The organism is Lentzea sp. NPDC051213, assembly GCF_044455585.1.
Lineage (GTDB): Bacteria > Actinomycetota > Actinomycetes > Mycobacteriales > Pseudonocardiaceae > Lentzea.
This window is the reverse complement of the sequence record NZ_JBITEX010000009.1, coordinates 169,135-224,715: the sequence shown is the minus strand read 5'-3', so window position 1 is coordinate 224,715 and position 55,581 is coordinate 169,135. Positions and strand designations below refer to the sequence as shown.

Below are 55,581 nucleotides of genomic sequence, written 5' to 3'. Positions count from 1 at the left end.
GAACGGCCTCTCGATTCGTCGAGGCCGTTCGCATTCACGCGCCGGTCCCCCTTTGGAGGGCCAAGGTCCGAGGCTGACCGGGGCCAGCGTCCCCATCGCCGCACCGGCGCGGCTGCCGGACGCCAGTGCGTGGCCACGCCATCGACCCACCGGTGGCGCCACGCCGGTCCCCTGACCAGCAGGTCGAGCCAGGGGAGTGATGCCTCGCTCCCCTGGCGGTGATCACTGCGGCCGCAGGTCGGCCGACTCCGCCCTCACCGCCGAAGCCCTGCCGCGCAGGGGCATCGGCGCGCTCCCTGCGTCGCTGCTGCGGGGTGGGAGAAGCGAGCATTCGCTCCCCTCCCCCACTCCGCCAAAAATTCGAAATACCGGCTTCGAAATTCTTCTCGCCCACCGCCTCGCACGACGCAGCGGATATACTGGGGGCAGAGCCCCCAGAGATCTTCCGACTATGTCGCGTGCGAGCCGTAAACCACTGTCCCGTCCGGACCTACCTTGCGAAGTCCGGACCTACCTTGCGAAGCCGCTGCGAGCGTCCGGACTTAGGTTGCGAGCCCGTTGCTCACCGCTGTGGCGGATGGTGGACACTTCGCCGGTGACGAGTGAGGGGGCCTCGCCGCCGGTCGACGTGGTCGAGGTCGGCTTCGCGCTCGACGGCGTCGAGCACCGGCTGCCGTTGACCGAGGTGTGGTCCGTGCCGTTCGAGACGTGTTCTCCGGCCCGAAGCTTTCCCTCCTACCGTGGTCAGCGGCACTTTCCGGGCTTGTGGTGGTCGGCGACAACGGGTCGGCACGTCGGGTTCGAGTCGTGGCTGGAGCGCGACCGGTTGATGCTGCTCGACTTCGATCCGGACGTCGTCGGCATCGCGTCCCAGCCGTTCTGGTTGCTCTGGACCGCGGACAACGGCCGGACTCGCTCGCACGCCCCGGACTACTTCGCCCGGCTCGCGGACGGCCGCGGGCTCGTGGTCGACGTCCGCCCGCCGAACCGGATCAAGCCACGTGACGTGGTCGCGTTCGACCTAACCAGGCGCTGTTGCGACGCGCTGGGCTGGGACTACACCGTCCTCGGTGCCGACGACGACGTGCTCGTGGCGAACGTGCGCTGGCTGGCCGGCTACCGCCATCCCCGGCACCGGCTGCCCGAACTGGCCGAGCAGCTGCGCGAGGTCTTCGCCGCCGGGCTCCCGTTGCACGGCGGCACCGAACTGGTCGGCGACCCGATCGCGGTCCTGCCGGTGCTGTTCCACCTGCTCTGGCAGCACGAGCTCCATGCCGGTCTGTCCCGGCCCCTGCACCCCGACACCCCCGTGACCACCGTCGACGCCGGAGTTCCGGCATGACCGGCGGCCGACCGGTGCTCGCGCCCGGCGACCAGGTCCACTTCGACGGCGAGCAGCACCAGGTCCTCGCCTTGAGCAGCACGTCGGTGCGCCTGCGCTCGACCGAGGGCACCGAGCAGGTCGTGCTCGCCGGCTACATGATGAGCGCGCCGGACTTCGCCGTCCTGGGCGCCACCGCGTTGCCAGCAGTCGAGCCGATCGGCCTGCTCGACGCGCTGCCCGCCGACGTCCTGGCGGCCGCGCGGGACTGGGAACGCCACGTCGTCGAGGTCGAGACCGGTCTTCCGCTCGGCGCCGAACCGGGTGCGGTTCCACGTCCCGGCTTCGACCCGGCCGTCCACACACTGGCGGAACGGGACCGCGCGAAGGCCTCCGAGCTCGGCGTCAGCGTCCGCACCGTCCAAGGCCGCCGGGCCCGCTACGCCGCGCAGGGTCTCTGGGGCCTAGTCGACCAGCGCGCGACCCGGACCTGGGAGGTCACCGGGCGGGCGGATCCGCGGCTGGTTGAGGCCGCGCTGGAGGTGATCGCCGCCGAGACCAGCGCGTCGACGGGCACCAGGTCGCGGTTGATGCGGCGCGTGGTGAAGCGGTGGAGGAGATCCACGGCGCCGACGTGGTGCCGCTTCCGGGCCGGTCGGCGTTCTACGAGCTGCTGGAGCGGCTCACCGCTGGCAAGCACACGTTCGGCTCGGCGGTCACCCGCCGGCAGATGGCCAACCGTCCGCAGGCGATGTTCACGCCGACCTCGGCGAGCAGGCCCGGTGAGCAGGTCCAGATCGACTCCACGCCGATCGACGTGATGGTGCTGCTCGAGGACGGCGTTCCCGGACGGGCGGACCTGACGATCGCGGTCGACATCGCCACCCGCACGATCTGCGCGGCAGTGCTGCGTCCGGTCGGCACCAAGGCGGTCGACGCGGCGCTGCTGCTGGCCAAGATGGTGGTCCCGGAGCCGATGCGGCCGCACTGGGACGCCTCGCTGCGGCTGGCCTGCTCGCGGATCCCGCACGAGCGGCTGGTCTCGATCGACGCGCGGATGCGCGAGGCCGCCGCCCGGCCGGTGATCGTCCCGGACACGGTGGTGATCGACCGCGGCCGCGTGTTCGTCTCCGAGGTGTTCGTGCGGGCCTGCGAACGCCTGGGCATCTCGGTTCAGCCGGCGCGGCCGCGCACACCGACCGACAAGGGCGTGATCGAGTCCACGCTCGGGTCGATCAAGACCCTGTTCGCGCAGCACGTCGCCTCCTACACCGGCGCCGATCCGACCCGGCGGGGCCGCGACGTCGAGGCGCAGTGGTCGATCGAGCAGCTGCAGGAGCTGTTGGACGAGTGGCTGATCGTCGGCTGGCAGCACCGGCCGCACGATGCGTTGCGCGACCCGCACGCGCCGGATCGGGCGCTGACGCCGAACGAGCGCTACGCCGCGGCGGTCGCCGCAGCCGGTTACCTGCCGTTGACGCTGACCGGCGAGGACTACCTGGAGCTGCTGCCGGTCGAATGGCGCCAGATCAACGACTACGGGATCCGGATCGACTACCGGACCTATGACAGTCCTGAGCTGGGGCTTTGGCGGCGACAGCCCTCGGGCATCGCGGCGAAGAACAACCGGTGGGAGATCCACTACGACCCCTACGACCTCTCGCGGGTGTTCGTCCGCACGCCGGAGGGCTGGGTCACCGCCACCTGGACGCACCTTCCGCTGGTCGCCGCGCCGTTCGCTGACTTCACCTGGCGGCACGCCCGCACACTCGCGCCGGTGGGTGCGACCGAGGCCGAGATCGCGCGGGTCCTCGACGATCTGCTGACCCGCGCGCAGACCGGCCCGCAGGACAAGGCCAGCGCCCGCGTGGTCGCCCGCACCCGCACCGCCGCGGCCGCGCACCGGCCCCAGCTTCCCGCGCCGGTCGACGTCGTCGACGAGCCCGCATCCGCACCCAATCCCGCGCCGGGGGCGCAGGTGATCCCGTTTGGTGTCTTCGACGCCGATGCCGAAGCCGAGAGGTGGTTATGACCGGCCTGCTGGAGGACGACACCGACGACGAGCTGGTGGTCGACGAGCCGCTGACCACCAAGGAGGGCTGGCGCCGGTTCGTCGAGCACCAGGCCGAAACGCCGGCCGCGCCCAGCCCGGCCGCCTTACTCGCGCTCGCGTCGGATGCCCGCTCCGAGCTCGACGAGGCCCGCCGCGACTACCACGCGCAGCTGCCGCTGGTGAACACGCCGATCATCCGCCAGGTCCTGACCACCGGACGGCTGCTGATCCAGCTCAACCGCCGCCAGATCTCCGCCCGCCGCGGCCTGATCCTCTCCGGGGCCTCGGGCACCGGGAAGACCACAGCGCTCACCCAGCTCGGCCGCACCCACGAACGCGCAGTCCGCAAGCGCCACACCGCCCCGGCCAGCACCAACCGGGTCCCGGTCGTCTATGTGACGGTCCCGCCCGCCGCGACGCCGAAGATGCTCGCGGTCGAGTTCGCCCGGTTCTTCGGGCTGGAGTTCCGCGGCCGCGCGAACATGACCGACATCGTCAACGCCGTCTGCACCACCGCCGCGCGCACGCACGTCGAGCTCGTCCTGGTCGACGAGATCCACAACCTCAACCTGGCGACCAGGTCCGGCGCGGAGGTCTCCGACCAGCTCAAATACTTCGCTGAGCGGCTGCCCGCAACGTTCGCTACGCCGGGATCGAGGTCGAAGCCCAGGGCCTGTTCGCCGGCGTCCGGGGACGACAGATCGCCGGGCGCTTCACCCTGATCGGCTCCACGCCGTTCGCCTACGGCAGCACCGACCAACGCGAATCCTGGCGCGCCCTGGTCGCCACCCTCGAGTCCACGCTGCGCCTGCACCAGCACCCCGCCGACACGCTCGTCGGCCTGGCCGACTACCTCTACGACCGCACCGGCGGCATGATCGGCAGCCTCTCCCAGCTCGTCCGCGGCGGCGCGATCCTCGCCATCGACGACGGCAGCGAACGCATCACCCGCGACCTGCTCGACCTCGTCCCGGTCGACTTCGCCGCCGCCCGCAGCACCCCGCAACGCCCTGACCAGCGCACACCCGCCCTCAACAAGGCCCGCGCTCGATGACCTCGCGCCTGCCGATCACCATCCGGCCCGCCCGCAACGAACTCGCCGTCTCCTACCTGACTCGGCTCGCCGCCCTGCACGACATGCCGTTCGCCGAACTCTGGGAGCAGGTCAGCGGACTGCGACGCGGCTACGGCAAAGGCAAGGCCGTCAAGGCCGACCTGCTCGCCACCGTCGCCGGTCAGCCCCGCGAGCGGCTCGAACGCTCGATCATCGAACTGCGCGTCCCGCGCCCGGACTGGAAAGCGCTGCGCCACGAACCCCAACGCGGCTGCTGGCGCTGCAATGCGCGGCACCCCGGCGGACCGGTGATCCAGCTGCTCGCCCACCACGACTTCGTCTGCATCCGGCACCAGCTCTGGATCGGACCGCCCGACCAGGCCGATCATCCCCAGCCCGATCTCGCCGAGCTGCCCGAGATCGTCGCCGCCCAGCACCGGCACCAGCGGCTGCTGCGCCGACTCGGCCCTGCCGCCACCTTCGATGCCGTGCTCACCGGCTTCGTCGTCTGCGGTCACCGCTGGAACGGCCAGACCACCGGCGACGCCGACGCCCGCCACCAGTGGGCTCGCCGCGCCGACCTGCTCATCCCTCCCGGCACCGAGGACGAGACCTTCAGCAAGTCCCGGCTCTTCGCCGCGGTCTATCCCGAAGCCGTCCAGCTCGCCGAGGTTTTCGGTTCGCTGCGCTGGCGCCGCCTGGCCGCGGGCGGCCCCGACGACCAACGTCGGTTCACCGCCGAACTCCAGCGCCGCCTCGGCCTGACCGACCTGCGGCCGCTCTGCGTCGAGGACGCGATCTCGCACTGGATCGACCAGCGCAGCTGGCAAGCGCCCGCGCTCCCGCACAGCACCTTCCGGGCCGAGCGGACCTTCGCCGGGCCCACCTTCCGCAAGCCGGTCACCAAAGCCGAGGAGGCACGCAAGCACAGCGCCGCCTGGTTCTCCACCACCAGGCGGGGCGTCATGCTGCTGCACCACCGGGCGCTGACTCCGGTCAACCCGCGCAAGTTCATCACCAGCGACATGGCAGCCCAGCTTCGCGAGGTCAACCACCTCACGGTCGCCCAGACCAACGCCCTGCTCATGAGCGAATACCTCCGACCGCACCCGGCCGCAGACATGACCTACCTCGACGCAGCCACCGAGCCCGTTCCCTGGGCCGACCAGGACAAACCACGCCCCTCACGAGCCGGTCAGCCCTGGTTTCCAGGCTCCTGAACAGCTAAATCCGCCAGCGGCGACGAGTTTGCGACCTGCGCCGAACGGCCTGCCCAGCACGCCTCGTCGCACCTTCGCCAGCACCGCCTCCACCAACTCGGAACCCTGCGGAGGCAACTGGCGGCTGCCCGCGGTCACCACGATCTCGGTGACCTCCCGCCGTGGCGGGAGGGCCAAGTTTCAGATGTTGGGTAAACAGTTGGGTCCTGGTGTGGCACAGCACGGGCAGACGGCGTGCGACGACCGGCCCGCCCCCAAGGATCGGAGTTCCCGATGTCTCAGCTCACGACGCTGGATGAGGCTTGCGCCGCGGCGTGGCATCCGGACATGGTTCTCGCAACGGGGTGGCCCCGCCACCGCATGAACAATGTTCCGGCGCGTCACCGTGCACGGAGCGTTTGATGACCGACGCCAGCGAGTTCAACGAGAACCACGGCCCTGACTACCGGCGCACCCAGGATGCCTACGATGATCTCTACGGGCGGGACTGGGGTGCACCGGTTCGTTTGGACGAGTACACGTCGTTCTACCGCGCACATCAGCGGAAGGTGTTGACCCGAACGCGCACGAAAGCGCGTCGCGTCGCGCACCACGTCGGTGCTGGGATCGACGTAGAGGGCGCGGTCCAGGAGGCGTTCATCGCATTCTGGAGGCACCTGAGCCAGTGCGAGGCCCGCGGAGTGCCGAGCAAGGTCCACACCCCTGGCGCCTGGGTAGCAAAGGTGGCTTGGTTCCATGTGATCCGGCAGGTCGACCGCGGCGCTGTGCAGCAGCAGAAGCTGGTCGACGTGTTGTCCAATGCGATGCAGTTCCACCGCACCCCCCTTGGCGACCCTGTATTCACAGCGGTGCTCGCGGCTGAAGCGGTGGAGCAGATCCTCGCGCTACCCGGCAACCAGAAGCTCGTTGCATATCTGCGATTCGTCGAGGAGTGGAGCAACGACGAAATCGCCGATGTGTTGGGCGTCAGCAGCAGCACCGTCCGGGTACACGCCTTCCGCGCACGGGGCAACTTCGCCGGCCGCGACCAGCACATCGGCGACAGGGTGAGCGGTGACATGGTTGGTCGCGACATGGTGGTGTGGTCCAGGGCGTCCAGGGCGATTCCGCTGTGGGTGTTGCGGTGGGGGCTCCTGGGTGCGGCTGGTGCCACGGCGGCGGTCGTGACCCTTGTGCTCTATGCGCACGTCTGGATGGCGGTCGTCGTGGCCGGCGCGGTGGCGCTCCTTGGCCGGGCGGGCTGGGCCTTGACACATCACATCGTTTCGCGGCGTCGCTTGCGGCGTTTTGAGATAGCCCGTGCCCGTAAGAGGAAGGACATCCTGTGATGACACGTCGACGCCAGCGACGCGGCAGATCATCTGCGTCCTCGCCAGCTTGCGGTAACACGCAGTACCCGACCGAGACCACGAGCGTGATCAGTGTGGCTGGTCGTCTGCTCAGCACCTGGTCCAGCACGGGCCGGTTGATACTGGTGCTGGTCGTCAGTGCGGCCCTCACCACCGCTGTGCTCACGATCGCACCGGTCGACGTCGAGGTGGGGCCGATCAAGCTCACGCACGTTCCAACCGCACAGGAGGGCGACGCTCACAGTCGTTGATCGTCGAGTGCACAATTCGCAATCTAACTCCGGACGAACGGGTCGGCCGCGTTCAGAGTTAGATTGCGAACCCGAGGTCAGGGCACTGTTATCCGCAAGCTTCAGTCGGACAGGACAACTGTTGTCCTGTTCGCGTGAACCTCGGGATTCGGGCTTAGTTTGCGGGAGTCATTGCGGGGTTCGGGGTCACCTTGCGGGGTCGGTGCAGGGCGCCTCGGGTGCCGTTGGGCAGAATCCCGCCGTGCTGGATCTGGACGCAGCCGCTGGACATGCCGCGGTGTCCTGACCGAGGTCGCGCCCTTCGCTGTCGCCGCGAGACAATCCCGATGGGGGCCGGCGGGCGGAGGCAGGCGATGGAACTGGTGTCGGGCTTGCTAGCGCTCGCCGCGTCCCATGCGTTCAAGGCGATGTTCCGCTCCCACGACGGCAGCCCTTCGACGACCGGCGAGATCAGCGGCGCCACGGCAGCACTCGTGCTCAAGACGCTGCTCACCGCGCCTCAGGACACGACCGAACGTCTGGCGCGCATCGAGGAGAAGATCGACAAGCTCACGGCTCAGCTCTGGACGACCGAGATGGGGGCCGGTCGCGATCACCTCAGGATCGCCGCCGCCGAACACCGCGAAGCGCGCGATCGCCGTGCAAGCATCGACCGGGCCCGCGAGGCGTTCGTCCGCGCGAGCCACTCGGCGCAGTCATGCGAGGCGACCGTCCAGGCGAAGGTCCACGTCGCAGCGTGCTGGCTCGCCGAAGGCTCGGCGCGCGACGCGATCGACACCCTCGCCGACGCGTCCGAGACGGCGCTGCGGGGAATCCGGGCGAGCGTCCGGACGTTCTCCCGGCCAGACGCGGCCGCACTCGAGGCCAAGGTGCGGCAGGACGGCGACTTCGGCGCGAAACTGCGGCTCAAGGCGATCGGCGGCTACGCCAGCTCGCCGACCAGCTCACTGTGGCACGGCCCGCTCGGCGCGATCCGTACGGACGCGAGGCGCGAGCGGGACGCGCTGGCGACCCTCTTCAACGCGGTCCAGGCGCTCAGGAGCGACCTCGGCGACGACCCGCTGCTCTGTCAGCCGATCCTCTACTTCCACACCGATGAAATGGCGCACGGCGTCGGCATCGCCCGACTCGCCGCCGTCCCGTGCGTGCCGGTGTTCGCGACCTCCGTCGCCAGCCCCGACGGCGAAGGTGGCGAGACAAGCCTCGCCGGGGCGATGGTCGACGGCCTCGGCGTGACGCTGGGGGCGTTCCGCGTCAGCGGGCACAGGTCGCCGGTCGACGCCACCGGCACCGTCCACGTAAGCGAGAAACGCCGCCACCGCACGGAGGTCCGCGTGGTGTTCACCCGTGATTACCCCACCATCAGGAATATGCCCCGGGAATGGCCCGGCGTTCTGGAACGGCGCCAGGCGGGACGGTCACCACGAGACGACGGCTCCCTTACGCCCCCGGACGCGACGCAGCCGCTGACCGACCTCGATCCCCCGTTTCGCAAGATCGTCGTGGAGGCGACCACGCTTGTGATCGACGGCCGCCTCGACACGGCCCCGGAGCACATGATCGTGTCGGTCGGCCATGCGTCCGGCCACGACGAATCCGACCAGACAACGACGATGTTCCGCTTCCCGACGCCGCCGACGCCGCCGCCGGAGGGCGTCCGACGCCTCCTGGGGACTGGCCAGAAGCACCTCACCGTGCGTGACCTCAGGCGGTGGGACCGCCGTGCGTGACCTCAAACGCCGTCTGCGGTACTGGTTTTCCTGGACAGCGATGACGATCAGGCGCTGCTGCTCGACCACGGAATCCGCCAACTAGGTCAGGACGACGGTGGGTCGCAGTGTCCGGACCTAGTTGGCGGACCGCAGGTCAACACCCTCGTCATCCGCCACCTTCACTCGGACAGGACAACTGTCTAGTCCGACTGAAGTTGTCGGTGTCCAGACCTGGTTGTCGTTGGTGATGTCGGTGCCCAGAGGTATTTGTCGGGCCGGGTCAGGCGGCACACGCGCCACAGGAGAGGACAGTTGGACCTGCATAGTGAGCCGCAGATCGCTGATCTTGGCCACCGGCCGACAGGGCACGACAAAGCCCGGCTGGTTCCGCGATGATCGCCTGGTGAGCAAACGACGTGGCTGGACAGGTTGGTGGCGGCCGATCCTGGCGGTCGTCGCGCCCGTGCTGATCAGCACCGCGGCGGCGGTGGCTGTTCTGATCAAGGTGCTGGCTCCTGGTACCGCGCAGGACCGGCTCGACGCCATCCGAACGGGGTTGGCCATTGGCGCGGGCATCGGCGCCATGATCACCCTGGCGCTCGCGTTGCGACGCCAGCAGGCCACCGAGCACGACGCCACCGAACGCAGGCTGACCGAGCTCTACGTCAAGGCCGTCGACCAACTCGGCTCCGACAAGCCGGCCGTGCGCCACGGCGGGCTCTACGCTCTCGAACGCGTCGCCCAGGACAACCCCGCACACCGCCAGACCATCGTCGATGTCATCTGTGCTTACCTGCGGTCCCCCTACACCCCTCCCCGCGCCCCAGGCACCAGCAAACTCGGAGGCATTCGTGCACCCCTGCGACCTAGGCGGGCGCGCTCCCAGCCACTCTCTGGCTCCGTCTCGGACACCACGCCGAAAGATGTCAAGCAGGAAGCCCATCAAGAACGCGAAGTCCGGCTCACAGCCCAACGCCTTCTGCGCGACCATCTCCAACCACGCATACCGGCCCGTACCTGGCTGCGGCGGTTCACACGTCCGGCCCACACCTTCTGGCCCGACATCGACCTTGACCTCACCGGCGCCACCCTCATCGACTTCGACCTCACCGGAACAGCCATCCGTGGTGCCCGGTTCAACAAGGCGCAGTTCAATGGCTTTACCCAGCTCCGCATGGCGCAGTTCAGCGATCGCGCCACGTTCGACAGTGTGAAGTTCAACGGCCGGGCCAGGTTCGTTGGGACGCAGTTCAACGGCGGCGCCTGGTTCGGCTGGGCGCAGTTCGATGCCAGCGTCTTGTTCGAGCAAGCGCAGTTCAACGGCGGCTCCGCGTTCGACAAGGCACAGTTCAACCAGGAGGCCAGGTTCGACGCGGTGGAGTTCAGCGTGACCACCAGGTTCGACGGGGTGACGTTCAACGGCACGGCCGGGTTCGTCGGGGCGAAGTTCAACGGCATAGCCTCTTTCGTCGGGGCGAAGTTCAACGGCACGACCGTGTTCTCCCGGGCGAAGTTGAGCAACGCCTCTTTCATCGGGGCGAAGTTCAGCGGCATGGCCGAGTTCTCCGAGGCGAAGTTCAGCGGTCGTACCTGGTTCGCCGCGACACGGTTCAGCGGCACCGTTCCGGATGAGGTCGAGCCCCACCTGTTCTCAGGTAAGGACGGCAACTCCGTGGCGACCACCGGAAGCTCCAGTCCCGACGTCCGCAGGTAGGTCCGGACAATATCCACGCCTTCCGTCACAATCTCCACGCCTTCCGTCCGCACCCGCTTCTCGGATCGAAGGTCAGCCGCTCCAGGAGACGACAAGTTCGTCCGGACGAGACACGATGTGTCTTGTCCGCGTGAACATGGCGGTGTTCGCACCTAGTTGGCGGAGGTAGTCGCGGAGTTCGGGGACCAGCCGTAGTGGTTCTGTCCGTGTGAGGCGACGCCGAGATCTTGCTGGGCGGGACCTCGGGGTTACGCTGCATGTCATGGTCGAGTTACGACCGCCGTTCCGGCAGATCAACTCGTGGCAGGTAGCCGAAGAGAACGCGGCCGCGTGGATGCGTCACTTCGGGTACCGCGGCGTGCAGCTGACTGCATCGGGAGCGGATGGGGGCGTGGACGTTTGTGCCTATGGTGCGCTGGCGCAGGTGAAGTTCGAAGCGCGGCAGGTTGGTCGGCCCCAGTTGCAGAACCTTGTCGGAGCCCGCGGCCGCGACTACGCCGCAGAGCTGCTGTTCTTCACCGGAGCGGGTTATACCAACACCGCAGTTGTCTACGCCGACGACATGAACATTGCCCTGTTCACCTACCTGCTCGATGGCGCCGTCATTCCGACCAATGCCGCAGCAGCCCGCGTCATGTCTCGTGCCGCAGGTCTGGCAGTCGGCGAGGCCGCGAGCCCGGCGTCAGTTGCGGCGCAGACCAGACTGACCGTCGCGTCGCGACGGTCCCAGCCTGGAGGCGTCGGCGCGACTGTAGGGTTGCTCACCCTCGGGGCGCTGTTCACGTGGGCACTGGTCATGGGAGCACTCAAGCCGGAGAACTGGCACGGAGACGGCCCTTTGGGCGGCGCGGTGATCCTGCTGCTGGCTGTGGTGTGTCTGACGTTCGGCGTTCGCCGGTTGCTGCGCTACTTCAGTTAGGTGCAGTCCGACCCCGAAGGCCAGCCCTAGCCGGGTTCCAACTGTTGTGGCGCGTGCTGAGGACGTGGTCTGGACGGACCGTTCACGCACTGGCGGAATGCTCCGCAGCGGATTCCGCCAGGTAGGTCCGGACAGTTGGACGACGAGTTGTCCGCACCTAGTTGGCGGGCTGCAGGTCAGGCGCACCGCCCTCCGCCATCTTCGACCGGACCGGACATAAACCACTGTTCCGACTCGCGCCCAGCCGAACACGAAACGGCCCGGTTCCTGATCAGGAACCGGGCCGTTGCCGTCAGCGAAGCCGGGGGGCCGGTCAGACCGTGCGCCGCCGGCTGGGACGCGCGTCCGCGGCGCTCATGTCCGCCGGCGGTGCGTCCTGCACAGGTGAAGGGGTGAGTTGTTCGGGCCGCACTACCGGCATCCCGGCCGGCGGGGTCGGAGCCTCCGCCTCGACGCCGCGGTGCTCCTCGTTGTCGTCCTGCGCGGCCGCCGGGCGGCGGGGCGCCCACCGGATGACGTTGGACGGCAGCGGATCCGCCGGCGGCTGCCCGCCACCGCCGCCACCGTCTCCGCCGTCTCCGCCGTCTCCGGGGGTGCTCTGCCCGGTTTTCGGCGGATACAGCCTCTCCATCTCGGGATGCTCCCGAGGCAGATCGATCCGCAGGCCCTGAATACGGCAGATCTTCCCCACCACCGCCAATCCGCGGCCAGGGATCGGCTCGGCGCCGTATTCGTCCACCGCCTGCCTCCAGTCGCCGCCCAGCGCCATCCGCGCGCCGATCGGGGAGACATAGCCCAGCACGAACCGGTACTCCAGCATGTCGCGCACCGCGCCCGGAATCGCGTCCTCGGCGTCAGGGCGCTGCGTGACCACCATCAGCCGGCCAGCGCTGGCACGCAACTGCCGGGAAAGCTGCTGCAGGATCGGGTCGAGCACCTTCGGGCCCAGCACCGACCGGATTTCCTGGACCTCCTCCAGGACCACGAGGAACGGCGGCTGATGCGGCTTGGGCCGGTTGCCCCGGTGATATTCGGCGTCCGCGTCGTAACGGGCCCGCATCGCGGCCGAGATCTGCTGCAGAGCCTGCAGCCACTCCTCCGGCTCACGGGCCACGCAATGCACACCCCGGCGGCCCTCGAAACAGATGTAGTCCGAGCTCGACTTGCCGTCCAGAATCCAGGCACCGCCGGGAAACCAGCCGTTGCTCAAGCCCCGGGCGATGTAGCCGCGGGTGAAGTGCGACTTGCCCGCGCCAGTCCCGCCGATCACGAGCAGGTGCTTCTCCTCCTCACGCGGGTCGATCATCAGCAACGGCAGCCGCAGCAGCACCTCACCGGTGCGCTCGTCACGTTCCTCGTAAATGCCCGTCGCCGATTCCTCATCGGTCACCCCGACCGGAATACCGGGCAGATTCGACGGCCACACCAGATCGGTGATGTTGACCGGCAACGCCGGCGCGGCCTTGAGCTCGAACACCGCCCGCCCGGCCGGCCAGGACACCGAGTAGTCGCCGGCGTGCCGCAGCGACCACCGCACCGCCGAGGCGATGCGCTCCCGCACCGCGGGCTCCTCCACTCGCACGGAGTCGCCGAACGGCACCTCGGCGAACACCAGCCGCGTGCCGTCCCACTCCCGGCGCCGTACCGCGAACTCGCCTGGGTCCACGCGCGCGGACCGGGCGATCGAGGCGAGCACCCACGCGCACAGCCGGTTGCGGGCCCGCCAGGTGTCGGAGAGCCCGGCAATGATCAGCCACAACCCGAGAGCGAGCACCCACACCCACACGCCGGCGTCCAGCGCCAGCCAGCCCAGCGCCACCAGGCCGACAACCGGTCGCGCCCAGCGCCGCACCCGCCGGCGGACCCACCAGTGCAGCCACCGCGTCAGCCACATCATGACCAGCCACAACCCGACGGCGACCCCGACCGGGACCAGCGTGAAGTCTGTCGCGATCCACGAGATCGCCACGAAGCCCAGCAACACCCAGCCCGGTGCCCGGCGCGCGTCATAGACCGCGGCCCGCAGGTCGTAGCCGCCTACGGAGAACCACCACGACTGCAGCACCGACCGCACCGTGCGCCAGTCCCGCAACCACTCGAACCGCGCGCGCCGCGGCCGCGGCCGAGATGGTGCGGCCGCCTGGCCCTCGTCCTCGAGTTCGTCGGTGACCGCCGGACCGGTCATCGCGGCATCCGCGCGGCCACGCCCGCGACGTCGTACGCGGCCCTCTCGTGGTCACGCTCGCGGCGGGGCGTCTCGTTGGGCCCCCACTCCGGTGAGCGGCGCCCCCGCAGCTCCTGCGGGTACTCCGAGGCAGGCCGAGAACCGAACCCGTCCGGGAACACCACCCGCGCCTCCGGGAACTGCCCGATCACCGCGGCCGCCACCTGCCGGGGGATCATCCAGTCCTGCATCGGCAGCCGCTGGAACCGCTTCGACGAACCCGGCTGGTAGCCGATCGGCACCCGCGGCACCTCGACCGCCACCCGCACCTCGCCGAACCGGGCGATGGCGAACTCCACCAGCTCGACCAGCCCGTCGACCAGCCGGGCGGTGTAGCGGGCGAACGCCTCCCAGTTGTCCGGGTCGTTGAGCGCGTCCCGCTGGATCACGCCGAACCGATCGACCGGGCCCATCGTCCAGCCGTGCACGCCGGCGTCCCCCACCCGCAGCACCGCCGCCGTCCACGTCTGCCCAGGATCAACACCGATCGTCGGCAGCGGCCGCACCTGCGGAACAACCAGATCCGGCTCCGGCCGCAACATCGACTCGGTGCTCACCACGACCACCGACTCCCAGCACCAAGTGGAGAAAGGCCCCTGGTCACGCCCCCGAACTCGCCGGCACACCGGACAGAAACCTGGCTCGCCACCAGTTCGCGATCGCCGTGCTGGCCGGCGCCACGGCACAGACCCGCACCGGACCCCCTGCGTGCCGTGCGCGACGGCGCGCCAGCCCACTCCCGACGCGGCCCGCTACCGCTCCTCGCCTCGTACATACGACCCCCTCATGCATCACAGGCCAGTCCCTCCTGACCCGTGACCAGCATCGATACGCGGCGGCTGGCTCCGCATCGGTGTGATCGCTGATCTGCGGTACCTATGCCGTGCTCGTGCGGGCCGAGCAGCGTTCAGGAACGGCAAAGAGGTGTTTGCCGTGGGAGTGCGCCGCGACAGCAAGGCGCACACCGGAGCGTCTGAGCAGGTGTTGTTCGACGAATCGGCCCCACGTCCGCCGGTCGAGGTGCACAGTGGGCTGGTCCAGCACCTGCTTCAGGTGTCCGTGCCCCTCGTGAGTCGCCTGCCGTCCCGGCCTTCACGAGGGGCACGGCACGATGACACTGCAGACGGTTGACCAGCATTTCCAGGGCCAGATAGCCGGCGCGACTGAGATCGTGACGGCCCACTTCGACGAGAACGCCATCGTCGAGTCCGCCGCGATCCGGGGGCCGGTCAAAGCGGGTCCGCTGCTCGCCGACGAGGCGGCCCGGCTCGTCCGCGTGCTGCGCACGACCAGATCGTTCACCGCGGCACTGGGCGTCTACCTGGGCACCCCGTTACAGCGGGAGCCGCGGCTGCCTGACGCCCTGCGGCCGGTGTCGTGGGAGGACGCGGTGCTGCTCGACGTCGATCCCGGCGCTGAGGCCACCTACCGCGACGGTTGGTTGGTGCCGCGCATCGCAGGCCCACTGTTCCGGATGGCGGCGGTCACCGCGCTGGTGCTCGAACACCGCCTCGGCTTGAGCCTGGCCGATCGCGAAGCCCTGCGCCACGGCGAGATCCCGCTGGGCCGGCTGCTGCGCGACGCGGACCGCTCGACCCACTACGCCTACACCGTCGCCACCCGCCCTCGCGACGACCACCCCGTGGTGCACGTACAGGCCACGCTGCTGCTGGGCGGGGTGCCGGTGGCGCTGGTGCGCGAGACCGTGCTCTGGAGAGTGCTCACGCACCGAAACGGGCTTGCCAGCCTCCGCTGTACCGGCCGGTAGCCTGCGCTCACCAGCGGCGATGCGACATACGCCTCAAATGTGCGAAGTCGCCGTGAGTGTGCGCCCAATGTCGTAGCGTCACCGTCATGGCCGGACAGCAGACGCACGAGCAGCGAGCGGGCAACGTGGTGCCGCTCGCGATCGACTCGTTCTTCGGCCGCACGTCCCTGCTGGCCGGGCTGCGAGAGCGGCTCACCCAGGCGCGGGACGGGGCCAGCGAGGAACGGCTGATCACCCTGACCGGAGTAGGCGGCGCGGGCAAGACACGGCTGGCGAAAGAGCTGGCCAGGCAGCTGGCCGACGCGTTCGACGACGGCGTGTGGCTGGCGGAGTTCACGCCCGTCGACGATCCAGAGACGCTGGTGCAGACCGTGCTCGAGGCGATCGGCGTGCCCGACCAGTCGACCCGCAAGCCGCTGACCGCGCTGGTCGACTACGTGCGTGACCGGCAGATGCTGCTCGTGCTGGACAACTGCGAGCACGTCGTCACCGCGGCCGCCACTCTGGCGGCCACCCTGCTGCGCAGCGCTCCCGGGCTGACGATCGTGGCGACCAGCCGCACCCTGCTGGAGGTGTCCGGCGAGGAAGTCGTGGCGGTTCCGCCGATGCGGGTGCCCGCTCGCCCGGACGAGCCGATGCCGGCCGCACCCGAGCAGGAGTACGAGTCGGTGGCCCTGTTCGCCGCCCGCGCCCAGAGCTGCGCGCCAGGCTGGAGGATCACCGCCACGAACTGGGCGGCGGTGGTGCGGGTCCTGCAGCATCTCGACGGGATCCCACTGGCCATCGAGCTGACTACCGTGCGGTTGCGCAGCATGTCGATCGACGAGCTGGACCAGCGGATGGACGCGCTGATGCAGCTGCTCACCCGCAACAGGTTGACCGTGCTGCCGCACCACGCGACCCTGCACGCGGTGATCAGCTGGAGCCACGACCTGTGCACCCCGGCTGAGCAGCTGCTGTGGTCGCGATTGTCGGTGTTCGCCGGCCCCTTCACGCTCGCGGCCGCGGAAGCGGTGTGCTCCGGTGACGGACTGCCGCGCGAGACCGTGGTCGACGCGCTGGACCGCCTGGTGACCAGCTCTGTGGTGATGACCGGGGACTCACGGCATCGGTACTGGTTGCTGGTGCCCATGCGGCAGTACGCGGCGATGCGCAGCGACGAGCGCGGTGAGCAGACGATGCTGCGGTGCCGGCACCGCGACTACTACCGCGACGTCGCGAACCAGGCCGCCGCGGACTGCCGTGGGCCCCGCGAGGTCGACGTCTTGCAGGAGATCGGCCGGGACATGCCCAACTTCCGGGCGGTGATGGCCGCGGCACTGGTCGAGCCGGACCAGGCGCAGACCGGCCTGCAGGTCGCGATCGCGCTGGCCCGCAGCCGCTACTTCTTCTTCTCCGGCACGATGCCGGAGGGAATCCGCTGGTTGGAACGCACGTTGCAGGCGGCGCCGGATGCCGACCCGCTGCTGCGTGCCGCGGCCGGCGCGCTGGACGTGTGGATCGAGCTGTGCACCGGGCAACAGCACGACGACACCTGGGCCCACCTCGACCGGGCGGCGGCGCTGGCCGCTGGGCTCGGCGTGGAGTTCGCGCCAGTCACGCAGATCCAGGGCGTCTACCGGATCTGGGCCGAGGGCGATCCCAGCGGCATCGCGCTGCTGCACACCGCGCACCTGCAGTTCCGTGCCCTCGGGCCGGAGATGCGCCTCGACGCCTCCATGGCACTGATGCTGATGTCGATCGGTGCGGCACTGCTCGCCGACGAGCAACAAGCACGTGACATCACCGCAGCCGCCCTGCAGGAGACAGAGCGGGAGCAGTCGCCCTGGGTGATCACCTGGATGAAGTGGTCCGTGGCCATCGCGGACATGCGGTTCGGCGAGCCGGAACGCGCGGTGCAGACGCTGCTCGCGATCCTGCGCGAGCAGCGGGAGTTCGGCGACCACTGGGGCCCGATCTGGTCAATCGAGGCCCTGGCCTGGGCACACGCCCAGCTGGGCGAAGCCCGCCGGGCCGCCGTGCTGCTGGGCGCGGCGTCCGCGCTGACCGACCTCAGGGGTGTGCGGCCTGACCGGATGGTGCCCCTCGCCGACTTCCGGCGTGCCGCCGAACAGGAAGTACGGCAGATGCTGGGCACACCCGGCTACAAGGCCGCGATGTCCTTGGGGGCCCGGATCCAGACCTACGACGAGGCCGTGGCCCTGGTCGACCAGCAGGACTCCACATCCTTGACCCCTACCCAGCTCACCGTCGCCAAACTGGTGGCTCTCGGCACGAGCAACAAGGACATCGCAGACAACCTGGTGATCTCCCAGCGGACAGTCGAGTCTCACGTCTCGGCGATCCTGCGCCGCCTCGGCCTCACCAACCGCCGCGAGATCATGATCTGGGTAGCCGACCACCTGGCCTAGTAGCCGTTCGCAATCGGCCTGCTGGCCTGCGGCCGCGCACGGCACACCCGCAGCAGTGCCGGTTGATCGTGGCCTGGGAGCAGTCGGTTGCCGCCCTGGCTGCGGGTCAGGACTTGTCGCGGGAGCGCGTCGTCTTCGGTGCAGTGCTGGCGCGGTGCCTGGGTGTCGAGAAGTACGAGAACGGGACCCGAGGTGCAACTCGGGTCCCGTGTCCATGCGCGTCCGGCCTTCAGACAGCAGCGTGGTTGGCCCGGATGACCGCTAATGGCCGTGGCCCGGGCACCTCCAACTGTAGGGGTTCTACCCCGTGCCGTCAGGGGGCTGGATCAGTGTGGGACAGAGCGGACCTGCGCAAACATCTGCGTGAAGGCGTGGTGGCAGTGCTCAGAGGGGCTCTGGGGCAAAGCCGTGAGCACGACGACGATCGGCGAGATGGATCGCGTTGGTGCAGCCGAGCCCTCATGGAGACGGCCTCGGCGGGGGACCATACAGGCGTAGGCCTGCGTTCGACTCGGCCCCACGGGTGCAACCGCGGCGCAGTTGAGGCCAACACCGTTCGGCTTGTTCCTGTCTGGCCTTCACACACCTCCTCGGGAAAGCGTGGTCCCCCAATGCTCACCAAGTTGGCCCGGCCTGCCCGGGATCTGACATCGCCCAATCCGCCGTGGGTGCGGCTGGGCACCTTGATCTCCCTCGTCGTCTTCGAGCTCGCCCTGCTCTGGTCGGGCCTCACCGTCAAGGAGTCGCTGATCGTCGTCGCCTCGGTGTGCATGATCGCCGCGCTCACCAGTGTGGTGATCGGCTCGGGCAAGGGCGGCGGCATGCTCCGCAAGGTCGCCACCGGCGTCACCGCGGCCGTCCACGCGGACGAGGTGAAGTCATGAAGCCCTTCCTGCAGTTCGCCGGCAAGTTCGCCAGCAGGGTGGTGTCGACGATGTCCGTTCACAACGACGCCACCGGCATCAGCGCCGACTTAGTGCCGACGACCGGCCCGCTGGCCAGGGCTCTGACGGTACAGAGGAACTCAGAGTTCAACGCCGAGCTGGTCAACCTCGCGCGCGAGGCCGGGGTATCGATCCGCACGATCGCGGTCTTGGGCAGCAAGTCGACGGCGAACTTCTCGAACTCCACGTTGCAGCGCTACCTACGTGGCGACCGGAAGAACCAGCTGCTCCCCCACGAGTACCAGATTCGCAAGTTCACCCAGCTCGGCAAGGCCAGTCCGGCCGATGTGGAGCTGTGGGTGCACGCGTGGAGGAATCTTTCCGCGGGTCGCTTGCCGACCGGGCTGCGGCGATACCTCGTCGTCAACTTCTCGCATTTCTTCATCGACTTCAGCGAGCACGAGCCGGTGCTGCTGGAGTTGCGGTGGAAGTTGACCCGCTCGACGTTGAACTCACTGCTCGACGCGGGCATCGCGACGATGCCCACGTTGCTGGCCGTCACCGCCGTCTCGGAGATCACGGAAAACATGAAGTCCAAGGGCGCGCCGTGGGCAGCCCAGTTCGCCGTCGGCATTCTCGGTGTGTTGTCTACCTCGGCGATCTTTCTGGCTAGCAAGCAGGCTCTCCGGAAAAGACGACACCTGAAGAACAACACGGTGGCAGTGCAGACGCAGCCTGTGGGCTAGTCAGGTAACACGTTGGCCCGCCGCTCCGCTTGGAGCGACGGGCCAACGTGTTTACAGCAGAGGGTCAGGCGCCATCCCTCACGTTCAGCGTCGTCGTCTCGCCCTGCGTGCCGTTCATCGTTGCGTTCTTGAACACGTGCACGCCGGGCGCCGTCACCCAGGTTTGCGTGCGACCCATCGGCCGACGCTGAACACGCCGGCGCTGCGGGCCGCGTCGAGCACCCGCTTCCCGTCGTGAATGACCGAGCTGAGCTCGCCGTCGTAGTCTCCCCAGCCCTGGCCGTCGTCGACCGGCGTGCTGCCCCAGCACTCGACGTCGGGGTAGAGATCTTCGGCGACCTCGACGCGGAACCCGGCTTCAGAGATCATTTCCCGGTAGCTGTCCACGGTGCCCAGCCACGGGATGGAGATGACCTCCTCGACCGGGCGGATCCAGCGGGCGATCTGCTCGTCGGTCTGGTTGTCGCCGAAGGGCCGTTGGATCCAGTCGACGCCGACCAGGTGTGCGCCCGGTCGCAGGACGCGGAACGCCGCGGCGAAGAAGCTCGCCTTGTCCGGCAGGTGGCACACCGATTCGAACCAGCTGACCATGTCCAGCGACTTGTCCGGCCACGCGATCAGGTTCTTGTAGTCCTCGTCGCCGATGGTCAGGAACGCGACCTGCTCGCTCATCCCCTGCTCGGCCGCGTACCGGCGGGCCTGCGTGGACAGCCACTCGTTGTTGGAGATCCCGACGAAGTACGCCTGGCTGATCGAGGCCATGTAGATCGTCGTGCCCCCGACTCCGGAGCCGAAGTCGAGCGCGGTCTCCCCCGGCTGCAGGCCGGCGGCGGCGACCTGTTTGCGCGCCAGCGCTTTGCCCGCCTCTTCAGGGGACAGTCCCTCTTGCTCGGCCGCCAGGTCGCCGTGGTGCCAGATCGACCCCATGAGCTTGTGGTACGCCGGTCCCGCCGTGTCGTAGTACTCGCGGACCTGCGCTTCGACGCTGTTCACCAAACCCGGCCTTTCGTGTGCTCCCCAGAATTCAGACCTGTGCTGACTGTGCTGGGTGACCGCCGAGGGCCGCATCAGTGTTTCCACGGAACTGCCTCACGATCGAAGCGTGAGAGCGACCACGTCCAGGGCCACGCACGGCGGTGTGCCGCGGATTGCGCCAGGTCAGTCGTGTGCGCGGGAATCAGTGGCGATATCCGTGCTGATACGGACGCCGTCGCGGACGCGGGCCGGGAGACTCGGTCGGTCTTGAATTGAAGACAGCTGTGGGGTGGGGCCAGGGGTTCACGCGTGAGCGTCAGGGGGAGGCCGCGCCAGCCGCAGAGCAGCAGATGTGTCATGCGGACCGGCCCCGGTCGGCGTTGCAGACGGGGAGAAACGACGTGACACGCGACAAGACCGCTCTCGTTCTGGTCACCCAGAACGAACCCACTCTCCACCGGCCCGGGGGGAACGAGCCAGCCCATTCCGACAGCACGGCGCAGGGCAGCGCCGAAGCCGGCAGCCAGGCGGCGGCCGCCGACACGCACACTCCTGAACAGGCCGAACATGACGACCAGGCGGATGACGTGCCGGACGTGCGGCCGGTCCCCGGCAACCTGCAGGTCGAGATGGACACTTTCGTCGGCCGGCGCTGTGAGCTGGCCGACGGGCGGCGTCTGCTCGAGCAGACGCGCCTGCTCACGCTGACCGGGCCCGGCGGTGTCGGCAAGACCCGGCTGGCCCAGCGGCTCGCGGCCGAGGCCGCGCAGAGCGGCGCGGAGGACTGCCCGCAGGGCGTGTGGATGGTGTCGCTGGCCGAGCTCACCGAGGCCGAGCAGGTCGCCGCGCACCTGTCCGAGGTGCTGGGGTGGGCGTTCAACGGCTCGCAGCCGATCAGCCTGGAGATCCTGCTCGGGCGGCTGAGCAAGACGCGGCTGACGTTGGTGCTGGACAACTGCGAGCATCTCGCCGATCCCGTCGCCGGGCTGGTGCGCCGGATCCTGCAGACCGCTCCCGGTGTGCGGGTACTCGCGACCAGCCGCGCGCCCCTGCACGTGCCGGGCGAGAGCCTGATGTCGGTGCCGCCGTTGGAGACCGGTGGCGACGACCTGCACCCTGGCGCTCCGGACGGCCACTGCGAGGCGGTGCAGCTGCTGTTCGAGCGGGCCAAGACCGCCGGCGCCGAGTTGTGTGAGGACGACCGGCCCGACGCCAACAGGCTGTGCCAGCTGCTCGACGGCATTCCGCTGGCGATCGAGCTGGCCGCGAAACGGCTCCGCACGATCGGCATCAAGATCCTGGTCACCAAGCTGGCCGAGGACGGCCGGTTCGGGTTGCTCGCCGGCCGCCTGGCCGCGGCGATCTCCTGGTCGGTGGATCTGTGCAGCGACAGCGAGCGGCACCTGTGGGATCGGCTGGCGGTGTTCGCCGGCAGCTTCACCCTGGGGGCTGCCGAGGCGGTGTGCAGCGACGACACGATCCCGGCGGCCGACGTCGCCGAGCTGCTCATGGGGCTGGTCGACCAGTCGATGCTGGTCGCCGACATCTGTGGCGGTGAGGCCCGGTATCGGATGCTGACGCCGATGAGGTCGTTCGCCGAGCGGCAGTTGCACGTGCGGGGCGAGGAGATGCAGATCCGCACGGCGCACGCCGAGCACTACCGGATCTGGGCCGCCAGCGTGGCCAGCGCCGTGCAGAGCCCGCGTGAGATCGAGTGGCTGCGCGAGATCCGCCGGGAGATGCCGAACTTCCGCGCCGGCATGGACTGGTTCCTGACCAGCGGCCAGGCCCACCAGGCGCTGGAACTCGCGGCCGCGTTGAGCCAGTCGCGCTGGGGCTACTACTCGGGTCAGCTCGGCGAAGCACGTCTGTTCCTGGAACGCGCCCTGGACGCGCAGACCGAACCGCATCCCTTGCAGGTTCTTTCGATCACGCTGCTCGCCACCATCGGCGTGTGCCAGGGCGACCACGACATGGTCCGCTTCCGCAACGCCCAGGCCGACCGGCTCACCGCACAGCTCGGCGACACGCCCGTGCTGCGCAGCTGGGTGATGTTCAGCCAGGCCCTGCTCATGCTCTACGCCGACGCGGACCCGGCCGCGATCGAGGTCTTCGAGCAGGCCCAGCAGCTCTGGCTCGACCATGCCCCCGACGGCGCCGTCTATCCCGCGCGCAGCTTCGGCGCGATGTGCGCGGCCTATGTCGGGACGGCCGAGTACGCCGTGCGCGTCACCGATGACAGCCTCGCCCGCGCCGAGAAGACCGGTGCGCCGCTGGGCATCAACTGGGCCCGGTGGTGCCGTGGTGTCGCCGAGCTCAACCACGGTTCGCCCTACCGTGCCATCGAGTTGATCCTGCAGACGCTGACCAGCTGGGTGGAGCTGGGCGATCGCTGGGGGCCGACCTGGGCGACCGAGGCTCTGGCGTGGTGTTTCGTGCGGGTCGGCCGCTATGAGCAGGCCGCTGTGCTGATGGGCGCCGCGCGGCAGTGGCAGCAGGACAGCGTCGGCCTCATGGACGTCGGCACCGTCGAGCAGATGCACACCGCGTCCGCGACCGTCGCGCGCGCCCAGCTCGGCCGCGACGAGTTCGCGGAGGCCACGGCGCGCGGGGCGGCCATGACACGTCAGGAGATCCTCGCGTTCGCCCAAGAGCACGCGGTGGCCAGCAGTCAGCGGCCCGGCATTCCCGGCGGGCTCACCCAGCGCGAGTACAAGGTCGCCGGCCTGGTGGCCGCGGGCCTGACGAACGCCGACATCGGCAGGAAGCTGTTCGTGTCCACCCGCACCATCGACACGCAGGTCAGCTCGATCTACACCAAGCTCGACTTCCACGGGGTCGGCAGCCGCACGCGCCTGACCACCTGGTGGATCAGCGAACAGCAGTGACCTTCACCAGGGCGGGAGAACCAGCCCGCCCTGGTGAAGGCCTGCACCGCACCCGGATGTCCCGTCAGGGCGCCAGGATCACCGGCAGCTCCCTGAACCCGGACACCATGAAGGACCGCCGCCGGCGCAGCTGCTCGGCGGGGACGGCGCCCACGTAGCCGGGGAAGCGGTGCAGCAGCTGATGCAACGCGATCTCGCCTTCGATGCGCGCCAGTCCCGCGCCGATGCAGTGGTGGATGCCGTGGCCGAACGCCAGGTGCCCGGGTCCGCGGTCGAGCTGCAGTTCGTCGGGGTTGTCGAACCGCGAGGGGTCCCGGTTCGCACCGCCCAACGCGACGAGCAGGATCTCCCCGGCCGGCACCGTGACGTCGCCGAACGTGATGGCCTGCGCCGTGAACCGGGTGGTGGCGATCGCCAGCGGACTGCTCAGCCGCAGCAGTTCCTCCACCGCCTTCGGCACCAGACCCGGCTCGGCCACCAGCCGCCGACGGGTGTCGTGCTCGCGCAGCAGGAGCTCGGCGCCGCTGCCGATCAGGTTCACCGTCGTCTCGTGCCCGGCCACCACCAGCAGGATGGCGTTGTTGACGACCTCGTCCTCGGTGAGCCGGTCCTCGTTGTCGCTGGCGTGGACCAGCGCGGAGAGCAGATCGCCGCCCGGCTCGACGCGTTTGCGCTCGACCAGGTCCCGGAACAGGGCCGTCATCTGCCGGGAGGCCTCCAGGTTCTCCTGCGGCGAGGCCTCGCCCATCAGGGCCTGCGACCAGGCCCGCATCGGCTCCCAACGGTCCTGCGGGACACCAAGCAGCTCGCAGATCACGATCATGGGGAGCTTGAACGCGAACGCCTCGACCAGGTCGACCGGCTCGCCGGTCGGTAGCGCGTCGAGCAGGTCCGTGGCGATCTGCTCGATCCGCGGCCGCAGCGACTCCATCCGCTGCCGGGTGAAGTCCTTGCTCAGCAGCTTGCGCAGCCGCGTGTGATCGGGCGGATCCTGCACCAGCATGTTGTGGCTGAAGAACGCCGAGAGCTGCGCCGGCTGCCCAGCCTCGGCGAGCTTGCGTCGCATGATCTCCGAGAGCGGCTCCCACGCTTTGCGCACCCGATCATCGGTCAGCGCGACCCGCGCGTCGTCGTAGTCCGTCACGACCCACACCGGCACCCCGTTGGGCAACACCGCCGGATGCACCGGCCCGAACGGCCGAATCGACCTCACCGTTCCCACCGGGTCGGCGAAGTACTGCCTGCTGAACAACGTGTCTGTCGACACCTGCGCCTCCCACACCCATCTCGGCCACCACAACCCGCCCGCGCGGTGTGCGGCCGTCCCCAGACGCCTGCTGGCGAATTCCCCACAGCGTCGATCATTCGTACCCAAATACGCATCGGTGGTTCTGCCTAGATGCCCTACCTAAGCAGTGTGGGTGATCGGCACACCTGGTACCTAACCGGCTACCCACCGCCAACCTACTGGCGCGATTCGCAAGATCGGTACTTCTTCCGATGAATTCCCGCGCGCATTTCACCAATGCTGGACAAGCCACACACCCGCCGGGAGGGCGGACTTCGAGGGGCCCGGACAACTTCCCGAAGTAGCAGGTGGCAGCCCGTAAGGGGACACAGAGAAGGGGGTGGGGGCGAGAAAAGGAGCCCGTGGACGGCACTGCCTTGAACGGCAACGAAATACCCCTGCCACGGACCACGGGCGCTTTTCTCGCTCTCCTGCCAGTGATTTCGGGGGGCTTCATCCATGACTGCACCATCACGGGCGTATGTGCTGCGCCCGGTCGCACGGCCTCGAGCCACACACCGGCTGATCTGCGTGCCGTGGTCCGGCGCCGGTCCCGGCGTGTTCAACCGCTGGGCTCGGGAGATGCCCGGCGAGGTCGAGCTCCTCGCCGTGGTGCTGCCGCGCAGCACCGCGTGGCGCGGCGAGGACGGCGAGTTCACCGTCGACAAGATCGCCGAGCGGCTCGCCTACGACCTGACGACCCGCTACGGCGAGGTCGAGTGGCTGGGCGTGTTCGGCCACAGCCTCGGCGCGCTGATCGCCTACGACCTCGCGGCCCGGCTGCAGGGCCAGCAGGTGCGGCTGGACGGTGTGATCGTCTCCGGTTCCCGTGCCGCGCACTGCGATCCGCCGGTGCAGCTGCACGAGCTCGACGACGAGGGCCTGGCGGACGCGCTGATCGAACTCGGCGGCCTGGCCATGGATCGCCGCTACGACACCATCTTCCTGGACCGGGTGCTGCCCCGCGTGCGGGCCGACCTCATCGCCTGCGAGCGATACCGGCCGGCCGCGACGCTGCCCCGTCTCGGCCCGGCGGTGCGGTTGACCGCATGGGCGGCCAACAGTGACTGGTACGCGCCACCCGCCGCGGTGGCGCCCTGGAGCGAGCTCGCCCACCACGGCCACGCCACCGCCCGCACCTGGGCCGGCGACCACTTCTTCGTCCGCGACTTCAGCGCGGACATGGTGCTCGCGGCGCTGGGCTGGCCGCACGGCACCGTGCACCCGGACACCACCGTGCTGGAGCGTGCGGCATGACGACCACTCCCCCGCCGCTGCTCGCGCCGATCTACCTGCGCCGCTCCACCCCGAACGACGGCCCGGCGCTGCACGCGATGCTGGCCCGCTGCACCACGGACACCCTGCGCGCCCGGTTCCTTGCCACCGCTACGGTCGGCCGGGACGGCGAGCTGGCCGAGCTCGTCGAGTTGGTCGGTGACATGAGCTCGGCCACCGCGCTCGAGGTGTACGTGGACACCGTCGTGCGCGATGGCGACCACGCCACCGTGCTGGCCTGGCAGGACGGCCGCGTCTTGGCCGCCGGGTCGCTGCTGCCCACCGCCGGCGCCACGGCCGAGGTCGCGCTGCTCGTCGAAGACCTCTGGCAGGACAAGGGTTTGGGCGGCCTGTTCGCCGCGATGCTCGCCGAGGTCGCGACCGTCGGCGGCCTGGACTACCTGGTCGCCTACCTCGGTACCGGCAATGTCCGGGCCCGCGCGCTGATCCGCCGCTTCTGCCCGGACGCGCGGTTCCTGGCCCCGCAGGACGGCGTCATCGACGTCGTCATCCCCGTCGCCGCCATCAGCACCGCGGCGTGCGAGCAGCACCGGATCGACTCCACCGGGAGGTGGTCGCAGTGAGCATTCTCGAACCCGTCAACGGCCCGCGGCCGCCCGCACCCGGTGGCGCCGACCTGCGGCGCATGGCCGAACGCGAGCGCCAGGACGACGTCCGCAAGGCCGGCCTGGCCGAACAGATGGACTGGGCGGTCGTCTACGTCGCGACCCACCCGGACACCCACGACTTCGTCGTGCACACCCGCGCAGGTCAGCAGTGGGTGCACGCCTACACCGACTACACGCTGCTGCCCGACGCCCGTCACGGCTACGACGAGGTCTGGCACCGTCACCTCACCGGCGCCGAGCTGCGCCGACACATCCCCGACCACATCGGCATCGAGCTCGACCACGGGCTCCCGCACGCACGGGTCATCACCCACCCGCACGCCCGGCCGATCGCCCTCGAGGAAGCGGAGTAGCCGATGCCCGCCACCGACAATCAGACCGATCTCGCGGTCGTCCGCGAGGTCCAGGCCTACTACCACGGGCGCGGCAATCCGCAGCGGCTGCTCGCTGCCTTCCGCGCCACCGCGTTGCACGTGTGCCGCGAGATCAGCCCGCCGTCGGTGACCACCATCGATGTGCCTGGGATGGGTTCCTGGGTGCAGGTCTTCACCACCGTCGAACGGCTGACCAGCGTGGTCGGCGCCCACCACGCCTACATGACCCTGCTCGGCTCCGAGGTGCTCGACCTGCTGCTGCCGGTACTGCCCGAGGGCCTGGGCGTGATCTTGGACCCGCACTCGCGGCACATGATGACCTTCCCGCCGGTCGAGCCCATCGTCCACGCGCGGGTCCTCCAGTTCCCTGGGGGCCGGACGTGACAGCGCATCCGCCGGTCGATCCGCGGCTCACCGTGCTCTCCGGCCGCCTCGCGCGGCTGGGCGACATGACATCCGAGGCGGCGCTGCTCACCGCCGGTCTGGTCGCCATCGCCGACGAGCACGGCCTGCTGCTGCCGCGGCTGCGCCACGACATGCCGGCGTTGCCCATCAGCTCCGCGTTCCTGGCCACCAGCCAAAGCGTCGACCAACTCGTCAGCACCGCCGTGCGGCTGCTCGACGACATCCAGCAAGCACGACTGCGGCACGCCGCCGAGCATCCGCCGCGCCCCGCAGACCCCGAGACCGTCGAGCCTGAGACCGTCGCGCTTGAGCAGCGCCCGGCACCGGAGCACGTGTCATGAGCTGCGGTTACGGCGTCGACCTCGACATGCTCAAGGCCGCCGAGAAAGGCATCAAGGACTCGATCCGCGAGCTGCGCGAAGCAGGCTTTCACGGTCAGGAACGCAGCGGCCAGACCGTCGTGATGTGGAAGCTCGACGTCGACGAGTCCGGTCACCAGGTGATCACCGACGGCCTGGACGAGTTCCTCGATCGGCTCCGCTGGTGGATCCGCGGCCTGATCGGCGGCACCGAGGAGATCGTCGATGCCCTGGTGGACACCCGCACCACCTACGAGAAGGTCGAAGAGGACGTCGTCAACACGATGAAGTCGCTAGTCACGATGACCTTCGGCAACCCCATGGGAGACAAGCAGGCGCCGCCGCCGGAGGCTCCGCGATGAGCAGCTACCACGGCATCGCCGGCGACGTCGCCGAGTTCGCCGCCGCGGACAACGGCAAGGACCTGATCCCCGGAGAACCCTCCGACATCAACAGGTCGGCCACCGCCATGGCCGAGCTGGGCGCGGCGATGACCCTGGCCGGCGAAGGGCTCGGCGCGATCGACGCGTCCAGCTGGACCGGGCAGGCCGCGGACAACTTCCGTTCGCGGATGCAGGGCAAACCCAAGCAGTGGTACGACGCCGGCACCGCTCTGACCGAGATCTCCGCGGCGCTCGCCACCTACCGGCTCGTGCTCGACTCCGCCCAGGACACCGCCGGCCGCGCACTGCACATGTGGAAGGGCGCGCAGGCCGCGACGAAGACGGCGATCAGCGAGCACAACAAGCGCGTCGAGACCTACAACAAGACTGTCGACGCCGGCGGGGACCCCGGCCCCCAGCCCGTCTACTCCGACCCCGGCGAGGCCGGCCGCAAAGAAGCCGAGCAGATGCTGGAGGACGCGCGGCGCCGTGTCACCGAGGCCGGCTACGTGTGCGGGCGGGTCATCTCCGAATGGATCTCCCGCTCGCCGGCCGAACCCGACTGGTGGGACCGCCTCGGCGCGAACATCTCCGATGTCGCCGGCTACACCGTGACCGGCGGCATCGACGTCGCGGAAGGCGTCTGGGAAGGGTTGAAGGGCATCAACTCCATGGCCCGGATGTTCAACCCGTTCGACCCGTACAACCTGACGCACCCCGGCGCGCAGATGGAGAACATGTCCAAACTGGCCGAGGGCTTGTGGAAGGGCGTGCAGAACCCCGAGCAGTTCATCCAGGGCGTGCTCGACGTCGAGACCTGGAAGGACTCCCCCGGCAAAGCCCTCGGCAAGCTGCTGCCCGACATCGCACTCGGGGTGGCCACCGGTGGTAGCGGGCTCGCCGGCCGCACCGTCGCCAAGAGCACGGCTACCGCGGCGGTCGACACCGCCACCGGCGGACTGTTCGGCCTTGGGCAGGCCGGCATCGGCGGAGTCCGCAAGGTCGGCTCCATCCTCGGCCGCGACGCGTCCAACGTCGGACGGCACGTCCCCGACGGCCACCCCTCCACCGGGGAGATCGGCGGCATCGGGCCGGACTACAGACTCGACAGGTTCGACCAGATCGGGAAGTCACTCAGCGACATCGGCGGCGACCTGCGCCACCGCCTCGATGACCTGGCCGAGTGGACAGCGTCGAGGAAGCCCGACACCACCGCGACCTCCAGCGTCCCCACGACGCCGCCCCCGCCACCGGTTCGCCAGCCTCCGCAGGTCAACCGACCCACACCGCCGACGCCGCCGCGGCCGCAATCCGTCGAGCCGCCACCGCCCCCGGTAGCGCCACCGCCGGCCCTCCGGCGGGTGCAGCCACCACCCGAGCGGCCGCACACTCCCCCGCCGATCAACTCCCCTGAGCGGCTCAGCCACGACGTCGGCCAACGCATCCAACGGTCCATTGAGGACAATCTGAAGTTCAAGCAGGACATGAGGGAAGGGTTCCCCGACCGCGGGAACTCCCTCACCCACCGACTCGAACCCGACCGTCCCGAACCCCAGTCCCCGCGCCCCGCCGACCCGGCACCACCCGTCAAGACCGACCCGACGCCCGAAACACGTGGTGACGCACCAGAACAGAGCAGCCCACAGTCACCCGAGCCGCTCGAAGACCGCATGCGTCATGACGTGGACAACTCCGCCGCCGATCCCAACATCGATCTCAGCAAGATCCGTGACGGAGTTGATTGGCGAGAAACCAACGAACTTCTCTACCGTGTAGACGATCGCGACGAAAACATGGTGTGGGAGGACGGGTTCCCGCCGAAGGATCCGGAAAACGTCGACCTGGACGACTACGTAACGAACAACACCCCATCCGCCTACGTCTCCACGTCAGTAGACAAAGATATTTGGCTACACCAAGCCGACCGCAAGTATCTATACGTCATCGACGCCCCCGGCGGTATCGACGTCAACACGTCTGTTCCGCAGCACATGTACCAAGGACAAAAGGAGATCGCGATGGTGGGCGGCGTACATCGTGATAACGTCGTTGGACGCTACAAAATTGAGATCGACCCCGACACCGGCCTGCCTGAGCTGAACAGAGACTCCTGGTCGCCCAATCCTCATTACGGTAAGGTAAGTAAATGAACCAGCCGCCGCTGCCTGCGCCAGCGATCACCGCCGAGATGCGCGAATATGCGCGTAATCGCCCGGGTCAGCGCCTCTACGTGATGGACGACGAGTTCACCGACATAGACGCCGGTGTTCCTCCGTGGGGAGTTCGTGGCCTCTTTCGAATTACCGACGAGGGCGAGATTGATGCCGAGGCCTTCTCGTCTAACCCCAACTATCGCCCAGGTCCACGAGTATCCGGACTGCCGCAACCCACAAACAAACTCGAACGCGCTTTCGAGCTGACGGCAACCGGATACGGCGCCGAGAGTGACTTTCTCGAAGCTCTCGCTGAAGCAGATCTTCTGTGTGTGGTTGATCCACAGGATCACAGCAAGCTGGAAATCGTGGCTGACGCGACGGGCACGGCAACGGTAGTGGCCTTCACATCGACGGATCGACGCCCAGAAGGTGTGGCGACGATATCGATCAGTCTGCGTTCGCTCGCTCCTGCACTTCAGAACGCTCAACTGTCACTGAATCCAGGCGCCGCCCCGACGGTCACGCTGCCCGGAAACGACCTACTTCAACTTATCGCGACCTAGATCCTCTAGTGCCAACCAGCGTCGACCACGTCCGACGGAACCAGCTAACGGCGAGCTGGAGAACCCTGTCGTGTCGACGCCCGCGCGGGTGCCGCCTGGGAGCTCACCACCGACCAGACGGCATCCACCCGACAGGGCCCCGCGACCTTGGTTCCCCCAAGGGTCACGGGGCCCTGTGCGATGTTCATCAAGCACCCGACCATCTACTACGCAGCCTCAGGTCAGCGAGCCGCCGCCGTCAGTACTCGAACATGCGTGCGAACTAGGGCTAGGCTCCCGGCATGGCGAACCTGCAGAAAATCGGTGCCGGCTCGCGACCTGATGGGGTGGTGCGGTACCGAACCGATCGCGACGGCACACGGGTCGGAGTTCTCCCAGCCCGGTGCAAACGTCAGCTCCACTCGCTGCATGAGGCCGGCTACAAGGCCGTGGCGGAAGGCGGCGAACTGCGCGTCACGTGCACCGCGTGCTGGGACGAACCGAACCCGGACCACTCCTGGCACCTCACGCTCACCAAGCCGACGCCGGCGCGTGCCGAACTCGACGACGCGCCGTATGCCGGCATCACGCCTCACTTCCAGCAGACGCCAGTCCCCGCCAGAACTGAACCGCCGCAGGTGTCTCACAGACACCACCAGCAACCAGCCCCAGGTTGAGCCTCTGCCGAGGGTGTGACTAGTTAAAACTCTGCGATGTTCCGATCGGACGTCCGAGGGTTTGCCAGTCGAGAGACCTGCTTGCGCAGATTGGCTAGCGCACGATGCTGGGCGATTCGGACTGCACCAGGAGTCGATCCGACTGCTTCGGCTGTTTCCTCCGCAGAAAGTCCTACCACGACACGAAGCAGTAGCACCTCCCTTTGCTTGGGTGGAAGCAGCTTCAGAAGGCGTGCCATGTGCTCACTCAGGTCGCCGATAGTCTCGCTCAGATCACCGATATTCTCACTCGGTTCTGGCTTTCTGGTGGCATGCAGCAGTTGAGTGACATGGTGAGCGGCAATACCGTAGGCAAACGCAGTTAGTCCTTTGCCGTTCTCCAGCGAGGGTAGCGCTTCCTCAATAGTGACACAGATGATGTCGGTGACCTCGTCGACTATCGCCTCCGCGTCTGGGCCGCTCACGTCGAGAAGAACGCGGCAGTACCTGCGCACCAGCGGGCGGAGCGAGGACATGACCTTGTCCAGCGCGGCGCGATCGCCTGTGATCGCCGCGCGCACGGTGGCCTCGCGCACGGACTCTTCCTTGCGAATCGGTGCAGCGTTACTCGCTGTCTGGGCTTCATGTGCACGGCGATGTTCTGCTTCTTCTCGCTGAATACTGCGTAGCAGCACATCGTTAATAGCCTCAGGTGTAGACAGCGCACGCATGCTCTTCGCGAACGGAGTGCCAAGCGACGAGTTCTCTAGGACGTGTAGATAGTCGACGAGTTCAGGAAGCATGGGCGCCAGCTTGCGCAGCACGTCTTCTGTGCTACTTGCGCTGTGCGCAACGTCGTTGCGCAGCGCCTGAAGACTCTTTAGCACTTCCGCGCGCGCAGGATCAGGCGTGATCCGCTGTCGCAACTCCATCACCGAGTACAAGCGCATGAACAGGGCAGGAGTCAGCTCATCTGGCTTCACCGTCATGAGTTCCTCCTTTCGTCGCGCCGCCGGGCCCGTTCGTTGCGGTAACGATGTAGCCGGCCTTCGACCGCGCGCTCGGTGAGACCGGCCGCTTCACCCGCTTCAGCCTGACTCTCGTCGCCGAGGACCATCCGGACCGCGACCTCGCGCAGGTTGTCCGGCATGCCGCTCAGCGTGTCCACGACGAACTGGCGGGAGACCACCGACTCGCCGGGATCCTCCCCGTCGGTTCCGAACGGCTGTCCGCCCAGGTCATCGGCATTGAGGCCGTACCCGTGGGCATGGCGCCAGGCGTCGCGTTCGCCGCGCCACTTGCGGAACACGTTGGGGAACTCGTTGAGCGTCGCGCCGACGAAGTAAGTGGGCAGGCTGGCCCCGCCCTCCTGCGTCCAGCCGCCCTGGATCAGGGCGTGCTCGCGGAACACCGGCAGCGCCCTGGCGATGGTCTCGCCCGCCAGGCCCAGCCGCTCCTCAAGGTTCTCGGCGAGGTAGGCCCGGTCCATCGCGTTGACGGTAACCGGCCGGCCCCGCTGCATGCAGTACTCGAAGATCAGGCCCCGGCGCAGCCACGACCGCAGGATCGGCAGCGCGTACGCGACGAGCTCGGCCTCGAACACCTCGTACTTCGGGCCCGCGAACCCGGCCGCCGCGAGCTGCTCGACCAGGATCGCGTCCTTGGCGCGGCGCAGCAGGCTCACGGCCGCGGCCTCCACCTCGGCGGCTTCTTTGCCGGTGATGCGCTCGGCACGCAACAGCGCCTTCAGCGCCCCGGGAGTGAAGATCGTGGCGGCGAGGGCCGCGTCGAATGACGCGTCGGTGTCGAACGGGTTCGCAGCCTGCGCGTTCGCGGTCGAGTTGCCTGGTTGTAGGTGCGTAACAGCAGGCGGCGCCCCCGCGCCGACCCACTGCTCACCACCCACCACTGCGCACTCCCACTTCTCGCTCTACAGACGACCCGGTGACCACCGAGACGTCCCTTAAGTCCCGCCGGGACCTTCCGCAAGCTCCAGGCCCCGCCGGAACCCAAGCGACCTCTCGTAGGTCACGGAAATAGACCTACCCCACGACTTTTTTCAAGATCTTTTGCGGCCGGGTTCCGAGAAGAAAAACGTGGGGCTACCAGCGCGGACGCACCTAGACCCGGCACAGCCGGGCCTCGCTCCGGACAACCAGTTTCAGAGGAGAAGAAGGTACATGTCCCGCGACGACCCGGAGTCCTCCAACCCGCTGCTGAGCCTGCGGGCCGCAGTGATCCTGCTGCTGGCGCTGCTCACCGGCGCCGCCGCCGCGGGCCTGATCCTGCTCGCCGAGCGGACGCCGGCCGAGGCGGTCCTCGGCGGGTGCGCGGCCGCAGCGGCCGCGGTGAAGTTCTTCAGCTGGCTCGTCGGCCCGCACAAGTCCTGATCGGGGCTCTGGTGCGGACGTGCCCGCCTCGGCACCAGAGCCCGCCGACGTCGCACGCGGTCAGCGTCGAAGATGCTTCTGGTTGTTCGGGCTAAGAGCGCCTCACGCTGTCAGCGGTTGGCATTCAGCTCTCGCCACCCTGATACGGCAAACGAGTGTTTGCCGTATCAGGGTGCTTCTGTTGAGGTCAGGTGGCAGGAGACGGGCCGTCGCCGGCCTAATCGGCTGCTTCCGCAACGGGCGCGAACGAGACCACGATCGAGTGACACGAACTCCAGACGTGGATGTTGCTCACCACTTTCTTTTCTCCCAAGGGTTCGGCATGTGCTGGTGACGGCGTGGTGGTCAGGTCTGGGTGGTATCGGCCAGCCGGGCAGCGAGCTGGACGGCGGTCGGAGTCCAGGTGCCGCGCTGCACGTCCATCGCGTCGAGGCGGCGATGCGTTCCCTCATTGGAGGGCTTGAGGTAGCGCTGCAGGGTGCGCCGGTCCTCGTGGCCGGACAGGTTCATCAGGTCGGCCTCGGTCGCGCTGTCCTCGCCGGCGTGGGTGAGCCGGGAGTGCCGCAGGTCGTGCAGCTCCCACCCGCCGGTCGCGGTGTCGATGTGCCGCTCGGCGGTGCGGTAGCCCATCCGGCGGCGCCTGCTGACCGGGTCGACGTCGTTCTCGTGCACGGTGCCGTCCGCGACCCGGCGCGTGGACAGGAAGATCGGGCCGCTGGTGCGACCGGACAGCAGCTGGCCCGCTGGACATGACCGACGGGTGCCCTCTCCGCGGGACATGCGCGGTCTGCGGCGGCACGGACCGGCTGCGCCCCGCACCTACGACGGCGAGATCGGCGTCTACTGCCGCACCGTGTGCGCGGACTGCATCGTCGGAGGCCGGCGCCCGCAACTCGTCCCCGGCGTCGAGAAGCTCGCCATCGTCGCCCACTGCGACCACCTCGGCATCAGCACAGACGACATGGTCCGGCGGCACCACGACGAGGCCGAACACGACCAGTTCCTCCAGGAACCCGTGGGCCATCAAGTACCTCGACCTCCCGTACGACGCCATCGCGGCTGCCCGCGACGAAATCGCTGTCGAGATCGTCGAGCTGAAGCCGCCGCCCAGCCCCGACAAGCTGCGCGTGCGCTACGAGGGCTTCACCAGCAACCGCACGGCCGCCCAGTGGCGAAATCTGATCCACGGCAGCTCGACGTGGCGAAAGATCCTCAACGAGCGCACACCCGAACAGTGGCGGCAGCTATACGAGGACAGCGACCGCACGCCTGACCCGGATAAGGGCGCTTGATCCGCTCCGGTGTTCGGCTTCGGCAAGCCCGGTGTCGGCCGAAACTGCAGGTCACGGTCCCATGCGGCGTGTTTTGCGTTTGAGCGCACGAGGCTCACCGATAGCTGTACGAACCCGGCCTGCTGCTACGACCGCGCGGTCCCCCGGCATGCCTCACCAGCGACCTTGTAAAACCCCTGGTCAACCCAGGTGCGGAGACCATCGCGCAAGCAGGACAACCCGCCGCCCACGCGGCCACCACCCCAATAACTCCTATATACGGCGGCTGAGATGCGGTGAAACCGAACTTTGACCACCGGGTCCGGTGACACGCGTCCGAGATACTTGCAGGATGGACCAGACGGCGAAGTACCTCGAGCGCGCGAAGCAGCGCGTCCGCGAGGTACTCGACGTCGAACACGCCGTCGTCGGCGCCGAGCTGACGGCGCGCATCAGCGAGGCCGGCTTCAACAAGTCCGGCCAGAACATCGACGCCCACCACGTCACCAACGCGCTGCGCGAGCTCACCGCGGCGGGCGACATCATCCAGGTCGACCCCGAAGCGACCCGCGGCAAACACACCATCAAGACCATCCAGCCCGCCGACCAGAAGCGGCGCAAGACCGCCATCGCGCGCGCGGCCGCCCGCAAGCGACTGCTCTACGCCCGGTACCTGAGCTGGGCGAGCGGCTCGGTCCGCTACCCGCACGGACACATCGGCCCGGCAGGAGAAGAAGCCGTCCGCACCGCGATCCTCGCCTCCGGCCAGCTGCAGCCCGAACGCGCGGACTTCGGCCCGGTGAACTCCCTGCTCGGCGTCCCGCTGCCCGGCGAGCTCGACAGCGCCGGCTACCACGTGCCGAAACTGCTCGGCGTGCCGCAGCGACCGATCACCGTGATGGTCGAGGTCAAGAACGTCCGCGGCTGGATCTACCCCGGCAGCGAGGAGCTCTACCAGCTGCTGAACAAGGCGCTCGTTCTCCAGCTCGCACGGCCTGATCAGCTGATCCTGCCAGTGTTCGTGTGCAGGCGCGCCCACATCACGGCGTTCTGGATGGCGCAGCAGCTCGGCTTCATGATCGTCGACATGGAGTTGCAGTACATCGGCAACCCGGACCTCGACAAGCCCGAACACTTCGATGAGGTCCGCGTCGAGCTGCACTTCGACGACCTGCGCGTCGGCACTGGACCGAGCCTGCGCACCAAGGACCGCCTCATCAAGGTCCTCCCCGACCACGCCACGAACATGGCGCTGGCCTGGATGGAGACCGTCGCGAACGAGGAGATCGCCGAACTGATCCCGCAGCTGCGCACCGCAAGTTACTTCGAGCGCAACGAACTGATGGAGCAGCTCCGCGACGCGGTAAAACGCGCCGGGCACAAGGGCTTCTAGGTAACCAGGTCGCTTTCCGTTTCGGCCACATCCCTCTGGCGCGAGCAACGCAGGCCATCACCCTGCCGGCGTTCGCGCCGCTTGCTCTGACCAGGCAAGCCGCCGCGCTCGGCGCGAACGCTGCCGGCGCTGGGTCGCTTGACGATCTGACCATTGGCCAGGAGCCAGTGCTTGCCGCACACCGCCAGACGTCTCATGAACCGCCGACCTAGTCGTCTTCACGTGGCATTCCTGCTTTTCCTGGCGGGCGGGCTGGGCTTCTATCTGCGGCGATACCGGCTTCTGATTCCGGCCGCGAAATCTGTCTGCGCCGAAGTGGAGATCTGAGGGTCGTCGAGCGTCTTCAAGTCGAGCATGCCCCCCGGATGCTCGGCTCCTGCTCCGGCAGGTGTCTCCCCGCCCAGGAGAAAGGATCCGGTCACGATGATCTTCGATCACCGCGGCACCGGACTGAGTCCCTGGGGTCGCCAGCGCCACTGGTGGCCCCACATCAAGGGATCTCACATGATCGACCTCCACGACGAGGCCGTTCACGAATGAGACGCGAAGAGTTCGACGCATTCATCAGGGACAACTACAGCCTGCTCTTGCGCTACGGACTTTCCGCATGCAGCAGCACAGACAAGATATGCCGGGTACAGGACGCGGTACAGGACGCAATCCTGAAGCTCTACCGCACCTACCAGAACAATGGTGATCTCGACCTCACCATTGGCTACGCGTTCCTCACGGTCCGTTCGGCTCTCGTCGACTCGTATCGCAGAGACCGAAGGATGCCACTAACTGATCACGCCACGGAAGTGGACACGGTCAGAACAGAGCAGGTGGCACCAGAGGACATCGACGCCGCTATGGCGGACGATGTGCGCGCAGCAGTCGCGGAACTCTCCCTTCCTCTGCAAAGGGTGATTTTCCTGAAGTACGAACTTGGCTGGGACAACACGATGATCAGTGAAAATTTGCTGATCATCAAAGCCCAAGTCAGCCGTGATATTCACCGGGCCCACGTTCGGCTCCGTAAAAAGCTAGAACGGTGGAACCCGAAATCCGGAAGGCGGTCCTAGTGGACGTTGAACAGCTCCTAGCTGCTAACGCCGCCACTGTCGACCAGCAGATGAGGTCGATTGATCTTGACGCTGGCCTGCAGCGGGTGTTCGCGGCGCTGGATGCACTCGACGGTCCCGAACCTTCCTTTTCCCAACCGGCACGCCTGGCTGACCTTCCTGAGGTCAGCCGGGCTCCGGCCCCCCACTCGGCACAGGCTCCAGAGTGGGCGGTTCGCGAACTCAGCCTGCGAGAAAGCGAAGTCCAGGAGAAGGAGACAGCTTGGAACTGTCGGCGCATCGCTGAACTGAAAGAGGTCTTGAACAAGCCCGACGAAGCAGCTGCGTGGTGGCGCCGCGCGGCGAACGCGGGAGATCTCGACGCGCAGGACTACGTCGAGACCTACCTGAGCTAGAAGTGTCATCCCTGGGACGGGACACCAGCACGGCAGGGCCCACCACGAGATCCATGTAGCCCGAGACTAAGGACCTAGATGTAGAAGCCTAAACCAAAAGGAAATCGGAACAACGGAACAGGAAGGGAAACTGCATGTCTGCTCGACGGAGAACTCACTCCCCCGAGGGGGTGATCGCCGTACCTCTCCCACTGATCGCTGCTGTCAGATGCGTAGTCGCCTTTGTCGCAGTAGCCGCCGGAGTCCTCGCAACACCCGAGGAACCAGCTACTCGCGCTCAGCTGCTCGTTTCAGGTCACGACGATGCCGCCCGACCGTCTCGGCGCGGCTTCTTCCGAAACCGCCGACTCGCCAACGTGGAACCACTCGGAGCAATGCTACGAGTTCTACGCGGAGAGAACGGCGCCGATCACTGGTGGGACGTGAGACAGCTTCGCGCCTGCCACCCGGTGGGGGTGTAGGCGTCTATGTAAGCCTGCACCCGTACCGCTAAGCCTGAACTTAGCGCAACATCCCAGTCCCGCCCCGGCCAGTCGGCCGGGGCGGGATCCTTTCTTTCCAGATGTGGAGATCTGTGCACTCGTCGTCGTTTCACTGTCGTCAGCCAAACGACGACGAAGGGCCCACTCGATGTGGACTTGGTTCTTTATCTGTTACGCGGTGTTCCTCGCGGGGCTGATCGGGTACGCGGTGCACATCGCGTTGTCCTGCCCGGACCCCGAGCGCCGCAAGGACGCCTACCGGGTCCTGAAGCTGATTTGGATGACCGCGACCGGAAGCAGCGGCGTGGTCATGCTGGCCATCCAGCTCCACAACATGGGCCTACTGCTCTAGCCAGGACTGTGTGTCCGGCCAACACGTTGTGCTCCGGCGGCGACCACGCCGCCGGAGCCATTTCTGTCAGCGGTTGGCGCTCTCCCAGTCAGCGGTGACCTTGGCGATGTGCCTGTGCCAGTTCAACTCGCGCGCGGTGATCGACACGTGCGGATCGTCGCCGCCGAGATGCCACAGCACGTCGATCACCTGGTACGACCGCATCGGATCGAAGCCGACCAGCTCGCCGACGCGCGGCACGTGCGGAGCCTGCGCGACCTCCTCCTCGTGGCTGTCGCCGTTCTCGTCCTGCAGCCGGTAGATGATGTGGATCACGCGGTGCCCTTCGGGGTGGGGTTAGTCGTCACCAGGCGTTTCATGGGGCAGGGCCTGGTGGCTGGTTTGCGCAGGTCGCAGCCGGGAAGCCGGACTAGATCAGCGCGTAGTCGAAGTGGTCCGAGGTCGACCCTTGCGACGGAAGGTGCCCCGGCCAGTTTGCTGGGCCGGGGCACCGTCTTGTTCGAGCCGTAGCATGCGCGCTCAGGCAGGCCCAGCATCTCCGCGATTCGCCATGTGCTCGACGAAGTGCATGTACGCGTCGATGCTGAGCAGGATGATCGGACCATCTGGATCTTTGGTATCACCGATGGCGGCACGTTTGTGCTGGTCTTTGGTGAATCCGATGCGGACGCACGAGCCGTTCGGCTCGGTGTAGCTGCTCGTGCGCCAGTTATTGATCATGTTGATCGTGCTCCAACCTGTGTTCCGCGACGACAGTTTCCAGGAACTGCCTCGACGCCTCCTCTGACAGCGCCTGCTGATCGAGGCGCGTGAACATGGTCTCAGCGTCGGTGATGGAGACGGCAGCGTCGAAATAGTGCGCGCTGAGCGCGGACTCGGAGTAGGCGAGCCTCCACTGGTCGGTGAAGGTGACCAGGGAGAGTTGCCTGTTGCCGGGTGCCCGAAGATGGAACGAGTCGCGCAGCACGCGAACGGTGACGTGGGGCATGTGTTGGACGACGTGCAGAACGTGCTGGCGCTGCCCGGTCATGATCTCGTCGTTGATCTCGGGGTCCTCGTGCACGATGCCGTTGAGCGCCCGCTCCTCCACGTAGGCGTTGAGGCGCAGCGGCGCCGGCGTGCGGACAAGGGGGAGCTGACGCGCGGTCCGCTTGTTGACCTCCGCCACCACGTCGAGCTCGGGATTCCCGCGCTTCGCGAACTCCGCGAGAGCCCGCGAGTACTGCGGGGTCTGCAGAAGCGTGAGGATGAGCATCGGCTCGTAGTTGGTGATGCTCTCGGCGAAGAACTCCAGCGCCAGATACATGTCCAGGTCGCTGATGACCCCGACTGAGTGGATGCTCCCTGGTGCTCCAGTCCGAGCGATCTCCAGCACCTGCTTAAGGATCGGGAATCGGTCGGCGACCCCGAAGAAGATCAGCAGCGCTTCGAGCTGGGTCTCCTTCGGCGCTTGATAGTTCTTGTGGGTCGGCTGATAGAGGAACTGTGCGTAGTGGGGCTGCGTGATCCCCAAGTGATCCGCAGCTTCCTTCTGTGTCGCACCGGAGAGCGAACGACAGTGAATCAGCTGGTAGCGGATGATTTGGCGCGCGGTCTCACGGCTGATGCGCACGTCCACGCTGCTGTCCTCCTGTAGGGACCGGCTGATACTGACGGTAGCGACGATCATCCTCGCTTCTCACCCGAAAAGACCACACCAGGGTGCTGTCTATCTTATAGAGGATAGGTCTATTTTATAGATAGGCAGGTTCGTCGAGCCCATCTCCTTGGGCAGGGCGGAGCTGCTGAGACCGGGAGTGCGGCATCGCTCGCTCCCCCCGTGGGCGTAGTTGCTGCTTCCCGGTCGCCCTCCCGAGGGCAGCGGTTCGGCCGGTGGTTTCTCCCCCGACGGCCGGCCGGGCCGCCGTCCTCACCAGATCGCAGCGGCCCCGACTTGGCCCCGAGCCTGGACGGGGCCGCTGTCACCAGCGTCAGCCCGGAGCCGCACATGGAGTCGCCGCAGAAGCCGGCCGCCGTCCAGTTCGCCCCTGAACCGAATTGGACGGCGCAGTCACAGCAGACGCTCGCAGCGATCCGCCCAAACCGACACACATTGAGCGACGAGCAGTTGGAAGCAGGCCGCGTCGCGCTCCGCGAATTCGATCGCCGTGCCTGGCTACCAACCGGAGGTGCCCTGTGAGCACCATCGAAAGCGGCACCCGCGCACCACGGCGGTACCGCTGGTACGCCCACGCCGGAGAGCGCCACGCGATCAACCGGGACCTGGTGGCGGGCAAGCCGGGCCAGACGCTGTGCAACGACTCAATCGCGGTCACTTCGGAGACGCTCGCCGTCGGTTTCTATCCGACCTGCGTCAAGTGCGACGCCGAGTGGCGTAAGCAGCGTGCGCGGGGAACGACATCGTGAGCGCCGTCGCGTGCGACGCCAAGCACGAGCTGATCGCAGACCAGGGTCGAGGCGTGTTCGAGCCGCAAGTCCCGCTGGAGAACGCGACCGAACAGACCGCGCAAATCTCAATCATCCCGGTTGCCAAGACCGAGGACATGGTGACGGGCACTGGTCTGGGCTGGTTCTGGCCCCTGTGGCATCGGTTCGACGAGGAAGCTAAGACGCGTGAGCTGGAAGACCCGAAGGGCTTGCACGGCAACGCGGGCGGCCGGTGGGTGTTCGCTGAATGCGGCCTGACGGCGAGTCCCGACGAATCGATTGTCGCCGCATCGTCGTCGCTGGACTGCCCTGTGTGTTTCCCGGACGACTCCGGGCACTTGTTTACCTGGGATCGCAGAGGTAGCCACATCGTCGCGCGTTGCCTGCTGACAGGCTGTGGAAAGACCGACGCCCAGACCCGTGACCCGAACACCGGCAGGCGTCGCCCATGTAGGTCGTCAACACCTGAGGTGTCGAGCTGATGGGCGCAAGCTGGAAGCGCTGCACCCGCCACGCGCCCGTGATGACGTGCGGGGTGTGCGGTCAGCTCGGCTGGGACGAGTCGAGCGATGGTGACCACGCTCGCCGGCAACGTGCGGCCGAGCTGCGCCGCCTGACTTCGGGCCCGGCCCCGGTGGTGCTCGTCCGTCGTTGCGCCGACAGGGGCTTGTTCCACGTGCAGGAACCGAAGTTCGTGCAACTGGTGCTGCGGCTTCCGCCACGTCCGTGGTCGCCGGTGCCCAGCCACGACGGCCCGGATATGACTGCCTACTTCGACGCGGTCCGCGCTGCGGTGCTCGAAGCGGTGCAGCAGCAGGGACTTGGTCACCGGTGGCCCCGCAACCCCGAAGTCGCGTCCCGCTACGGCATCCCCAAGTCCCTGGCAACCGAGTTGCGCAGTTGGCTCGTTGCCGAGGACCGGCTGCGACTGGACGGCGACTACTACGTCACCCAAGCCCGCCCGACGTCGAGCGAGGACGAATCATGAGCAACCCGTTCGAGTTTCAGCCTCACGACACGGACGGTGCCAGGTGAGCAATGTGCCAGCCCTACGCAAGGGCGTCGCCGTGCTGAAAGCGCTCGCTGAGCAGGGTTCGATGTCTGCGGCAGCGATCGCCGATGACCTGCAGTTGCCGCGTTCTACGACCTACCATCTGCTTTCTGTGCTCGGTGACGTCGACCTCGTCGAGCACCGTGCAGGCGAGAACCGGTACGCGCTTGGCGCGGCCGCAGGGCAGCTCGGTGACGCCTACTACCGGGCGAACCGGCTTGGGGAGTTGCGATTGCCGCCTCGGCCGCGCAGCCAACCACCACCGATCGGTCACCGGCTGCACGAGGTGCTGCAACAGCAGTACCTCCTCGACGTCGCGGCCGCGCTCGATCGCGCCTGCCAGGAACAAGGTCCAGGTCTGACGTTGCCGCCGGCACAGGTGCTCGGACTCCACTTCGGCCTCTCCTACGAGTGGGCAACCACCACGATCGAGACCCTGCACCAGCAAGAACTGGCCGAGCTACCGCCTAGGGAGAACCGTCATGGATGAAAACCTGGCGGCCACGCTGAAAGCCGCCGTGCACGAACGCCTCGACTACCTCGACCACCTCGCCGTCGACGGTGACGAGCCGTCTCGCGCCGCCCTCGCCGAAACCGAGATCACCAGGCTCACGAGCGCATGGCGCGTCCTGCTGGACCTGCATGCTCCCGACGAGCATGGCCGCTGCCCGCACTGCTCCTCGTGGCGCCGACCGCGCCGACACCCCTGCAGCGTCTGGACCACCGCCCACCAGCACCTGATATCAGCCGACGGTCCTTCCGCACACCGCACCGGCAGGCACGCTGATGCCGCTGGCCGGTCGACTGTCGCGGTGCTCGGGGCTTCCTGACCAGGGGGCGCGACGCGTCCCAGACCGCGGCGCGCTCCTGGTCCACTTGACCGTCAACTGGCACTCAATCAAGAACACCCCTCTGAAAGAGTAATCAAGTGAACACACTCCGACACGACGACGCCAGCGCCGCAAAGTTCCGCAATGCCCTGGTGGACACGCTTCTCACCAAGAACATGATCACCTCTCCGGTGGTGGAGCGGGCCTTCCGCACGGTGCCCCGGCACCTGTTCGTCGCCGAGGGCACTCCGCTGGACGTCACCTACAACGTCGACGCGTCGGTAGCGATCAAGCGGGACCCTGACGGCGTGATCATCTCGTCGACCAGCGCGGCGTACATCCAAGCCCGGATGATCGAGCAGGCCGAGCTCCGCAGGGGCATGAGCGTGCTGGAGATCGGTTCTGGCGGGTACAACGCCGCCCTGGTGGCCGAGGTCGTCGGCCCGGACGGGCACGTGGTCAGCGTGGACATCGACCCGGAAGTGACCGATCGCGCCAGCGAGCTGTTGGACGCGAACGGATACGGCAGCCGAGTCATCGTGGTGCAGGCCGACGCCGAGAACCCGTTGCCAGGGCTGGACAAGCCGGTGGACGCGATCCTGGTGACGGTCGGGGCCTGGGATCTCGCTCCGGCCTGGCTAGAGCACCTGGTCGAGGGCGGCAGGATCGTCGTCCCGTTGCGGATGAACGGAATCACCCGCGTCATCGCCTTCCGCCGCGAGGGCGACCACCTGGTGAGCACCTCGGCCGAGGTAGCCGGGTTCGTTCCGATGCAGGGCGAGGGCGCCCGTGACGAGCGGGTCTTCCTGCTCCCCGACCGCAACGGTCACCACGTCAAGCTGCGCTTCGAGGGAGACGTGCCGGACGGCATGAGCTTGCTGGACGGGGCGCTGGCGACCGAACGCACCGACGTGTGGTCCGGCGTCACGATCAAGCACGGCGTGTCCTTCGCCGACCTGCATCTGTGGTTCGCCGCGTTCCTGCCCGGCTTCTGCAAGCTGGCCGTGGATGAAGGCACCGACATGGCCTCCGAACGCAAGGGCTGGTTCCCCTTCGGTGTTGTGCTCGGTGACTCGTTGGCCTACCTGGCCATCCGTCCCCTTCCCGAAGGCGGCGCAGTGGAGTTCGGCGCGCGTGCCTATGGAACGCACGGCGAGGACGCCGCTACCGCGATGGTCGAACAGATCCAGGCATGGGACCGCCACGGCCGCGATGTCGAGCCCACCTTCGCCTACTGGCCGACCGGCTCCCACCGTCCCGAGTTCAGCGAGAACACAGCCGTGCTGACCAAAACGCACGGCCTGGCCACGATCTCCTGGTCATCGGCGACGGACGTCGCCGACGACCAGGATGCCCAGCAATAGCACCGAAAAGTGAGGAGTGAACCGTATGTCAGCTGCACTGGCCACGCCCACGGAGACCCTGGACACCGTTGACGACGCGGATTTCGAACTGGATATGCGCGTGGTGGAGTCCAACACCAAGCTCGTGATCATGATGTGCGAGACGAGCGACGGGTGCGGTGATACCTGCAACACCAGCGCGTGCGCCTCCGGCTCCAACGACCCGTTCTGATCCACAACCCGCCTGTCGTCGGTGCCCGAGCCTGTCTGGGGCGCCGACGGCAGGCACTGCCAGTGACCACCGGGTGAGGAGCCACACGCGATGACCGTGTCCCCGCGCTATCAGCACGCAGGCCTTGTCCTGGCCCGCGTTACCACCGATCCCGGTGATCTCGACCCGCCTCCGCATCTGCACCTGGCCGACCCGGACTCGGTCGAGCAGGAAGGCCGTGCGTGGCTGGCAAAATTGTGGGCACGCCCGGAGGTGCGCGACGCACTGGTGCAGGCCAGCCCCGTCCTCGGCGCTCGCCTCGACCAAATCCTGGGCGACAGCACCACCGTCACCACTGCGAAGGAACTTCGCCGCGCCGTGCTGTCTGTGGCGTCCTACATGCTGCGCTGGCAGCGACGGGCCACGCCGTTCGGCCTGTTCGCCGGAGTCGGGCCCGCCGGTGTCGGCTCCGCGAAGGCCGACGTCGGCACACGGCACCGGGCCGTGACGCGGGTGGACGGCGAGTGGCTGACCACGCTGATCAACCGGCTCGAACAGCACCCCGGCCTGCGCTCACGGCTGACGGTCGTGGTGGACGACGCAAGGATGCTGCGCGATGGGCGCGTGATCGTGCACCGGCGGGCTGAGGTCGGCGCCTCCACTCCAGGGCCGCTACGGGAGTCCTCGGTGCGGCTCACCCGGCCTGTGCGGTTCGTTCTGGCCGCGGCCGGTTCGCCGATTCGCTTCGACACGCTGGCCGACCAGATGGCCGCCGCGTTCCCCTCCGCGTCCCCAGACAAAGTCGACGCACTGCTGAACGGCCTGGTCGACGCCGGTGTGCTGATCACGAGCCTGCGGCCTCCGATGACCAGCGGCGACGCCTTGTCCCACCTGGCCGGCGCCCTGCGGGCGGCCGGAGCGGATACCGTCGATGACGTCGCTGGCCACCTGCGCGATCTCGACGCGATTGGCGCCGACCTCGCCCGGCACAACCACGCCAGCGACCCTGACCAGGCAAGGGAAATCCGGACGGCGGTCACCGCCCGGATCACCGCCCTGGTCCCCGGAACCAGCCATGCGCTGGCCACCGACGTGTGCGTCGACGCGACGATCACCGTTCCCGAGCGGGTGCTCGACGAGGCAGCGCGTGCCGCCACCGTGTTGCTGCGGACCACCACGCAACCCTTCGGAACGGCCACATGGCTGGACTATCACGCCCGGTTCCGCGCCCGCTACGGTCCCGGTGCGCTGGTGCCGGTGCGCGACCTGGTTGCCGACTCCGGCCTCGGCTATCCCGCCGGCTACCTCGGCGCGCCACGCGCCCGGCCAGCATGGCGGGTGCTGACCGACCGCGACGCAGCCCTCCTGGCGTTGATCCAGCAGGCCACTGTGACCGGGGCGCGGGAGATCGAGCTGACCGACACCGACATCGAGGCACTGACTGTCGGGGAGCACGCCGACGTCGTGCCGCCCCAACGGATCGAACTTGGCGTCGAGGTGCACGCCGCGTCGACTGCGGCGATCGACCGAGGCGAGTTCGGGCTGCGGGTCACCGCCTCGCCACGTGCGTACACCAGCATGGCCGGACGGTTCGCCCACCTGCTTGACCAGGCCGACCAAGCCCGGCTGGCAGCGACCTACGCCGCAGAACCCGCGGACGTGGTGGCAGTGCAGTTGTCCTTTCCGCCGCGCCGCCCTCACAACCAGAACGTGGTGCAGGTGCCGCCGCTGCTCGGCGACATCGTCTCGCTGTCCGAGCACCGTGACCCGACGCGCCCAGACCTCACCGTCGTCGGAGCGGACGACCTGGCGGTCACCGCCGACGCCGAGCAGATGTACCTGGTGCAGGTCTCCACCGGCCGGCGGGTGATCCCCCGGATTCCGCACGCCTTGGACACCGCTGCGCAAAGCCCGCCGCTGGCACGGTTCCTCGCCGAGGTCGCCGACGCCCGCAGCGCGGTGTTCCGCGGATTCGATCTCGGCGCCGCCCGTGTCCTGCCCTACGTGCCGCGTATCCGCTACCGGCGCACGGTGCTCTGCGCCGCCCGCTGGATCCTCGCCGCCGCAGACCTCGCCGTGCGGCCCGGAGCTCACGACGAGCAAGAGGTGTTGCGTGCGTGGTGTCAGCGGTCGCGGGTACCTGCACGGGTCGTGCTGGTCCACGGGGAGCTGCGCCTGCCGCTGGACCTCGACCAGGAGCTCGACCGTGTCCTGCTGCGCGCCCGGCTGCAACGAGCCGGCCGGGTCGAACTGCATGAGGATGGCCCGCCCGGCGAGCAAGGCTGGATTGGGCGCCCGGCGGAGCTGTTGATCCCGATGACCGCGATCATCCCGCCCGCACGGCCTCTGCCCGCCACAGCGGCACCCGGTGCCGCACTCCAGCCTGGTCACTCCGCTGTCGTCCACGCGCAACTTGCGGGCAACCCGGCGCGGTTCGACGAGATCCTCACCGGGCACCTGCCCCGGTTCGTCGCCGAACTGCACGACTTGCGTGATCCGGACCGTCCGCTCGGGTCGTGGTGGATTCGGCGGCACCGCGACATGATCCGGCCCGAGACCGATCAGCACCTCGCCGTGTTCCTGCGCCTGACCGGCCCGCAGCACTACGGAGCCATCGCCGCCCGGCTCGCCGCGTTCGCGGCGGACCTGGACTCCCGCGGACTTCCCGGACAGCTCACCCTCGCACCGTCCCCACAGCACCCCGCCCGCTACGGCGACGGCGACGCGCTAGCGGCGGCCGAGCACGTGTTCGCCACTGACACCACAGCAGCCATCGCCCAGCTCGCAGCGGCGCAGGAGTCTGGAATTCCCGCCCAGGCCCTGGCCGCGGCGTCGATGGCGCACCTGGCCGCGTCCTTCGCGCCCGACCCGCCGACCGGGTACCGGACGCTGCTGGAATGCCTGCGGCAGGAACACGGACCGCTGGACCGGGCGCTGCGCAATCACGCTCTCGTCGTCGCCGACCCTGATCAGCAGTACCGCGGTGTTCGCGGGCAACCGGGTGGTGACGCGGTCGCCGCCGCCTGGTGTGCTCGTGACACAGCCCTGAGCACCTATCGCGATGTGCTCATTGAGCAGGGGCGAGAGCCGGACGTGGTGCTGCGCACGCTGCTGCACGAACACCACATCCGCGCCGTCGGCGTCGACCCGACATTCGAGAAGGAGACAGGACGCCTCGCCCGCGCGGTCGTGCTGCGCCTGCTCGCCCTGGGCGGTGCCCGGTGACGCCCGGCACGAATCCAAGCCCAGAGCGCGGCGAGGTGACGTTGACTCTCGCCGAGGTGGCCGGCCAGTCCCTGGCCAATGGCGCGGCCGGGACCGCGCTAATGCACGTCGAGCGCGCCTGGACCGGTTGCGGCACTTGGACAACCGCGCAGGACCACATCCGCCGGGTCGTGGCCGGGCCGGTCGACGCCGCCGAACACGCCGGCCTGTACTACGGGGCGCCCGCAGTGGCACTCCTGCTGCAGGCCGTCGCTGACCGCCATCCCCGCTACCGCGCGGCCAGCCAGACGATGGACGAGCACGTGCTTCGCCTGACCCGTCGGCGCCTGTCCAACGCCGCCGCGCGGATCGACCGCGAGGAGCCTGCCGCGTTCGCCGAGTACGACCTGTTCTACGGGCTCACCGGTATCGGCGCGCTGCTGCTGCGCCACCACCCCGACAGCGACGAGCTGACCGGGATTCTGCGGTACGTGGTCACGCTGGCGACCCGGCCGCGCCACGAGAACGGCGTCGCACTGCCCGGCTGGTGGGTGGCGCACGACCCGGACAAGATCATGCCGACCCCCGGCGGGCATGCGAACTTCGGCATGGCCCATGGCGCGGCCGGATTGTTGTCCTTCCTCGCCCTGGCCGCCGTGCACGGTCGTGTAGTCGACGGTCAGCGCGAGGCGATCTCCGTGCTCACAGAGTGGTTCGAGCGGTGGAGGCAGGACGGAACGGACGGCCCGTGGTGGCCTCAGTGGATCACCCGAGAAGAGCTGCGCGCGGGCCACCCGGCCCACACTCGACCAGGTCGTTCCTCCTGGTGTTACGGGACGGTCGGCATCGCCCGCGCCCTGCAGCTGGCCGCACTGGCCACCGACGACCCGCAACGCCAGCACACCGCAGAGGACGCGCTTGCCGCGAGCCTGACCGACACCCAGCTCGACCGGATCACCGAGCCGGGCCTGTGCCACGGCATCGCCGGGATCTACCAGACCGCCTACCGCGCCTCCCTTAACACCTGTGGCCCCTCAATCGCCCATCGGCTCCCTGCGCTGGCCGATCGACTCGCCCAACACGCGCGGCCGCTCGGCGAGGAGGACAACAACCAGGTGGACGCGGCCGGGCTGCTGACCGGACGCGCCGGAGTGGAACTGGCGCTCGAGACCGCACGGCGCGGCACGCCGCCTCACACGGGATGGGACGCATGCCTGCTGATCACCTGAGCACCAACCGAACCACAGCGCCCGCTGATCTCGCCGCCGCCGTGCTGGCGGTTCTCGCCGGTACCGACCCAGGCACCGTCGCGACCCGCCACGCCCTGGATCCGGACGACCTCGACGACGCCGTCCGCACCTACCAGGTTGCCGGGCTCACTGCGCTGGAACGACAGGCCGAAGGCTCCTGGTACCAGGTACGTGTCCAATTCACCGACTGGTCGGCCGCCGAGGTGGCCGGCGCCACGGCGCTCGGACCTGCCTTGGACCGGCTTCGCGCCGCCGGTGCGGTGGCCGGATGGTGGTTCCTGCGCAAACACCCCTGCTGGCGACTGCGGCTGTCGCATGCGGACACCGCGGCAGTGGACGGTGTGCTCGACGAGCTGACCGGCACCGGCGTCATCGAGCGCTGGTGGCCGACGGTGTACGAGCCGGAGACCGCCGCCTTCGGCGGCACAGCCGGCATGGGCACCGTGCACGACCTGTTCTGCGCCGACAGCGCGGGCGTGCTCGACTACCTGCGCCAGGACACCCCCGGCCTCGGCCGCCGGGAACTGTCCATCCTGCTCCTGAGCGGGCTGATGCGCGCTGCCCGGCTCGACACCTTCGAGTGCGGCGACGTGTTCGAACGGGTCGCCCGGCTGCGTCCCGCACCTGCCGAAACCGACACGGCACGCATCGGCAAGTTGGCCGAAAACGTGCGCGTACTCCTGTCGATCCCCAACCTGGCCGAGAGCGAGCTGTTCACGCCGGGCGGGCCGGTCGGGCACGCCGCGCCGTGGCTCGCCGCGCTGCGCACCGCCGGCGAACAGCTCGGTCACGACGCTGGGAACGGACGCCTGGACCGCGGTCTGCGGGCCATCCTCACCCACGTGGTGATCTTCCACTGGAACCGGTTCGGCCTCTCGGCCACCAGCCAGGGCATTCTCGCCCGCGCGGCGGCCACCGCCCTGCTTCCCAGGAGCTGACCATGACCGTGACGCCGAACTCCACGCTGGCCGCTGTGGTCCGCCGCTTCCCGCTGCTGGGCCGTCCGCGGCCCTCCTGCCCGTCCTTGCCCGAGCGAGTCCAGCAGATCGCCGATAGCGCCCACGCCGCCGGGCACGACGGCGCCGACCGGCTGGCCGAAGGCGCGCACGCCCTGAACAAGGCTGCACTGATCGCCAGCGACTGCGGTCTGCCGGACCTAGCCCGCCAGCTGTGCTGGCAACACATCGACCTCTACTGCACCGCCACCCGCCCACTAACCGTGCTCCACGCCCGCTACATGCTCGAACCCGTCCTCAACCTGGCTCGGCTCCAGCTCCGAGCTCGTGACGGCGACCAGGCGCTGCAGCTGCTCACCGAGATATTCCAGGCCGTCCGGTCCAGCACCGACCTGGTCGTCGAGGGACGCACACTGCCGCTGACCGACCTCGCCGGCAGCCGCGCCGAACGCCACAAGCTGCACGAATGGGCGTGGCTTCATCTCGTCGGGGACGGCATCCGGGCCTTGGCGCTCGCCGGACGATGGGACGACGCGGTCCTCCATGCCGATGCCCACCGCGGAATCGGCTTGCACCTCATGGAGGGCCGCCAGGCCACCATCGTGGCGCGCTGCGTCAACGGAGACCTGCCGGGAGCACGAGCGGCACTGGCTGAGAGCACCCCACAGCAGCCGTGGGAACTCCTGGTCGCCTCCTGCCTGAAAGTGATGTGCGCCGACCCGGACAGCCCATCGAGGCCGTGTGACGTCACCGCGATGATCACGCGGTTCGTCGAACACCAGCCGATGCCCGGTTACGCCGTCTTCCGCGCCCAACTCGGGCTCTCCGTGACCACTCTCGCCGGCGCAGTCGACTCCGAGACGGCCAGCCAGGTACTCGCACAGGTAGCCGACGAAGTCATCGAGTCCGGAGACGGGTACGCCGCTCGGGAGGTACTGCGGCACAACGACCCGCAGGCCCAGGCAACCGATGAGCAGCGTGCAGCACTCACCAATCTGCTGAACGACTCCGGTCTAGGAAACGGAACGATGCCGGAACCTCTCCGGCAGAGCCTGCTCGACTCAGCACGGGCCGCAGCCCAGGAGTTGCGTGTGTCGCTCCCGCAGCCCGTGCGGTCGGTCATGCGAGCCTGACCGAAACAGCCCGGCCGAGCCATGGATACCGTGAGAGCTTGGATCAGGTTGACCGAACAGGGCCCTTGTCCTGACTCAGGCTGGGCTGAGAGCCGCGATCTTCTCTTCCCGTTCCTTCTGCTTGGCTTCGGCCCGTTCCTTCTGTCTTCCAGCTGCCGCCTGCAATACGGCCCGAAGGCCTGGTGCCCAAGAAAGTCCGCGATGTTGCCAAGCAGTTCATCCTCGCGGACGCGGACCATCGGTGGGGGCCCTGCGGCTGGCAGCCAATCTTCCTTCGGCTGGACCGCAGTGGATAGGTTCTACCCGACTCGCGGTGCCGAACACCCGCCACCAGTAGTCCGTGCAACAGAGGCAACTTCGAACCTGATAGACCCACTGCGCCTCACAGCCGCCGCACCTGATCGATGTCGCCGGAGGAACCGAAACGTCGAAGCTCTGGGCACGGACGCCCAAGGCTTCGAGAACGGATCAAGGAGATAGTCATCCTCGACAGGTTGCGATCCTTGCCGGGTGCGGACGCCCAGCGCTTCGTTGCCGGGTTTGCGGGTGCGCAGCGCGGCCTGGTTGCGATCCTCGCCGGGCGCGGACACCCAGCGCTTCACCTGATCGTGTACGCACGCATCGACCGACTCAAGGTTGCGATCCTCGCCAGGCGCGGACGCCCAGCGCTTCCGGCCGTACCCTGCCCGTCGCCGTCCGGCTGGGAGTAGTTGCGATCCTCGCCGGGCGCGGACGCCCAGCGCTTCCGCACGGCTGGCGGCCGCTGTAGCCGTCGGGGTTGTTGCGATCCTCGCCGGGCGCGGACGCCCAGCGCTTCGACTCTGCCGTGTGGTTCGGTGTCGGCCAGGCATCAATGTTGCGATCCTCGCCGGGCGCGGACGCCCAGCGCTTCCGGACCGTTGCTGTGCGGTCCTGCGGCGCGTACACGGTGTTGCGATCCTCGCCGGGCGCGGACGCCCAGCGCTTCCGCAGCCGTGGCGATCCCTTCGCCACCACGCCTTGCAGTTGCGATCCTCGCCGGGCGCGGACGCTCAGCGCTTCACACGCGTTCCATGCGCCGCAAGGATTTCTCGGCGGTGTTGCGATCCTCGCCGGGCGCGGACGCCCAGCGCTTCCCTTCCGCAGATCCGCATGCCGGGCCTCGATCCCGTTGCGATCCTCGCCGGGCGCGGACGCCCAGCGCTTCGGCCATCATCAGCGCGCAGTTCCCCGGCGCCACCCTGTTGCGATCCTCGCCGGGCGCGGACGCCCAGCGCTTCGTACATCTCCTGCCGGTACCGCGTACGCCAAGGTGTTGCGATCCTCGCCGGGCGCGGACGCCCAGCGCTTCGCCAAGCCCCTGGTCGACATGCGCGACATCTACGAGTTGCGATCCTCGCCGGGCGCGGACGCCCAGCGCTTCGCGGGCAGTGGCCGCCAGATGATTTCGCGGTGGTTGTTGCGATCCTCGCCGGGCGCGGACGCCCAGCGCTTCTCGGGCGCATCAGATCGCCGGAGACGTCGACGCCATTCCAGGCGACGAGGTGGTAAATGCGCACGAGCGGGATCAGGTGCCGCCCCGGACGGTCCGGGTGCACGATGCGCACTGTTTCGCCGTCCAGGTGCAGACTCGTCCCTGGGGTCGTGACGTACAGGGTGCGCAGCAGTTCAGTCATCCCACTCCCATGCGGTCTCTGTACGTGGTTCGAACAGCGAGTGCGCCACGTGAGCTGGAGCCTCGGGGATGCATCCTGGGCGCAGCGAGCAACGGTGGCATCGTGTGTCGTGCACAGACTGCGGCACCGCACTCAGATCCAGCAGCTGCCGCACAGCAGCGGCCGTGCTCACAACGAGAGCGGCCAACGTGATGTCCACGACGACATCGTGGCGGCGCCGGTCCCTGCCGGAGAACACCATGCCGACCGGGACCTCGGCGTCAAACATCTCGCGTAAGCACAACACCTGCGCGGCGACCTGAAGGTCGGCGGGGCCGCCGGGCCGGTACGCGCCTGACTTGTGCTCGATCGGCGTCGGGCCGTGCTCACCGAACTCGACCACGTCGCAGATGCCATGCAGACCGAGTCCGGTGCTCCACACCGGCAGAGATCGCCAGACCGGGTACCGGCGCCGATCCTGGCCCGCTCCGGCACGGTCGACAGCGGCGTGCGCGAGGTCTCCGCGCACGGTGTCGACGTTGGAATCGAAGTAAGCCTCAACATGGATCAGTGCAGCCTGGCGCGGGCAGTAAGCGTAGTGCTCCAGTGCCGAGATCGGCACGCTGCGACGGCCCAGCGCGGTCTCGTCGACCATCTCCGGCACCTAGCCGATCAGTTTGGTCATGGTCACGCCGGTAGGAAGATCGGTTTCGTTGACCGAGATGTCGTAGTCAGTGAAGGCGCGCGGCGGGGCGTCAGTGACGGGTTCACGGCGGGTGATCGCGACGCGTTCGGTGAGGCGGTGGGCCGGTGCGGCGCCGAAGGCATCGGGGTGACTGAAGACGTACAAGCCCCGCGGGGTGAGGGTGCCGCGGGTCGCGGAGCGGTCGTGGTCGAACATCATCTCGAGCGTGCGGTAAAGCAGGTCGAGGTCGGTGAGGTCGACCCCGGTGTCGCGGCCGCGAGCAGCGGAGTAGTACAGCTCGGCCTTGTACAGGCCGTAGGGGACGGTCCACTTGCCGCCCATCTCGGTGGTCTCGCCTTTGTCGATGTCTTCCTGCTTAGTCTGCGTGACACGCGTGATTGTGTGATCGGCGGGATAGACGGGGTCGACGCTGCGCGCCATGCTCAGCTGCAGCGGACCACGGACCTGCCCCAGGGCCTGGGTTTTGCCCACGGAGAGAACGGCACCGAATAGGCGGATGTCGACGTAGCGATCGCACAGCCAGGCGCGCGCTTGGGCCGCGTTCTCCTTGGTGATCTTGGAGCCGAGTTTCAGTCCGTTGTCGGCATAGGACTGTTCCAGGCGCGGGTTGAGCGCGTACCCGGCCTGGACGAAGATGCCGTAGCGAGGGTTATCCGCCGCAGCCAGGGCGAGGGTGTCTCGGATCTTGCGCTTGAGTGCGACATCGGTGACCAGGCCCTGTCCGCTTTCGTCATCGGTGCGAGGGCGGTTACCCGCGTCCGGGTCACCGTTGGGGTTGCCGTCGGTGACGTCGAACAGGAACACCATGTCGTGACGAACGGTCGGGTCGAGGTGCGGCTGGACGCTGGTCATGCGTTGATCTCCTGGTCGGATGCATTGGTGGAAGGCGAAGGGGTGGCGGCGCGTGCGGCGGCACGGTCGCGTAGCACCGCGAATCGGTGGGCGCGTTGGTGGTGGTAACCCAGCAAGAACAGCGCCTGCTGAGCGGGTGTGGTGCGGTGCGGGATGCCGGCGGCGGGGTCCAGAAGGCCGAACAATGTGGTGAGTTCGCGGCTGTGGTTGACGCCGGTTCCCTTACGGGGGCCGCGGAACTTGCGTAGCCAGGCGTCAGCGAGTTTGCTGCCGGCGAGCAGGGCGGCGCGTGGGTTGGTGACGGCGCCGGCGAGATAGCGGTTGGCGTAGGTGGTGTTGAGCTTGCCGTCGAAAGCGTCGTGCTGCAGCGCGTCTAGGGCTGCGAACACGCGGCCTGCGACGTAGGCGGGGTCGGTATTGGATTCGTCCAGTCCGGGCATCGGTTTCTCCGTGGTCAGGTATGAGCGCAGCAGCATCAGCCGCAGCAACGCCGCGCGGGATGTGTCCACGCGTCCGTCGGTGCGGACGCGATGGAGCAGGTGGATCAGCAGCGACGGCGGCGGCGAGGTGTTGCGCAGTGCCGCGTTGAGCAGGTCGCGTTGTGCCGCGTGGGGATGTGCTGATCCTTTCGCGCCCAGGAAGGCGTAACGGCGCTCGATTCGTTGCCAGCGTCCGGTGACGCGGACAAGTCGTTGCAGTGGCGGCCGCACAAGTTCATCGGGATGCAGTGTCACCATGTCGAGGTCGGCGAACCAGGCCGCGACGTTCCGCTCCACTGTGGACAAAGGAATTTCCAGCCAGTCGCGGACCATGACGCGTGCGACGTTGCCGCCGACAGTCAGCGCGCACAACTTGGTGGTGTCCAGCCCTGGGGCGGCTTTACCTGAGTGGACCGAGGAGATCAGTGCGTCGACCTGTTTGGGGTCGGCATCCAGAATGAGCCTCATCGGGTTGCGTGCAACCGGTTCGGTAATCCACCAGGCCAGGCGACTGTCTTGGCCGCCGTAGGAGGTGGTGTTGTCCGAGTCGAGCACGCGGACCAAGCCGGCCGACACGCCTTCGCCGCAGGGGATGCAGATCG

At 68.2% G+C, this 55,581-nt stretch carries 56 protein-coding genes and 1 CRISPR repeat array (1 of these 57 only partly in view); of the genes, 42 read left to right on the top strand and 14 right to left on the bottom strand.

Annotation, left to right across the window (positions count from 1 at the left end; genetic code table 11):
• Positions 1-595 precede the first annotated feature (595 nt).
• From ACIA8G_RS35255 to ACIA8G_RS35205, 11 genes are all read left to right on the top strand, one after another.
• Positions 596-1,342, top strand: coding sequence for a TnsA-like heteromeric transposase endonuclease subunit (locus ACIA8G_RS35255; RefSeq protein WP_396423068.1), 747 nt, complete (start codon positions 596-598; stop codon positions 1,340-1,342).
• Complete coding sequence (locus tag ACIA8G_RS35250; protein WP_396423067.1) at positions 1,339-2,142, top strand: hypothetical protein; 804 nt, start codon at positions 1,339-1,341, stop codon at positions 2,140-2,142. Before ACIA8G_RS35255 ends, ACIA8G_RS35250 begins: the two co-directional genes overlap by 4 nt.
• Positions 2,052-3,353 (top strand): Mu transposase C-terminal domain-containing protein, encoded by a 1,302-nt coding sequence (locus ACIA8G_RS35245; protein ID WP_396423289.1) that lies wholly within the window; start codon positions 2,052-2,054, stop codon positions 3,351-3,353. Before ACIA8G_RS35250 ends, ACIA8G_RS35245 begins: the two co-directional genes overlap by 91 nt.
• Positions 3,350-4,096, top strand: a complete 747-nt coding sequence (locus tag ACIA8G_RS35240; protein ID WP_396423066.1) for an ATP-binding protein — start codon at positions 3,350-3,352, stop codon at positions 4,094-4,096. The genes ACIA8G_RS35245 and ACIA8G_RS35240 overlap by 4 nt, the downstream gene beginning before the upstream one ends.
• 152 nt (positions 4,097-4,248) lie before the next feature.
• A complete protein-coding gene (locus ACIA8G_RS35235) occupies positions 4,249-4,428 on the top strand; it encodes a hypothetical protein (protein WP_396423065.1) in 180 nt (59 codons plus the stop codon).
• Entirely contained in the window at positions 4,425-5,648 is a 1,224-nt protein-coding gene (locus ACIA8G_RS35230) for a hypothetical protein (RefSeq protein ID WP_396423063.1), read from the top strand. The genes ACIA8G_RS35235 and ACIA8G_RS35230 overlap by 4 nt, the downstream gene beginning before the upstream one ends.
• Positions 5,649-6,049: 401 nt before the next feature.
• Positions 6,050-6,976: an RNA polymerase sigma factor gene (locus ACIA8G_RS35225; protein WP_396423062.1), complete on the top strand. Its 927-nt coding sequence runs from the start codon at positions 6,050-6,052 to the stop codon at positions 6,974-6,976.
• A gap of 95 nt (positions 6,977-7,071) precedes the next feature.
• Entirely contained in the window at positions 7,072-7,248 is a 177-nt protein-coding gene (locus tag ACIA8G_RS35220; RefSeq protein WP_396423061.1) for a hypothetical protein, read from the top strand.
• A gap of 353 nt (positions 7,249-7,601) precedes the next feature.
• Positions 7,602-8,978, top strand: coding sequence for a hypothetical protein (locus ACIA8G_RS35215; protein ID WP_396423060.1), 1,377 nt, complete (start codon positions 7,602-7,604; stop codon positions 8,976-8,978).
• A gap of 328 nt (positions 8,979-9,306) precedes the next feature.
• Positions 9,307-10,674, top strand: a complete 1,368-nt coding sequence (locus ACIA8G_RS35210; protein ID WP_396423059.1) for a pentapeptide repeat-containing protein — start codon at positions 9,307-9,309, stop codon at positions 10,672-10,674.
• A 262-nt stretch (positions 10,675-10,936) separates the two neighbouring features.
• On the top strand, positions 10,937-11,593 hold the full coding sequence (locus tag ACIA8G_RS35205) for a restriction endonuclease (protein ID WP_396423058.1): 657 nt from the start codon (positions 10,937-10,939) through the stop codon (positions 11,591-11,593).
• 313 nt (positions 11,594-11,906) lie between these two features.
• Here ACIA8G_RS35205 and ACIA8G_RS35200 read toward each other — a convergent pair whose 3' ends face one another.
• Entirely contained in the window at positions 11,907-13,778 is a 1,872-nt protein-coding gene (locus ACIA8G_RS35200) for a hypothetical protein (RefSeq protein WP_396423057.1), read from the bottom strand.
• Positions 13,775-14,374, bottom strand: coding sequence for a hypothetical protein (locus tag ACIA8G_RS35195; RefSeq protein WP_396423056.1), 600 nt, complete (start codon positions 14,372-14,374; stop codon positions 13,775-13,777). The genes ACIA8G_RS35200 and ACIA8G_RS35195 overlap by 4 nt, the downstream gene beginning before the upstream one ends.
• Before the next feature lie 554 nt (positions 14,375-14,928).
• Here ACIA8G_RS35195 and ACIA8G_RS35190 point away from each other — a divergent pair.
• The 4 genes from ACIA8G_RS35190 to ACIA8G_RS35175 all read left to right on the top strand — a co-directional run bounded on the left by ACIA8G_RS35190 (position 14,929) and on the right by ACIA8G_RS35175 (position 19,626).
• Complete coding sequence (locus tag ACIA8G_RS35190; RefSeq protein WP_396423055.1) at positions 14,929-15,585, top strand: hypothetical protein; 657 nt, start codon at positions 14,929-14,931, stop codon at positions 15,583-15,585.
• Between the two features lie 86 nt (positions 15,586-15,671).
• Positions 15,672-17,996: a LuxR C-terminal-related transcriptional regulator gene (locus ACIA8G_RS35185; RefSeq protein WP_396423054.1), complete on the top strand. Its 2,325-nt coding sequence runs from the start codon at positions 15,672-15,674 to the stop codon at positions 17,994-17,996.
• 611 nt (positions 17,997-18,607) lie between these two features.
• Positions 18,608-18,880 carry a hypothetical protein gene (locus ACIA8G_RS35180; RefSeq protein WP_396423053.1) on the top strand — a complete coding sequence of 91 codons (273 nt, stop codon included), beginning with the start codon at positions 18,608-18,610 and terminating at the stop codon, positions 18,878-18,880.
• Positions 18,877-19,626: a hypothetical protein gene (locus ACIA8G_RS35175; RefSeq protein WP_396423052.1), complete on the top strand. Its 750-nt coding sequence runs from the start codon at positions 18,877-18,879 to the stop codon at positions 19,624-19,626. Before ACIA8G_RS35180 ends, ACIA8G_RS35175 begins: the two co-directional genes overlap by 4 nt.
• 153 nt (positions 19,627-19,779) lie before the next feature.
• Here ACIA8G_RS35175 and ACIA8G_RS35170 read toward each other — a convergent pair whose 3' ends face one another.
• Positions 19,780-20,619, bottom strand: coding sequence for a methyltransferase domain-containing protein (locus ACIA8G_RS35170; protein WP_396423051.1), 840 nt, complete (start codon positions 20,617-20,619; stop codon positions 19,780-19,782).
• Between the two features lie 383 nt (positions 20,620-21,002).
• On the opposite strand from ACIA8G_RS35170, the gene ACIA8G_RS35165 reads away from it, so the two are divergent.
• Positions 21,003-23,489: a LuxR C-terminal-related transcriptional regulator gene (locus ACIA8G_RS35165; protein WP_396423050.1), complete on the top strand. Its 2,487-nt coding sequence runs from the start codon at positions 21,003-21,005 to the stop codon at positions 23,487-23,489.
• A gap of 64 nt (positions 23,490-23,553) precedes the next feature.
• On the opposite strand, the gene ACIA8G_RS35160 is transcribed toward ACIA8G_RS35165, so the two are convergent.
• On the bottom strand, positions 23,554-24,756 hold the full coding sequence (locus ACIA8G_RS35160; RefSeq protein ID WP_396423049.1) for a cytochrome P450: 1,203 nt from the start codon (positions 24,754-24,756) through the stop codon (positions 23,554-23,556).
• A gap of 480 nt (positions 24,757-25,236) precedes the next feature.
• Here ACIA8G_RS35160 and ACIA8G_RS35155 point away from each other — a divergent pair, with 480 nt between their 5' ends.
• From ACIA8G_RS35155 to ACIA8G_RS35115, 9 genes are all read left to right on the top strand, one after another.
• Positions 25,237-26,034 carry a thioesterase II family protein gene (locus ACIA8G_RS35155; protein ID WP_396423048.1) on the top strand — a complete coding sequence of 266 codons (798 nt, stop codon included), beginning with the start codon at positions 25,237-25,239 and terminating at the stop codon, positions 26,032-26,034.
• Positions 26,031-26,636 (top strand): GNAT family N-acetyltransferase, encoded by a 606-nt coding sequence (locus ACIA8G_RS35150; protein WP_396423047.1) that lies wholly within the window; start codon positions 26,031-26,033, stop codon positions 26,634-26,636. Before ACIA8G_RS35155 ends, ACIA8G_RS35150 begins: the two co-directional genes overlap by 4 nt.
• The gene (locus ACIA8G_RS35145) at positions 26,633-27,034 is read left to right on the top strand and encodes a hypothetical protein (RefSeq protein ID WP_396423046.1); all 402 of its coding nucleotides are present in this window, start codon (positions 26,633-26,635) and stop codon (positions 27,032-27,034) included. Before ACIA8G_RS35150 ends, ACIA8G_RS35145 begins: the two co-directional genes overlap by 4 nt.
• Positions 27,035-27,037: 3 nt before the next feature.
• On the top strand, positions 27,038-27,439 hold the full coding sequence (locus tag ACIA8G_RS35140) for an SseB family protein (RefSeq protein WP_396423045.1): 402 nt from the start codon (positions 27,038-27,040) through the stop codon (positions 27,437-27,439).
• Positions 27,436-27,801 carry a hypothetical protein gene (locus tag ACIA8G_RS35135; RefSeq protein WP_396423044.1) on the top strand — a complete coding sequence of 122 codons (366 nt, stop codon included), beginning with the start codon at positions 27,436-27,438 and terminating at the stop codon, positions 27,799-27,801. The genes ACIA8G_RS35140 and ACIA8G_RS35135 overlap by 4 nt, the downstream gene beginning before the upstream one ends.
• A complete protein-coding gene (locus tag ACIA8G_RS35130) occupies positions 27,798-28,181 on the top strand; it encodes a hypothetical protein (RefSeq protein ID WP_396423043.1) in 384 nt (127 codons plus the stop codon). The genes ACIA8G_RS35135 and ACIA8G_RS35130 overlap by 4 nt, the downstream gene beginning before the upstream one ends.
• Complete coding sequence (locus ACIA8G_RS35125) at positions 28,178-30,352, top strand: putative T7SS-secreted protein (protein ID WP_396423042.1); 2,175 nt, start codon at positions 28,178-28,180, stop codon at positions 30,350-30,352. Before ACIA8G_RS35130 ends, ACIA8G_RS35125 begins: the two co-directional genes overlap by 4 nt.
• The gene (locus tag ACIA8G_RS35120) at positions 30,349-30,921 is read left to right on the top strand and encodes a type VII secretion system-associated protein (RefSeq protein WP_396423041.1); all 573 of its coding nucleotides are present in this window, start codon (positions 30,349-30,351) and stop codon (positions 30,919-30,921) included. The genes ACIA8G_RS35125 and ACIA8G_RS35120 overlap by 4 nt, the downstream gene beginning before the upstream one ends.
• 281 nt (positions 30,922-31,202) lie before the next feature.
• Complete coding sequence (locus ACIA8G_RS35115; protein WP_396423040.1) at positions 31,203-31,577, top strand: hypothetical protein; 375 nt, start codon at positions 31,203-31,205, stop codon at positions 31,575-31,577.
• Positions 31,578-31,600: 23 nt separating this feature from the next.
• Here ACIA8G_RS35115 and ACIA8G_RS35110 read toward each other — a convergent pair whose 3' ends face one another.
• Positions 31,601-32,545, bottom strand: a complete 945-nt coding sequence (locus tag ACIA8G_RS35110) for a sigma-70 family RNA polymerase sigma factor (RefSeq protein ID WP_396423039.1) — start codon at positions 32,543-32,545, stop codon at positions 31,601-31,603.
• Complete coding sequence (locus ACIA8G_RS35105) at positions 32,542-33,462, bottom strand: hypothetical protein (protein WP_396423038.1); 921 nt, start codon at positions 33,460-33,462, stop codon at positions 32,542-32,544. Before ACIA8G_RS35105 ends, ACIA8G_RS35110 begins: the two co-directional genes overlap by 4 nt.
• Positions 33,463-33,736: 274 nt before the next feature.
• On the opposite strand from ACIA8G_RS35105, the gene ACIA8G_RS35100 reads away from it, so the two are divergent.
• Positions 33,737-33,946, top strand: a complete 210-nt coding sequence (locus ACIA8G_RS35100) for a hypothetical protein (protein ID WP_396423037.1) — start codon at positions 33,737-33,739, stop codon at positions 33,944-33,946.
• A gap of 345 nt (positions 33,947-34,291) precedes the next feature.
• On the opposite strand, the gene ACIA8G_RS35095 is transcribed toward ACIA8G_RS35100, so the two are convergent.
• On the bottom strand, positions 34,292-34,726 hold the full coding sequence (locus ACIA8G_RS35095; protein WP_396423035.1) for a hypothetical protein: 435 nt from the start codon (positions 34,724-34,726) through the stop codon (positions 34,292-34,294).
• Positions 34,727-35,073: 347 nt separating this feature from the next.
• On the opposite strand from ACIA8G_RS35095, the gene ACIA8G_RS35090 reads away from it, so the two are divergent.
• Positions 35,074-35,238: a hypothetical protein gene (locus ACIA8G_RS35090; RefSeq protein ID WP_396423034.1), complete on the top strand. Its 165-nt coding sequence runs from the start codon at positions 35,074-35,076 to the stop codon at positions 35,236-35,238.
• Between the two features lie 331 nt (positions 35,239-35,569).
• On the top strand, positions 35,570-36,610 hold the full coding sequence (locus ACIA8G_RS35085; protein WP_396423033.1) for a hypothetical protein: 1,041 nt from the start codon (positions 35,570-35,572) through the stop codon (positions 36,608-36,610).
• On the opposite strand, the gene ACIA8G_RS35080 is transcribed toward ACIA8G_RS35085, so the two are convergent.
• Positions 36,607-36,807: a hypothetical protein gene (locus ACIA8G_RS35080; RefSeq protein ID WP_396423032.1), complete on the bottom strand. Its 201-nt coding sequence runs from the start codon at positions 36,805-36,807 to the stop codon at positions 36,607-36,609. The two genes, ACIA8G_RS35085 and ACIA8G_RS35080, sit on opposite strands and share 4 nt — an antisense overlap.
• A gap of 339 nt (positions 36,808-37,146) precedes the next feature.
• Between ACIA8G_RS35080 and ACIA8G_RS35075 the strand changes: the two genes are divergently transcribed.
• The 3 genes from ACIA8G_RS35075 to ACIA8G_RS35065 all read left to right on the top strand — a co-directional run bounded on the left by ACIA8G_RS35075 (position 37,147) and on the right by ACIA8G_RS35065 (position 38,903).
• Positions 37,147-37,674, top strand: coding sequence for an RNA polymerase sigma factor (locus ACIA8G_RS35075; RefSeq protein ID WP_396423031.1), 528 nt, complete (start codon positions 37,147-37,149; stop codon positions 37,672-37,674).
• Positions 37,674-38,069 (top strand): hypothetical protein, encoded by a 396-nt coding sequence (locus ACIA8G_RS35070; RefSeq protein ID WP_396423030.1) that lies wholly within the window; start codon positions 37,674-37,676, stop codon positions 38,067-38,069. The genes ACIA8G_RS35075 and ACIA8G_RS35070 overlap by 1 nt, the downstream gene beginning before the upstream one ends.
• A gap of 630 nt (positions 38,070-38,699) precedes the next feature.
• The gene (locus ACIA8G_RS35065) at positions 38,700-38,903 is read left to right on the top strand and encodes a hypothetical protein (RefSeq protein WP_396423029.1); all 204 of its coding nucleotides are present in this window, start codon (positions 38,700-38,702) and stop codon (positions 38,901-38,903) included.
• A gap of 66 nt (positions 38,904-38,969) precedes the next feature.
• Here ACIA8G_RS35065 and ACIA8G_RS35060 read toward each other — a convergent pair whose 3' ends face one another.
• The 3 genes from ACIA8G_RS35060 to ACIA8G_RS35050 all read right to left on the bottom strand — a co-directional run bounded on the left by ACIA8G_RS35060 (position 38,970) and on the right by ACIA8G_RS35050 (position 40,521).
• On the bottom strand, positions 38,970-39,218 hold the full coding sequence (locus ACIA8G_RS35060) for a hypothetical protein (protein WP_396423028.1): 249 nt from the start codon (positions 39,216-39,218) through the stop codon (positions 38,970-38,972).
• A gap of 204 nt (positions 39,219-39,422) precedes the next feature.
• A complete protein-coding gene (locus ACIA8G_RS35055) occupies positions 39,423-39,623 on the bottom strand; it encodes a DUF397 domain-containing protein (RefSeq protein ID WP_396423027.1) in 201 nt (66 codons plus the stop codon).
• The gene (locus tag ACIA8G_RS35050; RefSeq protein WP_396423026.1) at positions 39,613-40,521 is read right to left on the bottom strand and encodes a DUF5753 domain-containing protein; all 909 of its coding nucleotides are present in this window, start codon (positions 40,519-40,521) and stop codon (positions 39,613-39,615) included. The genes ACIA8G_RS35055 and ACIA8G_RS35050 overlap by 11 nt, the downstream gene beginning before the upstream one ends.
• A gap of 557 nt (positions 40,522-41,078) precedes the next feature.
• Between ACIA8G_RS35050 and ACIA8G_RS35045 the strand changes: the two genes are divergently transcribed.
• From ACIA8G_RS35045 to ACIA8G_RS34995, 11 genes are all read left to right on the top strand, one after another.
• Complete coding sequence (locus tag ACIA8G_RS35045; RefSeq protein ID WP_396423025.1) at positions 41,079-41,309, top strand: zinc finger protein; 231 nt, start codon at positions 41,079-41,081, stop codon at positions 41,307-41,309.
• On the top strand, positions 41,306-41,812 hold the full coding sequence (locus ACIA8G_RS35040; RefSeq protein ID WP_396423024.1) for a hypothetical protein: 507 nt from the start codon (positions 41,306-41,308) through the stop codon (positions 41,810-41,812). The genes ACIA8G_RS35045 and ACIA8G_RS35040 overlap by 4 nt, the downstream gene beginning before the upstream one ends.
• Positions 41,812-42,318: a hypothetical protein gene (locus tag ACIA8G_RS35035; RefSeq protein WP_396423023.1), complete on the top strand. Its 507-nt coding sequence runs from the start codon at positions 41,812-41,814 to the stop codon at positions 42,316-42,318. Before ACIA8G_RS35040 ends, ACIA8G_RS35035 begins: the two co-directional genes overlap by 1 nt.
• A 52-nt stretch (positions 42,319-42,370) precedes the next feature.
• A complete protein-coding gene (locus tag ACIA8G_RS35030) occupies positions 42,371-42,871 on the top strand; it encodes a helix-turn-helix domain-containing protein (protein ID WP_396423022.1) in 501 nt (166 codons plus the stop codon).
• A complete protein-coding gene (locus tag ACIA8G_RS35025; RefSeq protein WP_396423021.1) occupies positions 42,864-43,211 on the top strand; it encodes a hypothetical protein in 348 nt (115 codons plus the stop codon). The genes ACIA8G_RS35030 and ACIA8G_RS35025 overlap by 8 nt, the downstream gene beginning before the upstream one ends.
• 98 nt (positions 43,212-43,309) lie before the next feature.
• Positions 43,310-44,575 carry a methyltransferase, FxLD system gene (fxlM, locus tag ACIA8G_RS35020; RefSeq protein ID WP_396423020.1) on the top strand — a complete coding sequence of 422 codons (1,266 nt, stop codon included), beginning with the start codon at positions 43,310-43,312 and terminating at the stop codon, positions 44,573-44,575.
• A gap of 25 nt (positions 44,576-44,600) precedes the next feature.
• On the top strand, positions 44,601-44,786 hold the full coding sequence (gene fxlA, locus ACIA8G_RS35015; protein ID WP_396423019.1) for an FxLD family lanthipeptide: 186 nt from the start codon (positions 44,601-44,603) through the stop codon (positions 44,784-44,786).
• 90 nt (positions 44,787-44,876) lie between these two features.
• On the top strand, positions 44,877-47,990 hold the full coding sequence (locus ACIA8G_RS35010) for a lantibiotic dehydratase (RefSeq protein WP_396423018.1): 3,114 nt from the start codon (positions 44,877-44,879) through the stop codon (positions 47,988-47,990).
• 41 nt (positions 47,991-48,031) lie between these two features.
• Positions 48,032-49,198, top strand: coding sequence for a lanthionine synthetase C family protein (locus ACIA8G_RS35005; RefSeq protein ID WP_396423017.1), 1,167 nt, complete (start codon positions 48,032-48,034; stop codon positions 49,196-49,198).
• Entirely contained in the window at positions 49,180-50,157 is a 978-nt protein-coding gene (locus ACIA8G_RS35000; RefSeq protein WP_396423016.1) for a thiopeptide-type bacteriocin biosynthesis protein, read from the top strand. Before ACIA8G_RS35005 ends, ACIA8G_RS35000 begins: the two co-directional genes overlap by 19 nt.
• Positions 50,158-50,159: 2 nt before the next feature.
• Positions 50,160-51,308, top strand: a complete 1,149-nt coding sequence (locus ACIA8G_RS34995) for a hypothetical protein (RefSeq protein WP_396423015.1) — start codon at positions 50,160-50,162, stop codon at positions 51,306-51,308.
• Positions 51,309-51,801: 493 nt separating this feature from the next.
• Positions 51,802-52,782: direct repeats of the CRISPR family, unit length 37 nt; unit sequence GTTGCGATCCTCGCCGGGCGCGGACGCCCAGCGCTTC.
• 173 nt (positions 52,783-52,955) lie between these two features.
• Here ACIA8G_RS34995 and cas4 read toward each other — a convergent pair.
• The 3 genes in view from cas4 to cas8c are tightly spaced (at most 9 nt apart) and all read right to left on the bottom strand, a layout consistent with a single transcriptional unit that may run on beyond the window.
• The gene (cas4, locus tag ACIA8G_RS34990; RefSeq protein ID WP_396423014.1) at positions 52,956-53,597 is read right to left on the bottom strand and encodes a CRISPR-associated protein Cas4; all 642 of its coding nucleotides are present in this window, start codon (positions 53,595-53,597) and stop codon (positions 52,956-52,958) included.
• A 9-nt stretch (positions 53,598-53,606) separates the two neighbouring features.
• Entirely contained in the window at positions 53,607-54,500 is an 894-nt protein-coding gene (gene cas7c / locus ACIA8G_RS34985) for a type I-C CRISPR-associated protein Cas7/Csd2 (protein WP_396423013.1), read from the bottom strand.
• Positions 54,497-55,581 carry the 3' portion of a type I-C CRISPR-associated protein Cas8c/Csd1 gene (cas8c, locus tag ACIA8G_RS34980; protein ID WP_396423012.1) on the bottom strand. Its footprint extends 700 nt past the window's final position, so the window shows 1,085 of its 1,785 coding nt (coding positions 701-1,785); the start codon falls outside the window, past its right edge; its stop codon occupies positions 54,497-54,499. The genes cas7c and cas8c overlap by 4 nt, the downstream gene beginning before the upstream one ends.

Bases quoted from the DNA above. Each gene is read 5' to 3' on its own strand.
- ACIA8G_RS35245 (WP_396423289.1), top strand. From the start codon at position 2,052: ATGGCCAACCGTCCGCAGGCGATGTTCACGCCGACCTCGGCGAGCAGG.
- ACIA8G_RS35000 (WP_396423016.1), top strand. From the start codon at position 49,180: ATGCCTGCTGATCACCTGAGCACCAACCGAACCACAGCGCCCGCTGAT.
- ACIA8G_RS35080 (WP_396423032.1), bottom strand. From the start codon at position 36,807: ATGAGACGTCTGGCGGTGTGCGGCAAGCACTGGCTCCTGGCCAATGGT.
- ACIA8G_RS35110 (WP_396423039.1), bottom strand. From the start codon at position 32,545: ATGACGGTGAAGCCAGATGAGCTGACTCCTGCCCTGTTCATGCGCTTG.
- ACIA8G_RS35225 (WP_396423062.1), top strand. From the start codon at position 6,050: ATGACCGACGCCAGCGAGTTCAACGAGAACCACGGCCCTGACTACCGG.
- fxlA (WP_396423019.1), top strand. From the start codon at position 44,601: ATGTCAGCTGCACTGGCCACGCCCACGGAGACCCTGGACACCGTTGAC.
- ACIA8G_RS35250 (WP_396423067.1), top strand. From the start codon at position 1,339: ATGACCGGCGGCCGACCGGTGCTCGCGCCCGGCGACCAGGTCCACTTC.
- ACIA8G_RS35235 (WP_396423065.1), top strand. From the start codon at position 4,249: ATGATCGGCAGCCTCTCCCAGCTCGTCCGCGGCGGCGCGATCCTCGCC.
- ACIA8G_RS35115 (WP_396423040.1), top strand. From the start codon at position 31,203: ATGGCGAACCTGCAGAAAATCGGTGCCGGCTCGCGACCTGATGGGGTG.
- cas4 (WP_396423014.1), bottom strand. From the start codon at position 53,597: ATGGTCGACGAGACCGCGCTGGGCCGTCGCAGCGTGCCGATCTCGGCA.
- ACIA8G_RS35100 (WP_396423037.1), top strand. From the start codon at position 33,737: ATGTCCCGCGACGACCCGGAGTCCTCCAACCCGCTGCTGAGCCTGCGG.
- ACIA8G_RS35180 (WP_396423053.1), top strand. From the start codon at position 18,608: ATGCTCACCAAGTTGGCCCGGCCTGCCCGGGATCTGACATCGCCCAAT.
- cas7c (WP_396423013.1), bottom strand. From the start codon at position 54,500: ATGACCAGCGTCCAGCCGCACCTCGACCCGACCGTTCGTCACGACATG.
- ACIA8G_RS35205 (WP_396423058.1), top strand. From the start codon at position 10,937: ATGGTCGAGTTACGACCGCCGTTCCGGCAGATCAACTCGTGGCAGGTA.
- ACIA8G_RS35095 (WP_396423035.1), bottom strand. From the start codon at position 34,726: ATGTCCCGCGGAGAGGGCACCCGTCGGTCATGTCCAGCGGGCCAGCTG.
- ACIA8G_RS35185 (WP_396423054.1), top strand. From the start codon at position 15,672: ATGGCCGGACAGCAGACGCACGAGCAGCGAGCGGGCAACGTGGTGCCG.
- ACIA8G_RS35085 (WP_396423033.1), top strand. From the start codon at position 35,570: ATGGACCAGACGGCGAAGTACCTCGAGCGCGCGAAGCAGCGCGTCCGC.
- ACIA8G_RS35055 (WP_396423027.1), bottom strand. From the start codon at position 39,623: ATGATCAATAACTGGCGCACGAGCAGCTACACCGAGCCGAACGGCTCG.
- ACIA8G_RS35215 (WP_396423060.1), top strand. From the start codon at position 7,602: ATGGAACTGGTGTCGGGCTTGCTAGCGCTCGCCGCGTCCCATGCGTTC.
- ACIA8G_RS35125 (WP_396423042.1), top strand. From the start codon at position 28,178: ATGAGCAGCTACCACGGCATCGCCGGCGACGTCGCCGAGTTCGCCGCC.
- ACIA8G_RS35035 (WP_396423023.1), top strand. From the start codon at position 41,812: ATGGGCGCAAGCTGGAAGCGCTGCACCCGCCACGCGCCCGTGATGACG.
- ACIA8G_RS35240 (WP_396423066.1), top strand. From the start codon at position 3,350: ATGACCGGCCTGCTGGAGGACGACACCGACGACGAGCTGGTGGTCGAC.
- ACIA8G_RS35140 (WP_396423045.1), top strand. From the start codon at position 27,038: ATGCCCGCCACCGACAATCAGACCGATCTCGCGGTCGTCCGCGAGGTC.
- ACIA8G_RS35065 (WP_396423029.1), top strand. From the start codon at position 38,700: ATGTGGACTTGGTTCTTTATCTGTTACGCGGTGTTCCTCGCGGGGCTG.
- ACIA8G_RS35130 (WP_396423043.1), top strand. From the start codon at position 27,798: ATGAGCTGCGGTTACGGCGTCGACCTCGACATGCTCAAGGCCGCCGAG.
- ACIA8G_RS34995 (WP_396423015.1), top strand. From the start codon at position 50,160: ATGACCGTGACGCCGAACTCCACGCTGGCCGCTGTGGTCCGCCGCTTC.
- ACIA8G_RS35175 (WP_396423052.1), top strand. From the start codon at position 18,877: ATGAAGCCCTTCCTGCAGTTCGCCGGCAAGTTCGCCAGCAGGGTGGTG.
- ACIA8G_RS35155 (WP_396423048.1), top strand. From the start codon at position 25,237: ATGACTGCACCATCACGGGCGTATGTGCTGCGCCCGGTCGCACGGCCT.
- ACIA8G_RS35075 (WP_396423031.1), top strand. From the start codon at position 37,147: ATGAGACGCGAAGAGTTCGACGCATTCATCAGGGACAACTACAGCCTG.
- ACIA8G_RS35120 (WP_396423041.1), top strand. From the start codon at position 30,349: ATGAACCAGCCGCCGCTGCCTGCGCCAGCGATCACCGCCGAGATGCGC.
- ACIA8G_RS35010 (WP_396423018.1), top strand. From the start codon at position 44,877: ATGACCGTGTCCCCGCGCTATCAGCACGCAGGCCTTGTCCTGGCCCGC.
- ACIA8G_RS35200 (WP_396423057.1), bottom strand. From the start codon at position 13,778: ATGACCGGTCCGGCGGTCACCGACGAACTCGAGGACGAGGGCCAGGCG.
- ACIA8G_RS35230 (WP_396423063.1), top strand. From the start codon at position 4,425: ATGACCTCGCGCCTGCCGATCACCATCCGGCCCGCCCGCAACGAACTC.
- ACIA8G_RS35150 (WP_396423047.1), top strand. From the start codon at position 26,031: ATGACGACCACTCCCCCGCCGCTGCTCGCGCCGATCTACCTGCGCCGC.
- ACIA8G_RS35025 (WP_396423021.1), top strand. From the start codon at position 42,864: ATGGATGAAAACCTGGCGGCCACGCTGAAAGCCGCCGTGCACGAACGC.
- ACIA8G_RS35190 (WP_396423055.1), top strand. From the start codon at position 14,929: ATGACACTGCAGACGGTTGACCAGCATTTCCAGGGCCAGATAGCCGGC.